The sequence below is a fragment of the Pseudoalteromonas sp. 0802 genome, assembly GCF_013350085.1.
Classification (GTDB): domain Bacteria; phylum Pseudomonadota; class Gammaproteobacteria; order Enterobacterales; family Alteromonadaceae; genus Pseudoalteromonas.
This window is the reverse complement of record NZ_JABVXE010000024.1, coordinates 1-41,713: the sequence shown is the minus strand read 5'-3', so window position 1 is coordinate 41,713 and position 41,713 is coordinate 1. Positions and strand designations below refer to the sequence as shown.

Genomic DNA, 41,713 nt, shown 5'->3' with positions numbered 1-41,713 from the left:
GATAGCTGATAGCTGATAGCTGATAGCTGATAGCTGATAGCTGATAGCTGATAGCTGATAGCTGATAGCTGATAGCTTGATGGTGTTCCCCAAGTATGCGGTGCCCGGTGTCAGTCCTGAAACCTTGAGGTTTCAGGGCGGGGATCTGCGGTTTACCGTAGGCTTCTCGGTACATGCCGAGCTTGCACAATAGTAGACGAACAGAAACCCTAACATAAAATTTATCGGCTCAGGGACTTAACCAAGCTCCTGCACCCTAGGGAACACCTTCAGTATATAAGACAAGTTTCAATCCTTAAACCATAGAAGTAAAAAAAGCGGATCGTTCGGGTAGTTTTTCCCCACCTTTAACTGCTTATTTACTTTTCAGATTGCTTTTTGACCTCAATCATACAATTAATTGGAGTTGCGATTTATCGAGTGGTAGCATGGCGTTACTTAGCCGAACAAAGAAAAAGTTATGAGCACGTTACCTGATTACCAACAAGCCCAATTGTTATTAGAAAAGAATGAAATTTTTGTCGCACCAGCTGAAGCCCATGGTGTGATCAGTGGTTTATTAGCCTGTGGCATCAATATCGAAGCCGACGAATACTTAGGTTTACTAAGCGATGTATTCAATGATGGCTTAGCCTTTAATAAAGATTTAAAAGCATTTTTTGCTGACGTGTATTCTCAGGTCGTTGCCAGCTTTAGCGATGAAGAATTTCAGTTTGACCTATTCTTACCAAGCGACGACGAAACACTGATCGATTTAGCCAATGGCTTAGTATCTTGGGTATCGGGTTTTATGCTTGGTTTTGGTTTAAAACAAAAAGATTACGGCAAGTTATCTGCTGATGTGAAAGAAGTGATCAGCGATTTTAGTGAAATTACCCGCCTAGACACCATGTTTGAAGAGACCGAAGAAGACAGCCAAGCACTGCACGAAGTGATTGAGTATGTGCGTGTTTCTGCGCTTTTATGTTTTGCTGAGCTAGGTAAAGAACCAGCCGATAAAAACCCTAAGAAGACCCTTCACTAATCAAATTACAGAGGTTTAGCATGTCGTCCATTGCAATCGATAAAGCTGAATTTAAAGCCCGCCGCGAGCGCTTGCTTGCGATGATGGATAAAAATAGCGTGGCTATTATTCCTGCGGCAGGAGAAGTAACACGTAGCCGTGATACTGAATATGCATTTCGTCAAGACAGTGATTTTTTCTATCTAACAGGGTTTAACGAACCAGGTGCAGTTTTAGTGCTTTGCCCGTCAAGCGATACACCAAGTACGCTTATTTGCCGTAACAAAGACAAACTAGCTGAAATTTGGCATGGCCGTAGAATTGGCTTCGAAAAAGCTAAATCTGAGTACTTATTCGACGCAACTTGCCCACTTAGTGAACTAGATGAACAATTATTAGATTTGGTGAACGGCCAGCAGATTTTATTTTATGCTCAAGGCACTTACGCAAATTTCGATGCAAAGGTTTGGGACTTATTAAACACACTTCGCGGCGCACCTAAAAAGGGCTATAAAGCCCCACATACTATTAAAGATATTCGTGGTTTAGTGCATGAAATGCGTTTGTTTAAATCTGACGCAGAATTAAACATTATGCGCACAGCTTGCGAAATTAGTGCGCAAGGCCATATTCGCGCTATGCAGTTTGCCAAACCTGGCGCAACTGAATACCAATTAGAGGCAGAACTTCACCACCATTATGCAATGAATGGTGCCCGTCATCCTGCTTATGGCACGATTGTCGGCAGTGGCGACAACGCCAACATTTTACACTACACACAAAATGACGCTGAGCTAAAAGATGGCGATTTAGTGTTAATTGATTCTGGCTGTGAACTTGAAGGTTACGCGGCAGATATCACACGTACTTTCCCAATCAATGGCAAGTTTAGCGAACCACAAGCGGCGCTTTACAACATTGTATTAGCAGCTCAAGAAGCAGCATTCAGCCAAGTAAAGCCGGGCGGTAGTTTATCGAAAGCGAATGAACTGGCCTCAACGGTATTAACGCAAGGGCTTATTGATTTAGGCATTTTAACTGGTGAGCTTGATGAACTAATGGCAAACCAAGCATGCAAAGCATTTTACATGCATGGCCTTGGTCACTGGCTAGGGTTAGACGTACACGATGTTGGCGAATATAAGCTTGATGAAAAAGAGCGCGTATTTGAGCCGGGCATGGTGCTCACAATCGAACCGGGTTTATATATTAGCGAAGATGCAAAAGCACCAGAGCAATATAAAGGCATCGGTATTCGTATCGAAGATAACTTACTTGTCACTCAAGATGGCCATGAAAACCTGACCATTTCGGTTCCTAAAACCGTTAGTGACATTGAAGCAGTGATGCAAGCAAACAAAGGCTAGGAGCAAGCGTGGCAAAGCAGTTTGATGTTGTCATTATCGGCGGTGGAATGGCGGGTGCAAGTTGTGCCCTAGGCCTAAAACAGAGCAATAAGCAGTTATCAATCGCTGTAATTGAAGCAAATGAAGTAAGCGCAGACTATCACCCAAGCTTTGATGATAGAAGCATTGCGCTGGCTCAGCAGTCTGTTCAGTACTTAAAATCAATCAATGCGTTTGATTGCCAAGCGCCATTTGCAGCAGCGATTAAAAAAGTAACTGTATCTGACCGTGGCCATTTTGGTAAAACACATATTGATTGCCAAGAATATGGTCATGATGCCCTTGGTTATGTGGTCGAAGTGAACCCATTTGGGCGCAGCCTTCATCAGCAACTTACGCGTACTGATGTTAGTTTGTTTTGCCCTGATACGGTTGCCAAGCTTGAATACCAAAGCGACTTTGCCAATATCACGCTAAGCTCGGGCGAGCAGTTAAGCGCGAAGCTTGTGGTGATTGCCGATGGCGCTCATTCGCAAAGCCGTAAACTGGCTAATATTGAGTTTAATACTCGCGCTTATCATCAAGCGGCGATTATTGCTAACATCGAAGTGGCTGGTGGTCATCATAATCATGCCTTTGAGCGTTTTACTGAGCACGGCCCAATGGCACTGTTGCCAATGAGTAATAACCGATACTCACTGGTGTGGTGTATGGAGCCTGAGCAAATTGAGCACCATATGGCGCTTGAAGACGATGCCTTTTTAGCTGCGTTGCAAAAGGCATTTGGTTACTGCGGCGGCTCATTTAGCAAAGTGGGTATGCGCGCAAGTTATCCGCTTGTATATGGTAAAGCAGAATCACTGAGCAGCCACCGTACGGTATTAATTGGTAATGCAGGGCATGCTATTCACCCAATTGCAGGGCAGGGCTTTAATTTAGGCCTGCGTGATGTGCAACTACTGTGTGATATGGCAAATAGAGACGACCTTGGTGATTACGCCTTTACCCGTTATTACAGCCAAACTCGCAGTAAAGATATTACGACCGTGATGACACTCACAGACAGCCTAGTGCGTTTGTTCTCTAACTCATCACGATTGCTCGCGCTGGGTCGCAGCATAGGCCTTTTCTCAATGGATTTATTCTCCTCGTTAAAAACCCCGCTGGCAAAACAGCTTATGGGTCAGGTTAAGCAAGGTAAACGGATATGAAACAAGCACAAGTTTGTATTGTCGGTGGTGGCTGTGTTGGCCTTACGCTAGCACTTGGTTTAGCAAAAGCAGATATCAGCGTTGTGGTGATTGATGCGAGTAAAAATCAAACCTTACCGGGTGATGATTATGCACTTCGCGTGAGCGCATTGAGTCTGGCTAGTCAGGGGTTATTCGAGTCTTTAAATGTATGGCCAGAGATCATTAAACAACGTGCTACACCCTATACGTCGATGGATGTACGTGATCAAGACAGCTTTGGCAAAATTCATTTTGATCATAACGATCTCGACTTACCGCAGCTCGGTCATATCGTCGAAAACGATATTATTCGCTACGCTTTAATTAGCGAACTTGAAAAGCAAAGTAATGCCACTTTATTGTTCGAAACCCGCTATCAGCAAATTCATCAAACCGACTCTGATGTGTTTATTACTCTTGAAAGCGGCGAGCCTGTGACTGCTAAATTATTAGTAGCGGCTGATGGTGCTAACTCGGCTATTCGCAAGCAGTTCAACATGCCAATTACTTTTAAAGATTATGACCATCACGCCATTGTTGCCACGGTTAAAACCGCTGATGAGCATAACAACACAGCACGCCAAGTGTTTTTGCCAACCGGGCCGCTGGCGTTTTTACCCTTGCCAGATAAACATACGCACTCAATTGTTTGGTCAACAAGCCCAGAGCATTGCGACACACTTTTAGCGCTTGATGATAACAACTTTAATAAAGCGGTTATGGCAGCCCTTGATGGCCAATGTGGTTTATGTGAAGTGCAAAGTGAGCGCATGGCGTTTCCACTTAAGATGCGTTATGCCCAGCAGTGGGTGTCGGGCAAAGTAGTATTAATGGGCGATGCAGCGCACACCATTCATCCATTAGCTGGTTTAGGTATGAACCTTGGTCTAAAAGACGCCGCTTATTTAATTGAGCTATTAAGTAATGAGCAAGGCGAGTTTGCAAGTGCACGCACGCTGCGTGATTATGAACGTACTCGCAAGCTTGATGCGCAAAAACATATTGCCATGATGCAAGGCTTAAAAGAGCTATTTGCGGGCGCTAACCCACTGAAAAAGCTTGTACGTGGTGTTGGTTTAAGCCTTGTAGACAACCTTGGTCCAATTAAACATTTTTTCGCAAAAGAAGCAATCGGTAAATAACACCTAACTAGTTGTTACTATTTAGTTTAAGCCGCAGCTAAGCAATTAGCTGCGGCTTTTTTGCACTTACATGAACGCAAAATGATAGCGCTGTCATTTTTGTTAGTGTATGATTAAATTTTTGTGATTGGTATGGAAATTAAACAGCTTTGTTAAGCGATAATCTCCAACCAAATAAAAATAATTAAACTAAGAGAACAATTATGGAAGCAACGGTTGAGTGTGACAACAACACAAAACAAAGCATCTGGCTGCCAATGGTATTGGCCGGCTCAATGTTTTTTATCTTAGGGTGTATAACGTGGCTTAATGGTGCAATTACACCATTTTTGCAGCAAATGCTTGAGCTTTCGCCGTTACAAGCTTCGTTTATCATCTCTTCTTTTTATATTGCGGTAACAGTTGCCGGTATCCCATCGGCTATGCTGATCAAGCGCGTTGGTTATAAGAATGGTATGGCAATTGGCTGTGCGATTATGGCTTTATCGGCGCTGATGTATATTCCTGCTGCGAAACTGCAAATGATCGAAATCTTTTTGTTCGCACAGTTAATGATAGGTGTTGGACAAACCGTGCTACAAACCGCTGTTAACCCATACGTGGTGAAAATGGGCTCTGAAAAATCAGCCGCTGTGCGGGTGTGTATCATGGGCTTATTAAACAAATTTGCGGGTGTTATCGTGCCTGTGATTTTTGCAGCTGTAGTAGTAAGCGGTGTTGTTGATGGTGCAGGTAAATTATCACAAGAGCAAAAAGACATTATGGCAAATAGCCTTATCATGCCTTATGTGTTGATTGCCGCTTTAATTATGTTATTTGCAGCATTTGCGAAATTCGCACCATTACCTGATTTAGTATTTGATGAAGATGAAACATCAAACGGCAAAGGTGAAATTAAAGAAACCCTAGCACACCCTCACTTAGTTTTAGGTGTAGTGGGGATTGCGCTATATGTTGCTGTTGAAGTTATTGCAGCAGATACCATTGGCTCGTACGCTTTACAAATTGGCGTTGCTGATTACTCAGTTATGACCTCTTACACCATGGCGTGTATGTTGATTGGTTACGCGATAGGTATTTTGACTATTCCACGCTTTATGAGCCAACAAACAGCGTTATTAATGTCGGGTATTGCCGGTATTATTACCGTGTTGTTAGTGGTGCTTGGCAGTAATGACTCGTTCATTATTTCAAACCTATTATTAGTGCCATTTGGTGGCCCACAATTACCAGACCCATTGTTATGCATTGCGTTATTAGGTTTTGCTAATGCCATGGTTTGGCCTGCAATTTGGCCACTGGCTTTAGCTGGCTTAGGTCGGTTAACAGGCACTGCATCAGGCTTATTGATCATGGGTATTGCTGGTGGTGCACTTGGCCCATTATTAATCGGTTTAGGAAACGTAGCAGGCCTAGGCGCACAAGGCGCTTACATTGTGATGATCCCAAGTTATGTATTCATTTTATTCTACGCCTTAAAAGGCCATAAGATGAGAAGCTGGAAATAACCCAGCAAACTAATTTTCAAGTTAGGCAAAGCCGCGGTACGCCCATCACCGCGGCTTTTTTGATCTTAAACTAAAGCTAACAGCTTTCAGCCGTCAGCTATCAGATTCAAAGTTAGCGAGTTACAAGGGTAAAGAAGCTTGTAGGTTGGGTAGAGCGGAGCGAAACCCAACGCTTGGAGCCATCAGCTTTCAGCCGTCAGCTATCAGATTGAAAAAGTTAGCGAGTTAGAAAGAGTAAAGGGGAAAGTTTGCGAGATGCGAGTTGTAGGAGGCGTTTTAACGCCGAATTCGTAGCAGCGGGTTTACCCCGCGTTTTCAAATCAAATTATTCATGGTTAAAACCATTCCTACGCGATATAAAATCGCTGCTACAATCTTGCTAACTTGCTAACTTGCTAACTTGCTAACTTGCTAACTTGCTAACTTGCTAACTTGCTAACTTGCTAACTCGCTAACTCACACCCACAAAAAAGCCGTGTGACTTTCATCACACGGCTTTTGATATTTCGCTAAGTCGTTTTATTAGAACGAGTAGCTGTAACCTAGTTGTAGGGTACGTGGTTTACCTGGTTGAATACCGCCGTTTGCACGGTTTGCAACGTAGGTTTTGTCAAACAGGTTGTCTACTGTTAGGTATACTTTTTGTTTGTCGTCGATTAGGTATTTAGCTGCTAAATCCCACACAACTCGGCTGTCGATTGCATTGCGACCTGAGTCTGTTAAATCTGCGTGAGCATCAGATACATAACGCATTTGCGTATCGAGTACGAAGCTTGAGAACTCAGCACCTACAGAAAGAGCTAATTGATTTTCAGGTACGTATGGCATTGCATCGCCTTTTTCTACGCTACCCCAAAGATCCGATTCAAACGCGTTGTCGAACTCAGAATCAGTGTAAGTGTAAGTTAAGCGAACTGGGAACGAAGCTGCATTAGTAGCAAATACTTTACCTGCACTTAGCTCAAAGCCAGACACAGATACTTCACCGTAGTTGTATTGGTCGCCAATGTTGTCATCGCTACAACCTACAGCCGCAGTACAGTTACCGTGCATGTTTGTGTAGTCAGAGTTAAAGTAAATTACTTCACCTTGAATGCCCGCGTAATCGTAACGACCACCTAGCTCAATGTTAACACTCTCTTCTTCTTCTTGATCCGCATTACCTGGGGCTGCTGGTGCGTAACCTTTTTGAATACCAGCAAGAAGCGTTAGGTTATCGCTTACAGTGTAAGTAGCACCTAGTGATGGTACTAAGATCTCAGTGTCGTTGCTGATATCTTTTGTTAAGCCATTTTCACGGTTAGGATCAGACTTAGCCCATTCAACACGTTTGATTGTGATTTCTTCGTAGCGAAGACCTGCGCTAATGACTAATGCATCAAGTGACCACTCATCTTGAATGAAAAGGGAAGTCGCTTCTGCGCTATCTAAACGGTTGCTGTTTGAACCTGGAACGCCTTTTTCTGTAAGCGTCATTGATAGGTCTTGGTTAAGCGTGTACTTGTCTTCCCATTGGAAACGATCCATTTCATCTTCATGGTAACGTGCACCCACAGTGATGTAGTGGTTGCCCGCTGGGATATGGAATTCAGTTTGTAAGCCTTTCGCTTGGTAATCACGGTTATTCGCTTTTACGCCAACACCTTCAATACCTTCGCTCGTTGGGTTTGCTTCAAATTCGCTGTATTGCTCAAGGTAGCTGCTGCTTACTTTGCTTGCTTTGTACCAGTTACGGTGGAAATCGTTCAGGTAAGCTGTAGCAAGTAACTCGTAACCTTTACCAAAGCGGTATGCATAGTTGATTTGGTATGCATTGTGTTGTGTGTTCATTTCATCGTTTTGCGATGCAGCATAACGACGGTAAGGGTTTTCTTTGTAATCAGCGTCAGTTAAACCCATGTACGTTTCGTCAGAGCGCTCGTCTGAGTACTTTAACTTCATTTCTAGGCTGTGTGCTTCGTTATCACCAAAGTCAAAGCCAAACTTTAATAAGAAATCATTCTTTTCAAAGCCTGTGTTGTCGCTACCTACAGGTAAATCTTTAAAGCCATCTGCACCGTAAGTGAAAACTTCTACAAGGCCTGCAGCATTGTTTTTCTTTTTACCGAAGTAAGCATGACCTTTGTAGAAACCATCGCTACCAAGTTCAGCGTTAAGTAAACCTTTAGAACCTTCAGTTGGTAAGCTACGAGAAACTAAGTTTAAAACACCGCCTGTTGTACGCGGGCCATACTTTACAGAAGCTGCACCTTTAAGTACTTCGATAGACTCCATACGACCCATAGTAGGGAAGTAGTAAGCAGAAGGCGCTGAGTAAGGTGCTGGTGCTACAAGTACACCATCTTCCATTACTGAGATTTTGTCGTTACGACCTGTACCCGTACCACGCATACCTATGTTAGGGCGAAGGCCGTAGCCGTCTTCTTCTTGTACATATACACCCGGTACAGCACTTAAAACACGTGAGATATCAGTATATTCAAACTTTTCTAGTTCTTGCTCATCAATAAAAGTAGCAGAGCCAGGAATATCGTTAATTGCAGATGCAGAGCCAATTACAGTGATTTGCTCGAAGTTTTTCTCTTCTTTAGTTACATCTTTTGCAAAAGCATTAGCGCTTAAAGATAAAGCGACCGCAGTCGAAAGCGTAGAAACAATAAACTTAGGTGTCATTGTGTGTCCTGTATATGTTTAGATTTTTTTAACCGGCGCAATTAAAACATGTAAAATAATGCGAATCAATCCTATTTGTAATAAAACAAGTCTGAACTGTAAGTTTTTGAAATAAATCAAATATAATGAATATAGTAGTATTGTAATACTAGCCAGGGGTTTTGAGTGGTATTAAGTAAAACTTAACAGGTCGGAGCCATCAGCTCGTAGGTTGGGTAGAGCGAAGCGAAACCCAACGTTTGGAGCCATCAGCTATCAGATTGAAAGTTAGCAAGTTAGAAAGAGTAAAGGGGAAAGAAGCTTTAAGCTATAAGTCAGATCAGCCTGCACGCAGTCTCAGTGAAATGCATACCTGTAGGCGTGAAATTTATTTCGCGCGATGCTTATCTAAACCACAGAAGCAAGATGTAGGTCGGGCTTTAGCCCGTCAATTTTAACTATTATGTGTCGCCATAAATGACGACTTACAGTGCTTGATTCATTAACTCGTAGGTTGGGAAGAGCGGAGCGAAACCCAACGTTTGGAGCCATCAGCCGTCAGCTATCAGATTGAAAGTTAGCGAGTTAGCAAGAGTAAAGGGGAAAGTTTGCGAGATAAGAGGAACGAGATGCGAGTTGTAGGAGGCGTTTTAACGCCGAAAAAAGTCGATTGGGTAGGGAGCCCTCTTTACGAATCTAAAACTAGCACCTAGCACCGTAGGCGTGAAATTTATTTCGCGCGATGATCTATTTAAAACGTGTCATGTAAACAGAACGACTACATATTTCATTTACTACGCGATATAAAATCGCGGCTACAATCTTGCTAACTCGCTAACTCGCTAACTCGCTAACTCGCTAACTCGCTAACTCGCTAACTTGCTAACTTGCTAACTCGCAACTCGCAACTCAAACCTACGTCAAACGTAGGGCGATGAATTCGGCGAGTTTGTCTACGGCGGTGCCGGGGTCGTCGGTACGTTTAATTAAACTAATACCGATTTGACCAAGCTCGGGGAGGTCTTTGGTTTGTATTTGGTAATTAAGCTCATTCGGTACGGTGCTTTTTGCAAGCACTGTAATGCCTAAGCCTTCTTTTAACGCCGCAGTTAGGCCGGTTAAGTCGGCATTACTGTAAGCAATGCGGTATTTAATACCCGCACTTTGTAGTGCCTCGATTGCGCGGCGACGATATATACATCCCTCAGGGGCGGTTACAAGCGTTACCACATCGTTCTGTGCAAGGTTTAAATCACCCACCCATACTAGTTGGTCTTGCATAAAAATAGGGAACTTGGCTGATTCGAGCTCTTCGTTTAATGCCAATACTAAATCGAATTGATCTTGGCGCGAGACCGACAATAAATGTTTACTTAAACGAGAGCGCACTTCGAGCGATACATCAGGGTAGAGGGCCACGAAGTCACCTATGATCGAAGGTAGAATACGTGCGGCAAATTCACTGGGGATCCCCAAGCGCACTTTACCTGTCACGTTTTCGCTGGTGAACTGCTGCAAAATGGCATCGTTTTGTTGCAGCATTTGCTTAGCTAATGGCATAAGCAATTCGCCGTATTGATTAAGCACTTGGCGCTGGCCTTGCTTTTTAAACAGCTTATGGCCCAGCATGTCTTCAAGGCGCTTTATTTGTAAGCTCACAGCTGGTTGCGATAGCCCCAATAATTCACCTGCTTTGGCAAATCCGCCAACTTCAACAACAGTGACTAAAGTACGTAAACTATCGGTAGAAATGTTTTTCATTAAAAAATTCTATTTATAGGGCTATGTATATAAGCATTATTTATCAATTGATAAATAATTACAATTTGTTGTTGCCAGCACGGCGCAATATACTTCAAGCATTAACGATTGATAGGTGTCACATATGACTTTTACGCCAATAATGTTTGCTCGCCACAGCCAAGCTGAGACCCCAGCAGACAACGTGCTACAAGCTAATAGCGATACTGCCATTATGGATTTTAGTGGCACTGAAGCAATCCCATTTTTAACGGCTATTTTAGGTCTTGATATTAATAAGCTAACCGCCAGCGGTTTAGGCTTACGTAGTTCATTAGACGATGACCTAACAAGCAGCTACGCTTATGCCCTGTATTACTTTAACGAAACTGCATTTCGTTTTGTATTAGGTAAAGATGCCAGCGTGCAATTACAGTCGCTTATTAATGAGCAACAACTACGTTACGACATTGATTACGTAATGCGTGACGATTTAAGCGCGCTAACCCTAAGTGGTGAGCAAGCGTTTGATGCCTTGGTCGACAGCTTTAAGCTAACGCCGGGGCTGCGTTTATCAGACATGCGCAGCTGCTATGGTGCACAAAGCGGTGAGGTATTTATTACCGCCATAGATAACCAAGCAACACAGCAATTTCAGCTGGTGGCGCGCCAAGCTGAGCTTGATAAATGGCAAACGCACTTACAGCAGCTCGGCTTTGATTTAGCCTTAGCCAACGTTGCTTAAAACATAAAATTTTTAAAACAGCTACGCACTTGGGTGTTTAGCTGTTTTTTAGTTACAAAATCGCAATTTGGGTGTGACAACTGTGCAACTAATGTATAATCGCCGCCCATGTTATTCCCCCTCATTAAATTGAGGCCACGCCCCACAACTTGTGGGTTAATTTAAAAGTGAAGGAATATTATGACTTCTAAAACAGTTTTACATGCTAAGCACCTTGAAGCTGGCGCAAAAATGGTTGATTTCCACGGCTGGGAAATGCCAATCAACTACGGCTCACAAATCGAAGAGCATAATGCGGTTCGCACAGATGCAGGTATGTTTGACGTATCTCACATGACTATTGTCGATATTCAAGGCGAGCAAGCACAAGCGTTCTTACGTAAGCTAGTTGCAAACGACGTTGCTAAGTTAACTGTACCAGGTAAAGCACTTTACACAGGTATGCTTAACGAAGAAGGCGGCGTAATCGACGACCTAATCATCTACTTCTTCTCAGAAACGAACTACCGTTTAGTAGTTAACTCAGCAACACGTGAAAAAGATTTAGCGCATTTAGCTAAAGTTTCGGCTGATTTCGCCGTAACGGTTACTGAGCGTCCTGAGTTTGCAATGATTGCCGTTCAAGGCCCTAATGCACGTGCTAAAACAGCAACAGTACTTAACGCAGAGCAACAAGCTGCTGTTGAAGGTATGAAGCCTTTCTTTGGTGTGCAAGCAGGTGATTTATTTATTGCGACAACAGGCTATACTGGCGAAGATGGTTATGAAATCGTAGTACCTAACGATCAAGCTGCTGATTTATGGCAACAACTTCTAGATGCAGGCGTAGCGCCAGCAGGTCTAGGTGCTCGTGATACGTTACGTCTTGAAGCGGGTATGAACCTTTACGGCCTAGATATGGACGAAAGTGTTTCTCCACTTGCTGCAAACATGGCGTGGACAATTGCATGGGAGCCAGAAGATCGTAAGTTTATCGGTCGTGAAGTATTAGAACAGCAACGCGCTGACAAGAGCACAGACAAACTAGTTGGTTTAGTGCTTGAAGAAAAAGGCGTATTGCGTAGCGGTTTAAAAGTCATCGTTGAAGGTGGTGAAGGGGTGATTACCTCTGGTACATTCTCACCAACTCTTGGTCACAGTGTTGCGCTAGCACGCGTTCCGCGTTCAACTGGCGAAACAGCCCAAGTAGAGATGCGTAAAAAACTGGTTAACGTTAAGGTTGTTAAACCTTGCTTTGTACGTAACGGCAAATCAGTTATCTAAACTATAAAAAATTTGGTGTTATCACCTAATAATGCCAATCATGTTGAGTTGTTAGCATGATTGGTAACAGAACCAAAGGAACAAAAAGATGAGCAATATCCCAAGCGAATTAAAATATGCTACTTCACACGAGTGGGTTCGCGACGAAGGTGACGGTACGTTTACTGTAGGTATCACTGAGCACGCACAAGAACTTCTTGGCGACATGGTATTCGTTGAATTACCAGAAGTTGGTGATGAAGTTGACGCGGGTGAAGACTGCGCAGTAGCTGAGTCTGTAAAAGCAGCATCAGACATCTACGCACCAATCGGCGGTGAAATCGTTGCAATCAACGAAGAGCTTGAAGATTCGCCTGAAACAGTAAATAACGACCCGTACACTGACGGTTGGTTATTCCGTATCAAAGCATCTGACACATCAGAGCTTGATAACCTGTTAGACGCTGAAGGCTACGCTAACACAATCGACGAAGACTAATTAATTAGTCACGCCGACTAAAAGCCCCAGAGATACCCAAACCACTTGAATATACAAAATTCAGTGGGAATTTAAATTGCTTTTGGCAAGGCGACTGATTGAAGATCTAGTGGGCTAAATCGAAATCAGTTAACGCAGAATAAAGCAATTTAAAACCCACCGTTCCGGGGCGTGTGAGCAATATCACTTCATCGTTATATTGATTTAAAAGGGAATGCCATTCCTGCATCAATATGCCTTGAATTGAAAATGCTCACATCGCCCTGAATAAAGTATTATCAAGCGGTTTGGGTATCCAGTTGGGGCTTTTATGATTTTATAGCTTACTTTTCCATACGCTGTAAGTTACTGAATCAACCTGTTTTTAAGTTATTGCCAGTTACCCATTGGCAGTAACCACTTTTTTTTGGATCATAGGAATCTGGACAAATGTCAAACGCCAAATCTCTTGAACAATTAGAGCAAAAGCAAGATTTTATTCGCCGTCACATTGGGCCAAGCCCAGCGCAAGTAAGCGACATGCTGAGCGCTCTTGGAGTATCGAGTGTTGAAGAGCTGATCGGTCAAACGGTACCTGCAAGCATTCGCTTAGAGCAAGGTTTATCAATTGGCGAAAGCCGCACTGAAGTTGAAACACTAAGCTACTTAAAATCAGTAGCAAGCAAAAACAAAGTGTTCAAATCATACATCGGTCAAGGCTACCACCCAACTCACGTACCACACGTAATTTTACGTAACGTACTTGAGAACCCAGGCTGGTACACTGCGTATACACCATACCAACCAGAGATTGCACAAGGTCGTTTAGAATCATTATTAAACTTCCAGACTATGACCCTAGACCTAACTGGTCTTGATTTAGCAAGCGCGTCATTACTTGACGAGTCAACGGCTGCTGCAGAAGCAATGGGCCTTGCAAAGCGTGTTGCTAAAGCTAAAAAAGCTAACATCTTCTTCATTGCTGATGACGTACACACGCAAACTATCGACGTTGTTGCTACACGTGCAGACCAGTTTGGTTTTGAAGTAGTTGTTGGTCCTGCAAGCGAAGCGGCTAATCATGAGATTTTTGGTGCATTATTCCAATACCCATCAACAACCGGTGAAATCACTGACGTAACTGACCTAATCGCACAAGTACAAGACAAAAAAGCGATTGCCTGTGTTGCTGCAGACATCATGAGCTTATTAATGCTTAAAGCACCAGGTAAACTAGGTGCAGACGTAGTACTTGGTTCAGCACAGCGTTTTGGTGTACCTATGGGTTACGGTGGTCCACACGCTGCATTCTTCGCAACACGTGACAAGTACAAGCGTTCACTACCAGGTCGTATTATCGGTGTTTCAAAAGACCGTTTAGGTAACGACGCACTACGTATGGCTATGCAAACACGTGAACAACACATTCGTCGTGAAAAAGCCAACTCAAACATCTGTACAGCGCAAGTACTACTAGCGAACATGGCAGCGTTCTACGCGGTTTACCACGGTCCACAGGGCCTTAAAACTATCGCTGAGCGTATCCACCGTTTTGCAGATATCTTAGCGGCAGGCTTAAAAGCGAAAGGTGTAAACCTTAAGCACGACACGTGGTTCGATACATTGACTGTTGTTGCAGATAACAAAGACGAAATCATTGCACGTGCAGTAGAGCACGGTGTTAACTTTGCGTCTAACCGCGCAGGTGAATACTCAATTTCTGTATCAGAAACAACAACCCGTGCAGACGTAGCTGAGCTATTCGACATCATTTTAGGTGAAGATCACGGCCTAAGCGTTGATGCACTAGCAAACGAAATCGAAGTAAACGGCAGCAACTCAATTCCTGCAAGCCTAGTACGCGATGACGAAATTTTAACGCACCCTAACTTCAACTCGTACCACAGCGAGACTGAAATGTTGCGTTACATCAAGCGCCTAGAGAACAAAGACTTAGCGCTTAACCACTCAATGATCTCATTAGGTTCATGTACAATGAAACTTAATGCGACAGCTGAGATGATCCCAATCACTTGGCCTGAGTTTGCAAATTTACACCCATTCTGCCCACTTGATCAGGCAGCGGGTTACCAAATCATGATGACTGAGCTACATGATTGGTTAGTAAACATCACAGGTTACGATGCTGTTTCACTACAACCTAACTCAGGTGCACAAGGTGAATACGCAGGCTTAATCGCGATTCGTAAATACCACGAGTCACGCGGTGAAGGTCACCGTAACGTATGTTTGATCCCAAGTTCAGCGCACGGTACAAACCCAGCGTCTGCACAAATGGCAAGCATGAAAATCGTGGTTGTTGACTGTGATAAAAACGGTAACGTTGATATGGCAGACCTTAAAGCGAAAGCCGAAGAGGTATCTGAAAACCTATCTTGTATCATGATCACTTACCCATCTACACACGGTGTTTACGAAGAAACAATTCGTGAAATCTGTGACATCGTGCACCAGCACGGCGGTCAAGTGTACATGGACGGCGCAAACATGAACGCGCAAGTAGGTGTTACAAGCCCAGGTTCAATCGGTTCTGACGTATCGCACCTTAACCTACACAAAACATTCTGTATTCCACACGGTGGTGGTGGTCCAGGTGTTGGCCCAATCGGTGTTAAATCTCACCTAGCGCCATTTATGCCTAACCACAGCGTAATTAATGTTGCTGGCACAAACATCGGTAACGGTGCGGTTTCTGCTGCCCCTTACGGCTCAGCAGCTATTTTACCAATCTCGTGGGCATACATTGCCATGATGGGCTCTGAAGGCTTAAAACAAGCAACAGAAATGGCTATCGTGAACGCTAACTACTTATCAGAGAAGCTAAGCGAGCACTTCCCAATTTTATACCGTGGCCGTAACAACCGCGTTGCGCACGAGTGTATTGTTGACCTACGCCCAATCAAAGAGCAAACAGGCGTTACAGAAATGGACGTAGCTAAACGACTACAAGACTACGGTTTCCATTCACCAACTATGTCATTCCCAGTAGCTGGCACACTAATGATTGAGCCAACTGAGTCTGAGTCTAAAGTTGAGATCGACCGTTTCATCGAAGCAATGGTGTCAATCAAGTCAGAAATCGACCGTATCGCATCTGGCGAATGGTCAATTGAAAACAACCCGCTAGTGTTTGCACCGCACACACAAGCAGACGTACTAGGCAATGAGTGGGATCGTGCATACGACCGTTTCTACGCAGCATTCCCAGTACCAAGCGTAGCAAAAGACAAATTCTGGCCTACAGTAACCCGTATCGATGACGTATACGGCGACCGTAACCTAGTTTGTTCATGCCCAGCGGTTGAGACTTACCGTGATTAAGGTTTGATTAATGTGATCATGTAATTAAGTGGGTTAACGTTTTAATTAAGATGGTTAACTTATTTAAGTGGGTTAACACAACTTTCAAAAGGTGAGCATTTTGCTCACCTTTTTTGTTTTGACTATCAGATATATTATTCTCTACTTCAATTTAGTTGGTTCGCGTTCACGGCAAAGGTAAAAAAGAGCGTTTGGTGCCAATCAGTTTGAGAGGATGTGAGTGGTTAGCTTTCTACATTGGTAAGATCAGACCAATGTTTGCATTTATTGGTTCAGGAAAGGCTTTGTTTCTGGCTAATAATGGCAAACGCTATGTACCGGGTAAGTTGTCTGATATGGCATCACAGTATGTCAAATTAGCGGGGTTTGACCGAACTGGCGCGTGCCACCTTTACCGACACAATACAGCGACAACAATGTTAGACAATGGCGCTGATCTTCGACATATCCAAGAAATGCTGGGCCATGCCAGTATCCTTACTACACAACTCTATACTCACGTAAGTCGTAAAAAGTTATCTGAAGTTTATGAAGCAACTCACCCTTCGGCTGAAGGTGGTAGTGGGTTGTTTTAATTGGTATAAAACTAATTGAATTTGCAAAATTTGTCCTCATAAATAATAAGATAAAAGGCAGCGCTTAAAGGAATAACAATGGCAATAAACTGGCATAACATAAGACCACTAGAAAATTCACAAAACGAAGGTTTCGAAGAACTCGTTTGCCAATTAGCACGAAACGAAGAAATTACCAGTAAAAATAAGTTCATACGAAAAGGAAAACCCGATGCAGGAGTTGAATGCTATTGGATACTTGAAAACGGTGATGAATGGGCTTGGCAAGCAAAATATTTCACCTCAAGCCTTGATGACAACCAATGGGCGCAACTAGATAAATCTGTAAAAACTGTATTAGACAAACACCCAAACCTTACAAATTACTATATTGCTATACCTAATGACCCACCTGATGCTCGATTGCCCGATCAAAAGTCGATGTTAGATAAGTGGAATGACAGAGTTAAAAAATGGGAAAAATGGGCATCTGACAAAGGGCTAAGCATAACGTTCGAAGCTTGGTGGAGTTCAGACTTAATCAATAGACTTAGTAAACCTGAGAATCAAGGGTTAACTTACTTTTGGTTTAATCAAGAAGAGTTTGCTGATAGTTGGTTTGCTAGTAATACAGAACAATCAATCGCAGATTTAGGCAAGAGATATACACCAAACTTTTATGAAAACTTAAATGTAAATTTAGATATATCAAAGACTTTTGCAGGCTTAGCCAGAGGTGAGAAACTTAAAAGTGACGTTGAAGTTGTCATTGATGAACTACTTCAACTTGGAAAAAAGTCAGTTCCTACTGAACCTTTATTAAAAAGTGAAAAAAACAAGCTTGCTCAAGCTCTTGAAGATTTAGCTCAGCTTTTCCTATCGGTAGAGTTTGACGGTATAGAGCATATACCACAGGAAGGATTTCAATTATTAGTCCAAGAAATTAAGTCAATACTCGCGGCTATTAACGATTTTTATTACTCCGAAGAAGAAAAATTAAGAAAAAATAACCCTGATCATCACAGTAGATATCAAAAATTTGGCAACCAAATAAATGATGTATCTAAAGCAGAGCAAGCCACTTATAACGCTCTTGAGGTGATACTTAGTGACCAAATGGCGTTAGCTAACAATCCATATTTAATTCTAAAAGGTGACGCTGGTATTGGTAAGTCACACCTTCTCGCTGATGTAATTACATCACGAAACAAAGAGGGTTCTCATAGTTTATTTTTATTGGGCCAACATTTTGTTACCGAGGAAGATCCTTGGACTCAAATTAAGAAAAAACTTGATATTACTTGTTCTTCTCAGCAGTTTTTTGGCGCACTCAATGCGAAAGCAGAAGCTAGTAAACAGCGCATAATTCTTTTTATTGACGCTATTAATGAAGGCAAAGGCCGTTACTTTTGGCCTGATAATATACTCGGCTTTGCGCAGAATATTAAGAAGTATCCGTGGCTAGGTTTAGTGGTTTCAGTTCGCTCTTCATATTCAGGTTTACTTTTACCCGAAGAGCTTACATCAAAAGGTGAATTTATTTGCACCACTCATTACGGTTTTACTGATGTAGAATACGAAGCCACGAAAATATTTTTTGACAATTTCGGTATAGAGCAACCGTCAATTCCACTCCTTCATCCAGAGTTTCTAAACCCGCTTTTTCTTTTATTGTTTTGCGAAGGCTTGAGTAAAGCTGGCTATTCAAGAATCCCAAAAGTCCAAGGGCTAACAGATATTATTGGTTTCTTTATTAACAGTGTTAATCAAAGATTGTCAAAGCCCAATCAATTTGACTACCCCATTAGTATTAACGTTGTCGAAAAGGCTATTAGCGCCATAATGTCAAAAAAGTTTAACACACCAGATAAAGTAATTACCTATGAAGAAGCGCTCATCGAGCTAAATACTCTGTCACAAACATATGGCATTAAGTCAGGTTTATTAGATAGCTTGGTATCAGAAGGTGTATTTTCTAAAAACTTGTTTTGGGTTAGCGAATCTGAACGTTACCAAGAAGGAATTTACCTAGCTTACGAGCGATTTGAAGACCATATGATGGCAAAGTTCTTGTTAGATAAGCACCCTAATGTAAAAGACGAATTTATAGAAGGTGGGGTTTATTACAAACTGTTTAGTGATAACAACACCTGTTATCAAAATAAAGGACTACTCGAAGCTTTATCTATTCAAATACCAGAATCTACAGGCACTGAGCTATACGAATTTGCCCCACACGTTAAAGGTGAATATCCTGTAATAGAAAGCTTTGTTCAAAGTTTGTTATGGCGAAATATTAAAAGCGCTGATGAAAACTTGATCGACTATATCAATGAGGAGGTGTTGGCTTATGACGACACCCAAGATTTGTTTTGGGACACAATAATTTCGCTTAGCTCCAACCCTGAACACTTTTTTAATAGTAAATTTTTACATAAGAACCTTTACCAAAAGACCTTAGCAGAAAGAGATGGTTGGTGGACGATTTATCTTAAAGGTGTTTACGACGGAAATAGCGCAATAAAAAGGCTTATTGATTGGGCTTGGAACGACTGTGATAAATCTCATATATCGCCAGAATCTATTAAACTCACTGCTATCGCTCTCGCTTGGTTGTTTACAACTACTGACCGAAAATTAAGAGACGAAGCCACGAAAGCTCTAGTTTGTTTATTAAAGGACAATATCGATATATTAATTGAAGTTTTATCAGAGTTTGAAGGAGTAAACGACCCATACGTTTATGAACGGTTGTTTGCTACAGCCTACGGCAGTGCTTTGTTATGTACGGATAAAGTTTCTGTAAAACCATTAGCAAATTACGTTAATAGTACAATCTTTGATAAAGAAAGTGAGGTTTACCCGCATATATTACTTCGGGACTATGCGCGTGGCGTTATCGAATACGCACACTATTCGTGCGGAGACTTAGATTTTGATATTGATAAATGCCGTCCACCGTATAAAAGTGACTTTCCAACTAGATTTCCGACTAATGAAGAACTCGATAAAAAGTATGAAGTCGAGTTTGATAAATCCAAAAGATACCTATATTCCCAAAGTAATATTTTAAGCTCTATGACTACTGAATACGGGCGGGGGGTCTGTCGCTATGGTGACTTTGGTCGATATACCTTCCAGTCAGCTCTAAGCTCGTGGGATATAAACCCTGATGAGCTGAGTAACATAGCTGTCGAGTGGATATTTGATAAATATGGGTATGACGTTGAATTACACGGTGAGTTTGATAGCAGAATAGGTTCAGGTAGAGGCCGAACTTCAAGCAGCGAACGCATAGGTAAAAAGTATCAATGGATAGCTCTACATGAAGTATTAGCGCGAGTTTCTGATAACTGTGTCATGAAATCTGACCAAGGGTGGCAAAACCATGAAACCGAACCTTATCAAGGTACTTGGCAACCAAATGTTCGGGATATAGACCCTTCAATGCTTCTTAGATATTCCGAGTGGGAAGATGAAGAGACGACAGATGCTAAATGGTGGCTAACTGAACAGCACGAAAACTGGGCTACAAGCGATAAAGAGTGGATTCATGAGCAAAACGATCTGCCAAAGCCTGAAGCATTAATTTCGGTAGTCGATAGAGATAACGAAGAATGGCTTGTACTTGAGGGTTATCCAGAGTGGGCAGAACCCAAAGCACTAGGAAAAAAACAGTGGGATCACCCCCACAAAAGAATGTGGTATCACATTAGAAGCTACATTGTTTCAGAAGACGAATGTCAAAGTTTATATGATTGGGCAATTAAACAAGACTTTATGGGTAGATGGATGCCCGAAGCTGCTGATAGATACCAAGTTTTTGACCGTGAATACTACTGGTCTAAAGCTCACCAATATTTTAATAATTACTATTACGGTGGCTTGGAACAGCATGAAATAAATCTTAAAGACCATAGCAACACCAAAATTGAAGTGACTTTGACCACGACGAACTACTCGTGGGAAAAAGGTAACGATGGCTCTATAGAAGGCTCACTAAATATTCTCAAACCATCCACCTTTATCCATGATGGCATGGGCTTAAAACCTACAGAGAAAGTATCTGAGTTTGTGAATGGTAACAATGAACTGTGCTGTTTTAGCCCGTCTATTGCTAATAGAGATAAGGCTTATTTGTTAGTAAACAAAAGGCTATTTTTAGATTACTTAAAATCAAACAAGCTTAAAGTTATTTGGACCATTTTAGGTGAAAAGAACATCATCGGAGGTTCTAGTTCAAAAGAATATTTGGGTCGCCTTGAAATTAGTGGAGCTTATAAGCTGGGGCTAGGTGGACTAGAGGGTGTTGTAAATACCAAACTAACTTAGCTTACTAAGTAAATAAGAGATTTGATTGGGATCGTAGTTCGTACTAATTTATATGTAGGCACGACACTATGATCCAAAGATAGGTTGTTTCTATTCGAAATTCGTGATTGTGCAACCACTCACATGCTTGAGGGCAGTGCCGAGATTTGCCAAATCTAAGAATATTTAGGTCATGCCGACATCTCGACTAGGATGGTTTATACCCACGTAACCAACCGCAAACTTGAACGCGCTTGCGAGTAATCGACCCCTGCTGTTAGATAACATCAACGCAAATTTAATGCTTGTTTTAACGGTATATTTTTTAAGTGAAATATAGGAAGATAATAAACAGAATAATAATTTTAAATTTGGATGACTTATATATAGATGGAACTAGAAAACGAGATCCCATCCCCAAAAAGTGCCAATGCTCCCTTGTCGGCAGTATCAGCTTTAGCTGGCGAAGTCATATCGCCATTAAAGCGATTACAGCATATGGACGAAGACGATTGGGAAGAATTTACTTGTGAACTAGCAACTTATTGGAAAACACAATATTTGCGAGTCAATCGGGTTGGGGGAGCTGGTGATATGGGGCGTGATGTTATTGCTTACACTCCAGATGGAAGTTGGGAAAATTTTCAGTGTAAATATTACAGCTCACCATTGAATTTGACAGATGTTCTTTTAGAAATTGGTAAGCTTTGCTACCACTCTCATCAAGGGCATTTTTCTATGCCTGCAAAATATTACTTTGTTGCTAAGAGTGGCTTAAATGGTGCTAGCCTTAATGCTCTTAAAGATTCTAATAAGCTGAAAGCAGAACTTATTTCTGGTTGGGATAAAAAGTGTAAAGACAAAATCACCAAGAAAAATAGTGTAAGGCTAGAAGGTGATTTTCTTAAATTTGTTGAACATGATGTTGATTTTACAATATTTGATCAAATTCCACAGTTGAAGCTTATCGAATTACATAAAAATCATACTCCTTATTACATAAGGAGATTTGGAGCATCAGAGTTTGATCGACCAGCCCCTGCAACACCTCCAAATGATATTCAAAGTAATGAATTGAAATATATTGCAGAGTTATTAAAGGCAATAGAGTCTATAGAATCTCAGGTGAATTCTGTTGATGATTTAGAAGCCTTTCCTGAGTTTTTGACGGAACTAAAAAGTGCGCGTAAAAACTTCTATTCAGCAGAAAGCTTAGAAAAATTTTCCAGAGACTCAATGCCTCCTGATACATACGAAAATTTGCTTGAAGATTGTTATGAAGCAATTTCTAGCCTTGTTCTGATGGTTCACAACAATGGCTGGGATAAATATTTGGCTATATCGAGTCACGTAACACAAGTTTCATTTTCATCGCATCCATTAAATCTATACATGAGTATTCGTGATAAGAAAGGCGCTTGCCATCAATTAGTGAATAAAGGATCTTTAAAATGGAACAAGTAAAACTTAAAGTCCCTCAGATATTTAATAGCGATGTTGAATTGGCAACTAGAGCCGCACTAATACTGTCGAGTATGGAAGGTGAGAAATTCGACATAGATGAATTGGTCTTATTAGATTACGCGCTATTGTATTCAAGCGAATTTAATGGGCCATCAAACCTTCATCCTGCTGTCCCAAATCATTTGGCAGAAATTGCACAACGGAGAGAGCTGCTACCTAAGTCGCTTTTGTTTTTTATTAAAAAAGGGCTAATTGATGTTCACTATGATGAAAGTGGAAAATCTTTTTGTGCGAATGAAAATACAAATAGCTTTGTTAGCTGCTTAAATTCGAGCTATTTCATCAAAATTTGGGAACGATTAAGTTGGTTGTCTGAGCATTACAATCGGATTATCCAGATACCAATAATGGAGTTAAGAAAAGGAGTATCTAGTTCGGCATGATTATTAAAAGAATATCCGTAATAGGAAAAGGCAAACCGAAGGCTGAACTTTGCTTCGATAAAGGACTCAATGTTGTTGCTGGTGCATCTGATACTGGTAAGTCATATGTCATAAAGTGTTTTCAGTATATTTTTGGTGGTGAAGAACCTCCTAAAAATATTGACGAAGCTAAAGGCTACAATACCGTTGAAACAGAAATTCAAGTTGACGAAAATGAAAGCTTTATTCTTCGAAGGGAGATATCAGCTACCAAACCTAAAGTTACTCTAATTGAACTTGAGCCTGATGGTACAGAATCAGAAACAATCGTTTTAAACCCAAGCCACAAAGGAAAAAATAATCTATCGGCACATATACTCGGAAAATTGGGCTTAAACGACAAAGTATTAGTAAACGGTGTACAGAGTTTAAAAACCTCTTCTTTGACATTGCGCGTACTGAGTAAATTATTTTTGGTCGATGAAGGACGGATAATTACCGAATCTTCACCTCTGGGTGAAGGCCAGCGAGAGTATACTCAAGAAACATCACTACTTAAAACTTTACTCACTGGTGCAGATGATTCAGTGGTTAAAGAGTTGAAACAACAACAAGATACAGAAGGAGCTGTAGAATCGCGTGTCAAAGCTTTGGAGGAATATGTTGCCAAGAAATTTTCTAACCATGAAGAAGTAAAGTCCACAACAGAAAAGTTAGACTCAGAACTGAATGAGTTAGAGGGATCTTTATCTAAGGCTCAAGACGAACTAACCGCTCTGGTTGAAGCCAATAATGAACTTGATTCTAAAAGAAATAAATTCAGGGGTGAGCTAAGTAAATTACGTGAATCAGAAAAAGAAAACCTTCTACTTCAGGGGAGATTTAGCCTTTTAATTGAGAAATATAACTCAGACTTGGAAAGGTTAGAGGCAGGAGCAGAAGCCGCTTCTTTTGTTGAGCTATACGAGATGGCGAATTGCCCTACTTGTGGACAAGAGTTTGAACAAGAAAAAGATGTAAAAGAGCTAAAGCAATTAGTGCAAAGCACTGAGGCGGAAATTAATAAAAATAAATTTCAAGTCAAAGGGTTAACTGATTCAATTGAGGATCTAAAGCAAGAGTATCAAATTCTTGCAAAAGAGATAGTTCAAAAAGAAGCAGCAGTTAAAGAGCTATCGGAAATCATCGAAGGGAATATATCTTCGAAGTTTAAGGACTATAACGTAGCTATTCGGCTATTAAATAGTAAAAAGAATGAATTTTTAAAACAAAGAGCCATAGTGGATTCTCGTGAAAGCTTATTGAAAGAAATAGGTGAATTGCGTGTCCAGCTTGAGGACAGAACTGCAAAATACGTATTTCCTGATTTTAGTGCCGAGTTAACAGCCTTGTGTAAGAACATTAGTGCAATCTTACAGCGTTGGTCATTTCCCGGACATGAAGACGTTTCTTTTGATATGAAAACTAGGGATTTAGTAATTGGTGGTAAGCCAAGGTCCCATTTTGGTAAAGGATACCGAGCAATTTCGTATGCAGCTTTTTCACTAGGCTTAATGGAATATTTGTCTAATTTTGAACGCCATCCAAATTTTGTAATTCTGGATTCTCCTTTGACCACTTATCGAGCGGGTGACAATGATGTGAATGATGATGAGGTTCAACTACATAAAGATATGATTTTTGCTTTCTACATTGATCTTTGTGATTCGTTTAAAGATAAGCAAATAATCGTGTTTGAGAACCAAGAGCCAGATGAAGATTTGAAACCAAAAATGACTTACTACCACTTTTCTAAGAACAAGGAAATTGGTCGATATGGATTCTTTCCAGTAGTATAAGTTAAGGATCGTAAATCCGCTGTATCAATATGAACAGTCGGATTTATGATCCAACGCTAGGTAGGTTCTTACAGGCTCCGACTAACTGCTTATCATCCATAACAGCAACAATGTACCAATTTTTTAACGTGGTGTTCATAAGCTACCCTCGCTTTTTGCTTGATTACTTATGGTAGATAAATATGGATATGAAAACATATCTAATGCGTGCGTCTCATCTTGAACTTTTTCAGGTTAAATTCGCCACTATGATACGCGGCATGAGAAGATCATGATACGAAATGTATTTATTTAATCAATATTTGATCTTTAATCGATAACTACGAGAAATATGCATATTTGTATACTCAAAAAATATCACAAAATATTTAATGCTTTTTCAATTGTTTATGAGGTCAAAATAATTAATAGAAAATTATAATATTTAATTTTATAAATATTAATTCCTTGTTTTTCAGTGTGTTATACATATATGTAAGTTGAGTTGATCAAAATTTAGATCTACGATCACATTCGTGTTTAAACGAATTTGAGTAGACAAAATGAAAAACATCAAACTTCCAACTCTAAGTTATTTCATTCGCCAAATTTATATTTCCCAAGCTATCAGATGCGCGTGGGTAAGGCGGAATGAATGCTTTTAAAATTTAATAAGGCCCTTAAAACGCTTGATAAATGGCATGATGCGCTAGAGAAGAAGCAATACGAGCCTCTAATCAAAGTGTGGAGCGGTCCTAAAGGGACAAGAAGGCATTTGTACAAAGGTGCCAAGAGCAAACGCAATCACCATTTCTTGAGTGATGGTGAAAGACGCTTAGGCATCATAAGAGATTCCTTGCCTGAAACCGTTAATTACTTTGAGCAATATCCATTGTGGGACTTGGAGCTATGTGTTCGTATCGCAATCGATATGGGTATCAAGTATCCGTGCGATGAAGAAGGCGAAGCCTATGTGCTCAGTACTGACTTCTATTGTCTAGAGACGGATTTAGCTGACAACAACCTCGCAACAAAAGAGGTCGCCAGAACATATAAAACGCTGGATTCGCTGGATAGAGAAATCAAGCACCCTGTATCTGTTACGCGTACTCTGCAAAAACTTGAGTTGGAAAGACGATACTATGAAGACAAACAGATACCGTTTGTTTTGGAAACTGACCACAACGTCAGCGTTAACTGTGCATACAATTTAAAGTGGTCCAAGGGGTGCTTGAAATACATTCACGAGATTAAGCACCATCAACAGCCATTTTTTATGGTGTTTGTTGAGATGGCAAGCCTGTACTTTGAAACACCGTTACAAGAGGTTATTCAGCGAGTCAGTCATCGATTGGGACTCAGTTATGACGATGGCTTCGGCCTGTTCCAGTGGGGCATATGGTCTCATCAATTACCGATTGATTTAGATATAAAAATTGATGTGTTTAAGCCTGTTCCTTTATTGGAGGTCGCTTAATCATGTTCCGTAAACATACAGAAATCATCACGCCAACAGGCTCACTACACCTGCGTATAGTCCATGCAACCCGCGATAAGGTCGCTTATTACGATTTGAACAAATCAGTGGTTAAACGCAAACCGAGAGCGGATAAACCCTTACAAAAAAGACGCTCACGCCTTCAAAGCAAACCACTAACAATGGATGCACAAAAGTTAGCCGATATGTTGTCGCATTACCAATATGAAATCCGTGGGATTGAATATGACAACGGCCTTTACGTACCGCGTAGCAAGTCTCCAAATGAGCAGCTAGAAATCAAACTAAAAAGGCGGGATAACGCTCGATTTAACTATGACCTGATAAAGCCTATTGTTGAGGATTCAGAAAAAACCTATGAATTCCTGTATACCGACAGAGGTACTGAACTTATCAAGGAAATCAGCGCTGAAAGTGGCGTAAATGCAGCGCAAATATCCAGATTACTTGCACAGTACTTTTATCGTGGTAGCTGTTTCAACGCGATGTATCCGGATTATCGAAAATGTGGCAGCAACTTTGTGCTACCGCTTGTCCCGACTGAGGGAATGTCTAAGCGTGGCAGAAAATCATCCGATACCTATTTTCGTGGGCGCACCAAGCTAGACGAAGACAACATTCTCAAGCACTTGGAAAGATTAGGTAAAAAGAAATTCATGCGAATGCCTCATACCAAACAGTATGAGGTATATGACTTCTATTTTCAGTCAACAAAAGAGAAGTACATTGACGAAGATGGTAAGGAAATAGTCGAGCGTAAACCGCTGGAAGAGTCTGAGTGTATTAGCTACAACACTTACTACACTTTTGTTAAAGCAGCTGAAAATGAAGGGCGATTAAAGTGGCAACAAAAAGGTGATAAGCGTTATTTATCTGAATATCGTTCTAAGCTAAAACGTGCCCGTTCAGATGTACCGGGTCCAGCATTTCGTTATGAGGTAGATGCCACGATTGAAGATGTTTATCTTATATACCCGTACAACAAAAAAGAGCGCTTATCATCTGGCAGACCCACTGTATACCGTGTGATGGATGTGGACTCAGGGATGACGGTAGGCTTTCACGTTGGGATTGGTGGCCCCAACTGGCGCGGAGTCATGCAGGCACTTTACAATGCTTTCACAGATAAAGTGGAATTCTGCAAACAGTTTGGTGTCGATATCACGCATAAAGATTGGCCCTGTAACCTGCTGTGTACGGAACTTGCCATTGATAATGGTGTGGAATATCCCAAGAAAAACATGATGCAGTTGCTTGATGAGAAAATGGGCATTGACTGTATCAACTATTTGCAAATTTATGCTGGTTACACCAAAGGTACTGTGGAAGGTGAGTTTCAGCATACCAAAAACGACATCATCCAATTCATGCCGGGACTGGTTGAACGCATACCTGAAAAAGGCGATACGCACGCTTCGAACCTCGCAGTGTATGACTACGACAAGTTTGTGCAATTGCTGATCATAAACACCATCATCAGAAATAACTTTGTGCCAAAACCGAGAGTATCCAACAAAGCAATGGAAGTGGAAGGTGTGCGTGCAACTTCCAGAGCTAGGTGGAACTTTGGGCTACGCCATTACATGAACAATGGACGGGGCATGACAATGAAAAAAGAAGATGTCATGTTCAAACTACTACCCCAGAGTCGGGCAGCAACTACCGCAAAAGGGATTAAGTATCGCAACGTTTACTACCATTGCGAATATGCGGCACGACAAGGTTGGCTTAGTGCAAACCCCAAACGTGCAGTGAAGAAATTAAACATCCGTTACTTTGATGGTTCTACTGACAAGATTTGGTACAAGCATGATGGCGTTGTTTATGAAGCAACACTCAACACCGAGCAGGACGATACCTTTGAAGGTGTTACTTGGTTCGATGTGTCACATAAACAATCTCAGAAGAAATCGGCTCTAGTTGAACAACAACGCGAACTCAGGCAAGCCCGCTTCATACAGAAGAATAATACGCAACGGATCACTAAAGAAGCGTTGGATGCGCTTAAAGATTTGACAAGACCTAAGGCCAAGTCATCGCAATCTACGGTTAAAGCATTGAAGGAAATTACTAAGGCGAATATGGATAGGCAGACTGCCTCCATGATTAGCACGTTGATGGTAGGTGAGTCTAAATCCAAAGAAGAAACAGTATCGATGGAGACGTTGCAGTCTTCAATGATGCGCCAAATGCAGCAGATGTATCCCTCATCTGGGCAAAATCAATAGGAAAAATTAACCATGAAGGAGACAACATTAAATATAAATAAGGTAAAAACATGCAAATTTTAGAAGCACAACCAGTGGCTGTAAAAGCGGAATATATTCCCCATAACATCACAGCCTATAACAACAATCCGCTGATTGAAGCGATTCGACCAGCAAAGAGTTTGGAGGCGTTCACTCAGTCGATATTAGTTAACCATGAGGTTGATGCATGCGTTACTCAGATGAGTGACTTTGATAGGGAGTTAATGATTGAATTAATTCCACTTACCTTTGTGCCATCGCCTAAGACATACAAAATCTATCGGCACATTGTCAAAGCAATCATGGTGGGGTATTTACATAGAAGACCTTTCACTATCGATTACAACATCATGCAAAGTGAAGTTGGGAAAGGTAAAGACTATGAAATGCCAAGCGCGATTAATTTATCAACCTGCATCTCGCATATTGGCATTAGTGGTGGGGGCAAAACTAAGACGATTGATAAGTGTTTGAGCTTACTGCCACAGGTTATCGAACACAATGAATATAAAGGTAACCTGTTTCGTAAGGAACAGGTTGTTTACGTCAAGTTTGAGGCACCTGCGACTAAAACCAAAAAGGGTTTTATCCTCAATTTTTTCTACGCCATCGACCAGCTATTAGGCACGCATCATTATGATATTTGGAAAGACTCCAAGGCGAATAATTCAGTCTTTGTGATTGAAGCAAAGAAAGTTGCGTTGAAGTACAACATTGGCATAGTGTTCATCGATGAAATACAGCGCTGCGTCTATGACAGTAATGATGCTAAAGGTGAAAACCGCTCAACGCTAAGTTTTATAGATGCGTTTTTTAACAGTGTGGGTATCCCAATGATTGTAGCTGGGACCTATGCAGCATGGCCTTTATTCCAAACCACCATGTCTACCTCTAGACGGATATCTTCAGGCATATCAGAGCGCTGCGATGGTATCGAGCTAACCATTATAGATCCCGTTACTGGGCAAGAAATTGCTAATCCGTATTGGGAATACTACGTGCAGTGCTATTACAAGCCACACTTGCTACGGAATCCGTTCACGTTTACTAATGAGATAACGTCTGCGTTGAATTTTTACAGTTGCGGTATTCCCGCGTTATTCATTCGCCTGATAAAGCTTTGCTATGAAGAGGCGATTTATTCTGGATTAGAGACTATTACAGTGGCACTAATTCGCGATGTATATGCCGATCAATTTTACCTACTGGCAGACGCGCTTCACGCGTTGAGGGAAGGTGAAGTAAGTACATTTGAGGATTTAATAAAACCACATATCGAGTTACTTAACCCTGCAAAAGCGGGTGAGGATATGAGTACAGTCGATCTTGTTGAGCAGTATTGCGTTGAAGGGGACGTACTTAATCCACCGGGCATGAGTGATGAAGGCGTAGTGATTGATATGCCAGCGGCTAAGAGTACGTTGATACCTGCTGATGATTTTAGAAATTTATCAGGATTAAGTCGGCAGGAAATTGCTGCCAAGCTGGGTGAAGTGAAATCATGAGCAGTGTAGTACGCAAACCACAAATCAATGCCTATCCGTTTGAGGGCGAGCATGTCATCAGCTTGATGGTGAGGCATCACTTGTATTCAGGAATAAGGGACTATGGTAATGCGATGAGCTGCCTAACAGATGATTACAAGCAACCAGTCCCATATGACTTCAGTAGGCCCTTATATCGAGATATTTATGAAGCCTTTGCGCCTTCTATGAACTACGAAACGTTTTTAGGGAAATATACCCCTTATTACTACTACGCACCGTTTCTACCTGCATCCTTATCAAACCAATCAAGCGATAAGCGTCAGTCTGCTAAAAATATTAATCGCGTTAAGTGTGCGACACAGTGGAGACATTGTGGTGAATGTGTAAAGGACGATATCAAGAACATTGGTGAAGCTTACTATCACGTTGCACATCAAATACCGGGCATGAGTCATTGCGTTAAGCATGGCACACCTTTATTTGTGCCCTGTAATTGCTGCTATCGTGATTTGCGGTTATTGCATTGGATTGGACTGCCACATGAAAGTCACTGCCCTAAATGTCATACAACATATAACAATCTTGACGGTTATATGGATGACGATATCGAGTGGATTTTAAGGACATCATTGCGCTTTCTAAACAATGAATTTCCGGGGCTTAATTTGTCAATATTACAACAGGCGTATCGTGATTATATTGGGGTTGATGAGATAGAGAAGTACTCTTCAATGATTGACAAAAAAAGATTGACTAAAGCGCAGCGAGAACTGGATAACTACTTTGCTCCAGCACTTTATGAAAGATTATTTGATCGTACATCGTTTAATGGGAATCGTAAGTTTGTTGAGTTATGGATTTCGCAAATGACATATAGTGAAAAGATCACCGTTCCCATATGCCATTTGTTGATGATAAGGATGTTATTTGGTGAGATTGAAAACATCCCGAATTTGATGAGCTAATAAACCATGCGCTACCCAGTGTATTACCCCACACCAATTAAAGGTGAAACGGTCTTTAGCTGGGTAGCGCGTGCACATAGTTACTCTGGATATCCGAGTTTTCGCAATCAATCTTTAAAAGCTCTTCAGATAAACACCGAATTAGCCAGCACCGAATTTCCTTCATATATCGCACAACTGGCAAAAAGCTCAGGTGTAGATAAACAATGGATTGTTCAGTATATGACAGGAATTAACTATTACCGACCTTTTCAAACCCAAGCCCAATACCAGCATCTTCAAACCGATTTACTCAGTGGAAATACTGCTTCCATGCAATCCTGTTATGGCATGGTAGCGAACCGCTTGTTAACGGAGCCTGTTCTTAAATCGTGTCCTGCTTGTGTGGCGTATGATGAAGCACAGCATGGATTTGCGTATTGGCATGTAATTCATCAACTGACTGGCATGACTTGCTGCCCTTTGCATGGCGTAATGCTTCACTCTGAAAAACGTATACGTTCCTTTGCTGCGCAACCAGAGACTAGTGAGGTTGTTGAAGCCAGTGCAAATGAGTTCAATCTTTCTACCTGCATCGCCTTGGCGTTTATCGATGAGCCGATTTCTTTTGAAAAAGATGACTTACTGCGCGTGCTTAAGAACCGATTATTGGAAATGGGCATGGTGACGGCCTGTGGCAATATCCGAAAGCGATTGCTGGTGCCAATGATGATTGAAGAGATAGGAAAGCTTTCAGATTGTGTCCATTTTAAACGACTAGCGTGCGGCTTAATGCGCGGTAGCTATCCTGCGAATCTATTTTATCAACCGCATCACCAATACCATCCACTGAAATACTACTTTTTAATTCACTGCTTATTTGGCTCGTGGGAAAGATTTAAAATTGCGATGGAGGCGCAACCTGAGAAAGAGCCTAAAACGCCCATAGAGCCAACTCAGTGTCTCACCTCACTCATTGATAACTCACTCATCATCAAATACCTAAAAGATGGTGATAGCATGAGAAAAATCGCAGCACAAACAGGCAAAAGTATTGCTTACATTAAAAAAGTTGCAGCTAACAATCAGATTGCAGTGGATAAGCGCCCTTCAAAGATATTTTCTGTAGATGAGCGAGATATTTGGCGTAAGCTGATGGTTGGTATCCCAACAGAGGTAATTGCTAAGGAGCATGGTATTTCACAAGGTGCAGTTGAGCTAATATTAGGTAAATTCAGTGAGTTGGTAACGTTGCGAAAAGCTATCCGATTTAACAATAAGAGGCAGCAGTGCAGACAAGAGATAGACTCGTTTTGTCAGTGTCATCCTCAATGTCGGCAAAAAGAGGTAAGAGCGAATTGTGGAGCTTCTTATATGTGGTTGTATAAGCATGATAAGTGTTGGTTGGAACAGAACCTACCTTCACCGATCCCGCGTGCTTTGCGTTACTTAGGTAAGTAGCAGATTTACTTGATCTATCACCCCACGAATTTAATGCAGTTGATTGGGGCGAGCTTGATTCAATTTTTCAATTTGTTGTGGGCTAAAGCCATGCCGGAGCAACTCAAAGTCTTTTAATAAAATCTGACATCTAGTGCCTTCACCTAGAGTTTGGTAGATACTGCCGCTAGCGGTTTTAATTAACTGCTCATTTGTTTTTACGATCCGAGATGTACAGACATAACATCCTTTAGAGAATCGATAGGTCGAATCATCAACACAAATTCCCCAGAGCACTTCTCCAACAAGCTCGCCTTTGTTTAAAACAGAAACTATTTGCCAGTCTTTCACAATCGTGTTCATGAGTATCCCCTTATAGGTAGTCATAAATCATGGTAGTTAAAAATGGTTTAAAACAATACTAAAAGCATGGAGGTAATCCTGAGTTTTTGTATTCATTGTCTTAATAGTTCACGAATGCTATCTAACTTGTTATATATTGCTAATAAATTTAGGATGGGGAATCGGATGTCTTTTAGATTAAAAAAATTCAAATTGGATGATAAAAACTTACAACTACCATTAGTTAAATTAACTAATGGTAATGATAGTGAGGATAACTATTTTACTGTTGTAATTGGTAATAATGGAACGGGAAAGAGCCGCTTTCTAAGAGGTATTGTTGATTCGTATAGGAAGCGAAATGTCGGACATGAAAACTTTTCTTTGCAAGATAAAATTAACAATCCACAGAAACTAATAGCTATTACGACCAGCTTATCTGATAAATTCCCCTCGGATTCCAGTTTTAGTAGACAAGCGAATCCTAATATCATTCGTGAACAATACTGTTATTTAGGTCCTAGAGGGCGTGTTGGTGGTTCTTCAAATAGAGCTTTAATGGATAAGGCTATTTCGTTTCTCATGTCAGGTTTTGAAGAAAAAAGTAATTTTTATCAATACAACGAAATATTTAATTATTTGAAGTATGAACCCGTCTTAAAACTGGCTTATAAGGTACGAGTGCCAGTTGAATTGAAGGATAGTATTGAGTCAATTGATGGTGAAAACTTAAAGAGCTTCATTGCTATGCGGAGTGAAAACCGAAGTGGTATCAGGCAAGGGACATATAGCAGGTTTTTATCTTCACCTGAGTATTACTGGGATGAGCTTGCTGATGCTTATCGATATGCTTTTGAACAGCAAAATTTTAATCGCGGTGGTGAATTCAATTTTGTAATCAACTTTTCTGAAGAAAATATTAGTCGTTCGGATCACGTAATATCTCACCGTGAGATATCTAGATATCGGGTGTTTGATGATCTACGAAAGCTAGACTTAATAAAAAGTATGCAGGTAAAACTCTACAAGAAGCATGGTGGTGAGTTTAACTACACAGACGCAAGTTCAGGAGAAGCAAGTATATTATCGACCTTAATCGGATTAGTACCCAACTTAAAGAACGATAGCTTGATTCTTATTGATGAACCTGAAATTAGTTTACATCCATCATGGCAATATCGTTACATTGAGTTAATTGATAAGTTGCTACAATCAGTAAAAGGTTGCCATGTCATAGTAGCGACACACTCACATTTTTTAATTTCAGACTTACCTAATGGTCGTTCAAATATAGTTCATTTTAAAAGCTCTAAGGGTAATCGGATTGATGTTGATTACTATGATGAAAATACCAACGGTATGTCTGCTGAAGATGTTTTGTTAAACATCTTCGATATGCCTTCTACAAGAAATTATTACCTTAGCGCTATTGTGACTGAATTATTGCAATTGCTGGCAGAAGGTCAAAAGCACTCCGATAGATATCATGACTTATGTCTCAAAGTTAAGAAGGTATTACCTAATTTAAAACCAGTAGACCCGCTTTATGATGTTATTTCTAAACTTACAAAGTTAAGGTTGCGTAATGACTGATAGAATTCTTTCACCATATTCTTTCAAAGCGCAAGAGCTTCAACTGATTTCTGATCGGTTTGTAACTCATACCGATTGGAGTAAGTCATGTTTTGACGGAATTAAACAGGCGGTTAAAAATGATTTGCGACCCAAACAAGGAAACCTTTGTTGCTATTGTAAATGGGAGTTAGGCTTCGACATAAAGGAAGTCGATATAGAGCATATAGTGCCTAAAAGTGAATATTCAGAGTACACTTTTCATCCGAATAACCTTTCTTTGTCATGTCCGGGATGTAATACCAATAAAGGGACTAAGCCTGTTTTAAGTGTACCTATTACAGCTTATCCTACAGATGGTATTAATGTGAGCATTGTTCATGCTCACTTTGATGATTATAGCCAGCATATTGAGAGGCATGCAGATGCAATATATGAGGGGCTTTCACCAAAAGGACGTAGAACAATCAAATTATGCAAATTGGATAGGTTGAAAGATGTACTCAAAAAAATGAAAGATGCAAAATCGAAAGATACTCAAATTGCCCAATTGGTTGCAGAGTTAGTACAAACAAAAGATACTCAACGCTCTGACGAAATTATGCTTGAATTATCACAGTTAACTGAACAATTTCTATAATTGAAGTTAACCAACTTAATTAAAAACTTTATATTATAAATGATGATTAAATTCTAAGAGTTAACCATCTTAATTACAAAATATGGTTTCACAAGCTTTAGTAGGTATCTATGGAGTTAACCCACTTAATTCCGAGATCACAATTAAATTCAAATGCCAAAAAGCCGTTGCAGCAATGCAACGGCTTTTTTGTGTTTTGGAGAAAGTTAGCGAGGGGAAAGTTAGCGAGAGTAAAGGGGAAGGGAGCTATCAGCTTGTAGGTTGGGTAGAGCGGAGCGAAACCCAACAAGTTAGCGAGTTACAAGGGGAAAGTTATGAGGAACGAGTTTCGAGTTGTAGGAGGCGTTTTAACGCTGAAAAAAGAGTTATTAGATATCAGTTAATAGAAGTTAGGTTAAAAATACTCAAGCTAGCGAGTTTAGAGTGGAAAGAGTAAAGGAGCTTTAAGCTATAAGTTTTAAGTTAGATTGTGCCCGCACATAGTTAAAGATAAAACTGCTACTGTAGGCGTGAAATTCATTTCGCGCGAAAGAAAATAATTAGGTAATAACAAATGAAAGGCATGATCCTGCTGATTTTATGAAACTTTAATTGAAATCAAAAAAGAAATTGTTTATTTTTTGTTCTTGATGACTGACTGGTGTTAAATGGATTTCAGGTATGGAAAACATGGATGAAGGTAAATTAATTTGGCATATTGCTTGTGATGAGTCTGGTGTTGATGGTCAAGTTTACTATGGATTTGGTTCATTATGGATGAAATATCAAAGAAGAGGGGACTTTGCTAGGATTATTAGGCAATTACGAGAAAAGCATAATTATCATTATGAAATTAAGTGGCAAAGAGCTCATAAGAAAAGTTATTCTGCTTTCTATAAAGAACTAACTGAAATATTTTTTAAGCATGCTTGGCTTGCATTTCATTGTATTATCGTCCGTAAGGGAATGGTTGATAAGACTTTTCATAATGGTGACTATGATTTAGCAATGAGGAAGCATTTTACAAAACTTATATCTACAAAAATAAAGACAGTGATCAAAGCGCACCCAAACAGAAACTGTGAGTTCAGAATTGAGGTTGACCCGCTCCCATCTAGATATAAAAAAGCAGATGAAGCATTTCATAAGATAGCTAATAGCACACTTAAGAAAGAAGACTTTAAAATATATGAGCCTATTAAGTCAGTAATTACTAAAGATTCTAAAGAGTCTGAGCAAATACAATTAGCAGACTTTCTCTTAGGGGCTGTGATGAGTGCATTTCAAGGGAAAGTTACTTCTGAAGCCAAAAAAGCAATAGCAGATAATGTAGCTTCTTATTTAGGTTGGGAAACATTAAAGCATGATACTTGGCATACTGAACGTAAATTCAATATTTGGTATTTTTTCGATCCACGCTATACAAACAGAGAAATAAGTACTCAGAATGTTGTTCTGAAGTATCCCCTCCCTTCAAAGAGTATTAAATAAAACAGAGTATCTAACGGTTAATTATTGAGAATATAAACTTACCTGATGGTAATTATTTGTAAATAATTTTCATGTTAAGGAGTCTACAGAGATTTCTTTAGTATAAATTCTCTTGTTGAGCAATTAAATAGGAAAGAGAAATGAACAATTGATTGGGTATGTGAACAATTAAACACAAGTTCTTTAGCTGAAGCTACTGTCATAAATACATTAAATGGAGCTATTTGATGAAAGTACCATCAATAATAACAAATGATGAAATAGAACAACTGTATGAAAAAATTGGCGATGAAGTAATAAATCTTCCTCAACACTTTAAAATGCTACGATTAGGTTTATTACCTCGAATTTGCCAGCTATTTATTACGGCACTTAAATACAACCCAAATAAGAAAGTTAAGTTTTTTCAATTTGAATCATCAAAAGAAAATGCAGTCTGTGAACTTCTTAGTTCGCCTCATTGCTTAACTTCGACGTTAATGTCTGATGAGGTTTATGAAAAAGATGTTGTTATAAATGAGCAAAAAAAACCTGTAGAACTCAAATCTAAAATTAACGCTGATTTACAAGCGCGCTTAAATGAATCTATATACAGAACGGGCCAAAGAGTTCAACTATTCGCTGTAGATCACTCAATAAAAAAATACGCTTTTCCAAGTTGTTTTTATTCATCTGCAGCAAGTGACTCTTTAAAGCAAAGCAAGTTTTATACGAAATTGCTTGAGCGTATCGTTGAGCTTAGCCCAACTAAGTCTAACGTAACTGAAGGTCAACTCAGTGATTTGGGACACGCTATTTATGAACTAATAGAAAATACAGAGCAGCACGGAAAGCTAGAGATTAACACAGGTAAGGTGAGCAAGTCTGTTAGAGGACTGGTAATAGATTACAAGCTTATTACCAAAGAACAATCTTCAGAAAGTATTGGCGGAGAGAACACAGCGATAACTGATTACTTAGAAGGTATTAGAACAGATGATAGAACTGTACATATTTTAGAGGTATCAGTCTTTGACAGCGGAGAAGGAATTTTTAAAACCCTTCAATCAACGAATAGTGAAAACGTAAGTGTTGAAGATGAAGTAGATGTGGTTAAACAATCTTTTGCTAAAGGTATTACTTCTAAGTCTGATTCTCGTGGCGTTGGGCGTGGTTTAAATAACGTGAAGAATGTATTGGCACAAAGAAATGGTTTTATTTCATTTCGGACTGGCCGAATTGGCGTATACCGCGATTTTAATTTGCAGCCTTTGACAGAAGCTGAGTCAGAGCCTCTTTCGCTATTTGACGAAAACAATAAATCAGAAAATAACTTTAATAAGCTTGCTTCAGCGGAAGGATTAGCTTGCAGCATTTTGGTGCCTTTAAGATGAAAAATTTTTATTTTTACAAAACGGATATTAGTTCAAATAAGCCCAATGTAATGGTTTGTTTTTATGCGGGAGGAGCATTCAACTTTGAAGCATTTTCCGATGAAGTAGTAACTCAATTTAAATCATCAATCTTTACACGTGATATTGTTTTTATTACACCTGAGTTTAATAAAGCAGATATTTCTACTCAGTTATTAATTGATGATGCTCAATCAACACTAAAAGAGCGAATCAATAGCTTTCAAGAATTAAATTTTCATACTTGTTTTATAAAGCGGGATGGCGGCTGTGATATATCTATTTTTAGTAAAACTAAATCGCCATTATCTAATGCCAATATTGAGCGATTGATAGAATTTGGTATTTATAACATTATAACTAGCCGTAATTTGATAATTGAAGCTCATTCAAATATTCACTTCATTAAGCCCTCTGGAAAGCACACAAATAAATTTATAGATGTAAAAAATTTACTGGAATCGTCGGCTGAAATTACCTTTATTGCTGCTAGTTTATTAAAAATGATACCTGCTAATGTCAATAAAATTTATGTGGATACCTCTGGTATTTTTCCGCTAGCATATGAGTTAGGTAACCTTATTAGAACCTTTAAAAATACTACAGAAACTATATTGATAGATTCTTTTGGGAGTTATGGCGGTATTGATGAATACGAATTTAGCTCAGATGCAAACACACTGGTTTTAATTTCAGCTTCTACCAGCAATAACTTATTTGAAAAATTAAAGAAAAATACGTCATTAGAGCAAGCTTCGCTGGTTACGGTGATCATGACACAGGTGAATGATGGTGAGCAAAAGGTTCTTGTCGAGTTTGAGCAATTTAAAGATAAATTCTGTAAATCTTACTTCCAACACTTTGAATCTTACGATGAAAATGAATGCCAGATGTGTTTAAAGGAGCATTCTATTCCTATTGCACTTAATAAAAGTCGATTTGTCTTTGAGGCACCACACACACAGAGTTATTTACCTTTAGCTGTAGATTCAGACAAAAACTTAAGGGAGCTTATCCATCAATATAAAAACCTTGATGCATTTAGGTGTTTATATGATGGTGTAGACGGTACCAAGAAACCTACGCCAGAGTATTTTATAGACGTTAGTAAGATTATCGAACAAGATGAATTTAAGGAAAAAGTTAAAAATAACATCCATCGTTTCTTTCCTTTAAACACCGATTGCATAGTCCACTGTAAAGATGAAGGAGCAAAAGAGTTATCATACCTTATCAAAAATAATGTATCAGAGTTAAATTTAAATGTTGAAGTATACGATGGCGAAATTCCCGAAACAGTGACTCCAAGAAAAGGAATTGTCGTTGTTGCAGGCTCGCTAGAGTCAGGTAAGTCTCTTCTCAATATTAGTAGAGCTCTCCGTAAATATAATGAGTTACCTATTACTTATATTGTTGGGTTCGCAAAATACAACAGTGAACCAGAGTTTAAAAAACTTCAAATGGATTTAAAGTTTTCTGAAGGTCCTTGTGGTTTTCATCAATTCCATGTTATTGAAAAGATTCTTTTACCAATAAATGAGCATAAAGAAAATAGCTGGGAAAAAGAGATAGAGCTTTTGAAGCGACTGAAAGTGAAACATTTAACCGATGAGAAATTATTGAGTGAACTTGATGCAAGGGACAAGCTATTAAGAGGTGCTTCATCAGTTGATAATCAGGGGTTAGGAGAAGAGCTATTTCTTAAGTCACCTAAAAATCAACCACTGGTATTGGGGCCGACATTTGCTTTTTGGAACAAAGGTGATAATGACGAGTACTTTAAACACCAAGCAACAGTGTATTTCACTATATCTTCAGTGTTGCAACGGTTAAGAACTGTAGCAAAAGATAGTGGAGCAGCCCCATTAGGTAAAGGGTACATAATTCGACAACTTGATCCTTTACTATTTGATAGGTTCAATGAAGGGATTATCCAAGCAAGTATTTTAAGGACAGCAAAATCAAGAGAGCTTGATTATAGCGCAGCAGATGATAAGAGTAGAATCGTTGGTTCTTTGATTGAAAGGATGCTCAATACACCGGAAGCAGATGAATCTAAAGGGCTACCTGAAATATTGCTTGCGTTGTGTACAAAGAAGTTGCAAGTCAAAAAAGATCATTTGACCGGTTTTGATACTCATAAAGTTGATAAAGATCTGCACCCAATGACTTGGGCTCTAGTTGAGCATGCGAGGCAGGTACTATTTAATCAAGATAGTGAATCAGAAAAGCTTATACCTCTGTAAGGGAGGTGTGAAAATCAAAGGGAGCCCCCATTAGTAAGTTCCGGTCAAGCAGCCTGCTGTTTGACCTTTGAACTAAAAAAACAATTTTTCTTATTTTTTAATTCAATTTAAATATAGTTAAACATCCAGTAATGTTATTGATTGGGGTTAATAAAATCAATGGGGTTAAACTTAGCGTGAAAGATCAAGGAACTAGATTTATTGCTACTAGATTAAAGATAAACTTTAGTAAATAAAAATATTTTTAGTACGGATATGGAGTAGTAATTCATGAAAAGTGAAGATAAGAAAAATGAAAAATTTACGATTGAATGGTTTGCAAAGTTAATCGGTCTAATTGCAATAGTTGCTGGAATTTTTGGGGTTTCGTTTCAAAAGGGCATGATCATGTCTATGAACTTAGGTAATCTTTCAGGTAATTATGAAATACGAGAAGTTTTCAATTCGGCAATATTAGGCTTTTTCTTTGCACTCAGTAGATTTACAGATATGGATTTTTGGCAACTTTTACCAAAGACGTTATGGATTGCCATTGTTTTCTTGGTCCTAGGTCTTTTGGCCTGTTACCTATTCAAGAACGAAAAAGCTGTCAAAGAGAAACTCAATAGAATAGATTTTTCCCCCACTTCCATTCGTTATCGTATATTGAAGTCTTATTGGTTTTCCTCAATTGCAGGAGGTGTGTTTGGGATTATAATTACATTTATTGGTGCGGCAGCGTGGTATTTGGTGTTCACTGCGATTGCGGTATTGCTGTTACCTTCTGTAATGGGATACTTGCTCGGCGCTGCCTATATTGATAGAAAAATGGATAACCCACCATGTAGGGTTCTTACTGAAAAAATGATGGAGCAAAAACTTATACGTCAATGTACTCAAGTTACCATAAAAGGCAAAAAGATTATGGGCGAAATTGTTCTTGAAAACAAGGATGCCTACTTTATTCAACAAAATAGCTCTTTCCTATATATCACAAAAAATGGTAACAACTGTGTTTATTCAATTCATTCGAAAACTAAGGATATTGAAAATAGAGAAAAGTTTTCTTTCGACGATAGCAGTATTAAACAGCTTTGTTTAGGTAGTGATAATAAAAATGAACTGTCCCCTGAGGAGTGAATAAATAAGCATAATTAAGGAAAGTTTACAGGGACAGGTCTTTCTTTTTGCCTAAGCCCTTTACAAGCCCAAACCAACACTATGCTGTTAGCACCTAGCACCTAGCACCTAGCACCTAGCACCTAGCACCTAGCACCTAGCACCTAGTACTTCATCACACAAGTTCTGACTAGTTGAGGGCACCATAAGCCCTCTCAAGTTTTTCACGAGCTGATTCAACATTAAATAGCCAGTTTATACTTGTTCTTTCTTTATTCCTGCTCCATTCCCAGGCCGCGAGTTCTGTCTTTAGTTCTTCCATACTTGCTATACGTCTA

28 protein-coding genes and 1 other RNA gene are annotated in these 41,713 nt (G+C 40.0%); 25 read left to right on the top strand and 4 right to left on the bottom strand.

The window, feature by feature from the left end; all coding sequences use genetic code 11:
• Window positions 1-82: 82 nt before the first annotated feature.
• Window positions 83-266, bottom strand: a non-coding RNA gene (gene ssrS / locus HUS61_RS19375) — 6S RNA.
• A 194-nt stretch (window positions 267-460) separates the two neighbouring features.
• Here ssrS and HUS61_RS19370 point away from each other — a divergent pair.
• From HUS61_RS19370 to nagP, 5 genes are all read left to right on the top strand, one after another.
• Window positions 461-1,024, top strand: a complete 564-nt coding sequence (locus HUS61_RS19370) for a UPF0149 family protein (RefSeq protein ID WP_054551315.1) — start codon at window positions 461-463, stop codon at window positions 1,022-1,024.
• Between the two features lie 20 nt (window positions 1,025-1,044).
• Complete coding sequence (gene pepP, locus HUS61_RS19365; RefSeq protein ID WP_175083477.1) at window positions 1,045-2,370, top strand: Xaa-Pro aminopeptidase; 1,326 nt, start codon at window positions 1,045-1,047, stop codon at window positions 2,368-2,370.
• A gap of 8 nt (window positions 2,371-2,378) precedes the next feature.
• The gene (gene ubiH, locus HUS61_RS19360) at window positions 2,379-3,560 is read left to right on the top strand and encodes a 2-octaprenyl-6-methoxyphenyl hydroxylase (RefSeq protein WP_175083476.1); all 1,182 of its coding nucleotides are present in this window, start codon (window positions 2,379-2,381) and stop codon (window positions 3,558-3,560) included.
• Window positions 3,557-4,723, top strand: a complete 1,167-nt coding sequence (locus tag HUS61_RS19355) for an FAD-dependent monooxygenase (protein WP_175083475.1) — start codon at window positions 3,557-3,559, stop codon at window positions 4,721-4,723. The genes ubiH and HUS61_RS19355 overlap by 4 nt, the downstream gene beginning before the upstream one ends.
• 203 nt (window positions 4,724-4,926) lie before the next feature.
• Window positions 4,927-6,231: an N-acetylglucosamine MFS transporter NagP gene (gene nagP / locus HUS61_RS19350; RefSeq protein ID WP_055198117.1), complete on the top strand. Its 1,305-nt coding sequence runs from the start codon at window positions 4,927-4,929 to the stop codon at window positions 6,229-6,231.
• 522 nt (window positions 6,232-6,753) lie between these two features.
• On the opposite strand, the gene HUS61_RS19345 is transcribed toward nagP, so the two are convergent.
• Window positions 6,754-8,904: a TonB-dependent receptor domain-containing protein gene (locus HUS61_RS19345; protein WP_175083474.1), complete on the bottom strand. Its 2,151-nt coding sequence runs from the start codon at window positions 8,902-8,904 to the stop codon at window positions 6,754-6,756.
• Between the two features lie 894 nt (window positions 8,905-9,798).
• Window positions 9,799-10,644 (bottom strand): LysR family transcriptional regulator, encoded by an 846-nt coding sequence (locus HUS61_RS19340; RefSeq protein ID WP_054551321.1) that lies wholly within the window; start codon window positions 10,642-10,644, stop codon window positions 9,799-9,801.
• A gap of 124 nt (window positions 10,645-10,768) precedes the next feature.
• Between HUS61_RS19340 and HUS61_RS19335 the strand changes: the two genes are divergently transcribed.
• The 14 genes from HUS61_RS19335 (at window position 10,769) to HUS61_RS19270 (ending at window position 32,637) form a co-directional block, all read left to right on the top strand.
• Window positions 10,769-11,368 (top strand): hypothetical protein, encoded by a 600-nt coding sequence (locus tag HUS61_RS19335; protein WP_054560756.1) that lies wholly within the window; start codon window positions 10,769-10,771, stop codon window positions 11,366-11,368.
• A gap of 180 nt (window positions 11,369-11,548) precedes the next feature.
• A complete protein-coding gene (gcvT, locus tag HUS61_RS19330; RefSeq protein ID WP_054560755.1) occupies window positions 11,549-12,631 on the top strand; it encodes a glycine cleavage system aminomethyltransferase GcvT in 1,083 nt (360 codons plus the stop codon).
• Between the two features lie 88 nt (window positions 12,632-12,719).
• On the top strand, window positions 12,720-13,109 hold the full coding sequence (gene gcvH, locus HUS61_RS19325; protein WP_054551324.1) for a glycine cleavage system protein GcvH: 390 nt from the start codon (window positions 12,720-12,722) through the stop codon (window positions 13,107-13,109).
• Between the two features lie 429 nt (window positions 13,110-13,538).
• On the top strand, window positions 13,539-16,430 hold the full coding sequence (gene gcvP, locus HUS61_RS19320; RefSeq protein WP_175083473.1) for an aminomethyl-transferring glycine dehydrogenase: 2,892 nt from the start codon (window positions 13,539-13,541) through the stop codon (window positions 16,428-16,430).
• 155 nt (window positions 16,431-16,585) lie between these two features.
• Entirely contained in the window at window positions 16,586-17,005 is a 420-nt protein-coding gene (locus HUS61_RS19315; protein ID WP_258536049.1) for a tyrosine-type recombinase/integrase, read from the top strand.
• Between the two features lie 78 nt (window positions 17,006-17,083).
• Window positions 17,084-21,316, top strand: coding sequence for an ATP-binding protein (locus tag HUS61_RS19310; RefSeq protein WP_181447818.1), 4,233 nt, complete (start codon window positions 17,084-17,086; stop codon window positions 21,314-21,316).
• Between the two features lie 369 nt (window positions 21,317-21,685).
• The gene (locus tag HUS61_RS19305) at window positions 21,686-22,759 is read left to right on the top strand and encodes an ABC-three component system protein (protein WP_175083472.1); all 1,074 of its coding nucleotides are present in this window, start codon (window positions 21,686-21,688) and stop codon (window positions 22,757-22,759) included.
• Window positions 22,747-23,202: an ABC-three component system middle component 2 gene (locus HUS61_RS19300; RefSeq protein WP_175083471.1), complete on the top strand. Its 456-nt coding sequence runs from the start codon at window positions 22,747-22,749 to the stop codon at window positions 23,200-23,202. The genes HUS61_RS19305 and HUS61_RS19300 overlap by 13 nt, the downstream gene beginning before the upstream one ends.
• On the top strand, window positions 23,199-25,019 hold the full coding sequence (locus tag HUS61_RS19295; protein WP_175083470.1) for an AAA family ATPase: 1,821 nt from the start codon (window positions 23,199-23,201) through the stop codon (window positions 25,017-25,019). The genes HUS61_RS19300 and HUS61_RS19295 overlap by 4 nt, the downstream gene beginning before the upstream one ends.
• Window positions 25,020-25,653: 634 nt before the next feature.
• Window positions 25,654-26,475 carry a TnsA endonuclease N-terminal domain-containing protein gene (locus tag HUS61_RS19290; protein ID WP_175083469.1) on the top strand — a complete coding sequence of 274 codons (822 nt, stop codon included), beginning with the start codon at window positions 25,654-25,656 and terminating at the stop codon, window positions 26,473-26,475.
• A gap of 2 nt (window positions 26,476-26,477) precedes the next feature.
• A complete protein-coding gene (locus HUS61_RS19285) occupies window positions 26,478-28,724 on the top strand; it encodes a hypothetical protein (RefSeq protein ID WP_175083468.1) in 2,247 nt (748 codons plus the stop codon).
• A gap of 50 nt (window positions 28,725-28,774) precedes the next feature.
• Window positions 28,775-30,250, top strand: a complete 1,476-nt coding sequence (locus HUS61_RS19280; protein WP_175083467.1) for an AAA family ATPase — start codon at window positions 28,775-28,777, stop codon at window positions 30,248-30,250.
• A complete protein-coding gene (locus HUS61_RS19275) occupies window positions 30,247-31,197 on the top strand; it encodes a hypothetical protein (protein ID WP_175083466.1) in 951 nt (316 codons plus the stop codon). Before HUS61_RS19280 ends, HUS61_RS19275 begins: the two co-directional genes overlap by 4 nt.
• A gap of 6 nt (window positions 31,198-31,203) precedes the next feature.
• Window positions 31,204-32,637 (top strand): TnsD family Tn7-like transposition protein, encoded by a 1,434-nt coding sequence (locus HUS61_RS19270; RefSeq protein WP_175083465.1) that lies wholly within the window; start codon window positions 31,204-31,206, stop codon window positions 32,635-32,637.
• 30 nt (window positions 32,638-32,667) lie between these two features.
• Here HUS61_RS19270 and HUS61_RS19265 read toward each other — a convergent pair whose 3' ends face one another.
• Window positions 32,668-32,979: a hypothetical protein gene (locus HUS61_RS19265; RefSeq protein ID WP_175083464.1), complete on the bottom strand. Its 312-nt coding sequence runs from the start codon at window positions 32,977-32,979 to the stop codon at window positions 32,668-32,670.
• Window positions 32,980-33,144: 165 nt separating this feature from the next.
• Between HUS61_RS19265 and HUS61_RS19260 the strand changes: the two genes are divergently transcribed.
• The 6 genes from HUS61_RS19260 to HUS61_RS19235 all read left to right on the top strand — a co-directional run bounded on the left by HUS61_RS19260 (window position 33,145) and on the right by HUS61_RS19235 (window position 41,396).
• Window positions 33,145-34,551, top strand: a complete 1,407-nt coding sequence (locus HUS61_RS19260) for an ATP-binding protein (protein WP_175083463.1) — start codon at window positions 33,145-33,147, stop codon at window positions 34,549-34,551.
• A complete protein-coding gene (locus HUS61_RS19255) occupies window positions 34,544-35,170 on the top strand; it encodes an HNH endonuclease (protein ID WP_175083462.1) in 627 nt (208 codons plus the stop codon). Before HUS61_RS19260 ends, HUS61_RS19255 begins: the two co-directional genes overlap by 8 nt.
• A gap of 660 nt (window positions 35,171-35,830) precedes the next feature.
• Window positions 35,831-36,640: a DUF3800 domain-containing protein gene (locus HUS61_RS19250; protein WP_175083461.1), complete on the top strand. Its 810-nt coding sequence runs from the start codon at window positions 35,831-35,833 to the stop codon at window positions 36,638-36,640.
• Between the two features lie 227 nt (window positions 36,641-36,867).
• Window positions 36,868-38,013, top strand: a complete 1,146-nt coding sequence (locus HUS61_RS19245; RefSeq protein ID WP_175083460.1) for a hypothetical protein — start codon at window positions 36,868-36,870, stop codon at window positions 38,011-38,013.
• Window positions 37,986-40,277 (top strand): hypothetical protein, encoded by a 2,292-nt coding sequence (locus HUS61_RS19240; protein WP_175083459.1) that lies wholly within the window; start codon window positions 37,986-37,988, stop codon window positions 40,275-40,277. The genes HUS61_RS19245 and HUS61_RS19240 overlap by 28 nt, the downstream gene beginning before the upstream one ends.
• A gap of 270 nt (window positions 40,278-40,547) precedes the next feature.
• Complete coding sequence (locus tag HUS61_RS19235) at window positions 40,548-41,396, top strand: hypothetical protein (protein ID WP_175083458.1); 849 nt, start codon at window positions 40,548-40,550, stop codon at window positions 41,394-41,396.
• Window positions 41,397-41,713: the final 317 nt, after the last annotated feature.

What these genes read in the sequence shown, in the direction of transcription:
- HUS61_RS19235 (WP_175083458.1), top strand. Translation starts at nt 40,548, where the DNA reads ATGAAAAGTGAAGATAAGAAAAATGAAAAATTTACGATTGAATGGTTT.
- gcvH (WP_054551324.1), top strand. Translation starts at nt 12,720, where the DNA reads ATGAGCAATATCCCAAGCGAATTAAAATATGCTACTTCACACGAGTGG.
- HUS61_RS19370 (WP_054551315.1), top strand. Translation starts at nt 461, where the DNA reads ATGAGCACGTTACCTGATTACCAACAAGCCCAATTGTTATTAGAAAAG.
- HUS61_RS19260 (WP_175083463.1), top strand. Translation starts at nt 33,145, where the DNA reads ATGTCTTTTAGATTAAAAAAATTCAAATTGGATGATAAAAACTTACAA.
- HUS61_RS19345 (WP_175083474.1), bottom strand. Translation starts at nt 8,904, where the DNA reads ATGACACCTAAGTTTATTGTTTCTACGCTTTCGACTGCGGTCGCTTTA.
- HUS61_RS19305 (WP_175083472.1), top strand. Translation starts at nt 21,686, where the DNA reads ATGGAACTAGAAAACGAGATCCCATCCCCAAAAAGTGCCAATGCTCCC.
- HUS61_RS19280 (WP_175083467.1), top strand. Translation starts at nt 28,775, where the DNA reads ATGCAAATTTTAGAAGCACAACCAGTGGCTGTAAAAGCGGAATATATT.
- HUS61_RS19295 (WP_175083470.1), top strand. Translation starts at nt 23,199, where the DNA reads ATGATTATTAAAAGAATATCCGTAATAGGAAAAGGCAAACCGAAGGCT.
- HUS61_RS19255 (WP_175083462.1), top strand. Translation starts at nt 34,544, where the DNA reads ATGACTGATAGAATTCTTTCACCATATTCTTTCAAAGCGCAAGAGCTT.
- HUS61_RS19300 (WP_175083471.1), top strand. Translation starts at nt 22,747, where the DNA reads ATGGAACAAGTAAAACTTAAAGTCCCTCAGATATTTAATAGCGATGTT.
- HUS61_RS19275 (WP_175083466.1), top strand. Translation starts at nt 30,247, where the DNA reads ATGAGCAGTGTAGTACGCAAACCACAAATCAATGCCTATCCGTTTGAG.
- nagP (WP_055198117.1), top strand. Translation starts at nt 4,927, where the DNA reads ATGGAAGCAACGGTTGAGTGTGACAACAACACAAAACAAAGCATCTGG.
- HUS61_RS19340 (WP_054551321.1), bottom strand. Translation starts at nt 10,644, where the DNA reads ATGAAAAACATTTCTACCGATAGTTTACGTACTTTAGTCACTGTTGTT.
- pepP (WP_175083477.1), top strand. Translation starts at nt 1,045, where the DNA reads ATGTCGTCCATTGCAATCGATAAAGCTGAATTTAAAGCCCGCCGCGAG.
- gcvT (WP_054560755.1), top strand. Translation starts at nt 11,549, where the DNA reads ATGACTTCTAAAACAGTTTTACATGCTAAGCACCTTGAAGCTGGCGCA.
- HUS61_RS19245 (WP_175083460.1), top strand. Translation starts at nt 36,868, where the DNA reads ATGAAAGTACCATCAATAATAACAAATGATGAAATAGAACAACTGTAT.
- HUS61_RS19265 (WP_175083464.1), bottom strand. Translation starts at nt 32,979, where the DNA reads ATGAACACGATTGTGAAAGACTGGCAAATAGTTTCTGTTTTAAACAAA.
- HUS61_RS19355 (WP_175083475.1), top strand. Translation starts at nt 3,557, where the DNA reads ATGAAACAAGCACAAGTTTGTATTGTCGGTGGTGGCTGTGTTGGCCTT.
- HUS61_RS19250 (WP_175083461.1), top strand. Translation starts at nt 35,831, where the DNA reads ATGGAAAACATGGATGAAGGTAAATTAATTTGGCATATTGCTTGTGAT.
- HUS61_RS19310 (WP_181447818.1), top strand. Translation starts at nt 17,084, where the DNA reads ATGGCAATAAACTGGCATAACATAAGACCACTAGAAAATTCACAAAAC.
- gcvP (WP_175083473.1), top strand. Translation starts at nt 13,539, where the DNA reads ATGTCAAACGCCAAATCTCTTGAACAATTAGAGCAAAAGCAAGATTTT.
- HUS61_RS19270 (WP_175083465.1), top strand. Translation starts at nt 31,204, where the DNA reads ATGCGCTACCCAGTGTATTACCCCACACCAATTAAAGGTGAAACGGTC.
- HUS61_RS19335 (WP_054560756.1), top strand. Translation starts at nt 10,769, where the DNA reads ATGACTTTTACGCCAATAATGTTTGCTCGCCACAGCCAAGCTGAGACC.
- HUS61_RS19285 (WP_175083468.1), top strand. Translation starts at nt 26,478, where the DNA reads ATGTTCCGTAAACATACAGAAATCATCACGCCAACAGGCTCACTACAC.
- HUS61_RS19290 (WP_175083469.1), top strand. Translation starts at nt 25,654, where the DNA reads ATGCTTTTAAAATTTAATAAGGCCCTTAAAACGCTTGATAAATGGCAT.